Annotated in this window: 57 protein-coding genes and 4 pseudogenes; 28 read left to right on the forward strand and 33 right to left on the reverse strand. The window is 68.4% G+C overall.

From position 1 onward, the window contains the following. Positions 1 to 631 precede the first annotated feature (631 nt). Together POF73_RS28135 and POF73_RS28140 are read right to left on the reverse strand one after the other, a co-directional pair. Positions 632 to 1,129, reverse strand: coding sequence for a hypothetical protein (locus POF73_RS28135; RefSeq protein WP_272120982.1), 498 nt, complete (start codon positions 1,127 to 1,129; stop codon positions 632 to 634). Next, positions 1,108 to 2,055, reverse strand: coding sequence for a hypothetical protein (locus POF73_RS28140; protein WP_272120983.1), 948 nt, complete (start codon positions 2,053 to 2,055; stop codon positions 1,108 to 1,110). The genes POF73_RS28135 and POF73_RS28140 overlap by 22 nt, the downstream gene beginning before the upstream one ends. A gap of 602 nt (positions 2,056 to 2,657) precedes the next feature. On the opposite strand from POF73_RS28140, the gene POF73_RS28145 reads away from it, so the two are divergent. Then, the gene (locus tag POF73_RS28145) at positions 2,658 to 2,978 is read left to right on the forward strand and encodes a hypothetical protein (RefSeq protein ID WP_272120985.1); all 321 of its coding nucleotides are present in this window, start codon (positions 2,658 to 2,660) and stop codon (positions 2,976 to 2,978) included. A 144-nt stretch (positions 2,979 to 3,122) separates the two neighbouring features. On the opposite strand, the gene POF73_RS28150 is transcribed toward POF73_RS28145, so the two are convergent. Beyond that, positions 3,123 to 3,872, reverse strand: coding sequence for a class I SAM-dependent methyltransferase (locus POF73_RS28150; protein ID WP_272120987.1), 750 nt, complete (start codon positions 3,870 to 3,872; stop codon positions 3,123 to 3,125). 401 nt (positions 3,873 to 4,273) lie between these two features. Between POF73_RS28150 and POF73_RS28155 the strand changes: the two genes are divergently transcribed. Then, positions 4,274 to 4,678: a DUF3592 domain-containing protein gene (locus POF73_RS28155; protein WP_272120989.1), complete on the forward strand. Its 405-nt coding sequence runs from the start codon at positions 4,274 to 4,276 to the stop codon at positions 4,676 to 4,678. Between the two features lie 87 nt (positions 4,679 to 4,765). Here POF73_RS28155 and POF73_RS28160 read toward each other — a convergent pair whose 3' ends face one another. From POF73_RS28160 to POF73_RS28180, 5 genes are all read right to left on the reverse strand, one after another. Next, positions 4,766 to 4,972, reverse strand: a complete 207-nt coding sequence (locus POF73_RS28160; RefSeq protein WP_272120991.1) for a three-helix bundle dimerization domain-containing protein — start codon at positions 4,970 to 4,972, stop codon at positions 4,766 to 4,768. Positions 4,973 to 4,999: 27 nt separating this feature from the next. Further along, positions 5,000 to 5,395: a luciferase domain-containing protein gene (locus POF73_RS28165; protein ID WP_272120993.1), complete on the reverse strand. Its 396-nt coding sequence runs from the start codon at positions 5,393 to 5,395 to the stop codon at positions 5,000 to 5,002. 862 nt (positions 5,396 to 6,257) lie between these two features. Continuing rightward, positions 6,258 to 7,484 carry a beta-ketoacyl-[acyl-carrier-protein] synthase family protein gene (locus tag POF73_RS28170; RefSeq protein WP_272120995.1) on the reverse strand — a complete coding sequence of 409 codons (1,227 nt, stop codon included), beginning with the start codon at positions 7,482 to 7,484 and terminating at the stop codon, positions 6,258 to 6,260. Positions 7,485 to 7,495: 11 nt separating this feature from the next. Further along, the gene (locus POF73_RS28175; RefSeq protein ID WP_272120997.1) at positions 7,496 to 7,768 is read right to left on the reverse strand and encodes an acyl carrier protein; all 273 of its coding nucleotides are present in this window, start codon (positions 7,766 to 7,768) and stop codon (positions 7,496 to 7,498) included. A gap of 70 nt (positions 7,769 to 7,838) precedes the next feature. Then, positions 7,839 to 9,125, reverse strand: coding sequence for a flavin monoamine oxidase family protein (locus tag POF73_RS28180; RefSeq protein WP_272120999.1), 1,287 nt, complete (start codon positions 9,123 to 9,125; stop codon positions 7,839 to 7,841). Between the two features lie 282 nt (positions 9,126 to 9,407). Here POF73_RS28180 and POF73_RS28185 point away from each other — a divergent pair, with 282 nt between their 5' ends. The 7 genes from POF73_RS28185 to POF73_RS28215 all read left to right on the forward strand — a co-directional run bounded on the left by POF73_RS28185 (position 9,408) and on the right by POF73_RS28215 (position 14,516). Continuing rightward, entirely contained in the window at positions 9,408 to 10,319 is a 912-nt protein-coding gene (locus POF73_RS28185) for an acyl-ACP desaturase (protein ID WP_272121001.1), read from the forward strand. Between the two features lie 130 nt (positions 10,320 to 10,449). Next, on the forward strand, positions 10,450 to 10,959 hold the full coding sequence (locus POF73_RS28190; protein WP_272121003.1) for an isoprenylcysteine carboxylmethyltransferase family protein: 510 nt from the start codon (positions 10,450 to 10,452) through the stop codon (positions 10,957 to 10,959). 162 nt (positions 10,960 to 11,121) lie between these two features. Next, on the forward strand, positions 11,122 to 11,586 hold the full coding sequence (locus POF73_RS28195; RefSeq protein WP_272121005.1) for a hypothetical protein: 465 nt from the start codon (positions 11,122 to 11,124) through the stop codon (positions 11,584 to 11,586). Between the two features lie 77 nt (positions 11,587 to 11,663). Further along, on the forward strand, positions 11,664 to 12,014 hold the full coding sequence (locus POF73_RS28200; RefSeq protein ID WP_272121008.1) for a hypothetical protein: 351 nt from the start codon (positions 11,664 to 11,666) through the stop codon (positions 12,012 to 12,014). A 68-nt stretch (positions 12,015 to 12,082) separates the two neighbouring features. Further along, positions 12,083 to 12,487: a transposase family protein gene (locus POF73_RS28205; RefSeq protein ID WP_272121193.1), complete on the forward strand. Its 405-nt coding sequence runs from the start codon at positions 12,083 to 12,085 to the stop codon at positions 12,485 to 12,487. 1,167 nt (positions 12,488 to 13,654) lie between these two features. After that, complete coding sequence (locus POF73_RS28210; RefSeq protein WP_272121010.1) at positions 13,655 to 14,146, forward strand: hypothetical protein; 492 nt, start codon at positions 13,655 to 13,657, stop codon at positions 14,144 to 14,146. Next, complete coding sequence (locus POF73_RS28215; RefSeq protein WP_272121012.1) at positions 14,115 to 14,516, forward strand: hypothetical protein; 402 nt, start codon at positions 14,115 to 14,117, stop codon at positions 14,514 to 14,516. The genes POF73_RS28210 and POF73_RS28215 overlap by 32 nt, the downstream gene beginning before the upstream one ends. 320 nt (positions 14,517 to 14,836) lie before the next feature. Here POF73_RS28215 and POF73_RS28220 read toward each other — a convergent pair whose 3' ends face one another. The 11 genes from POF73_RS28220 to POF73_RS28270 form a co-directional block, all read right to left on the reverse strand. After that, positions 14,837 to 14,962, reverse strand: a complete 126-nt coding sequence (locus POF73_RS28220) for a hypothetical protein (RefSeq protein WP_272121014.1) — start codon at positions 14,960 to 14,962, stop codon at positions 14,837 to 14,839. A gap of 162 nt (positions 14,963 to 15,124) precedes the next feature. Next, positions 15,125 to 15,535 carry a hypothetical protein gene (locus POF73_RS28225; RefSeq protein WP_272121016.1) on the reverse strand — a complete coding sequence of 137 codons (411 nt, stop codon included), beginning with the start codon at positions 15,533 to 15,535 and terminating at the stop codon, positions 15,125 to 15,127. Between the two features lie 58 nt (positions 15,536 to 15,593). Continuing rightward, a complete protein-coding gene (locus POF73_RS28230; protein WP_272121018.1) occupies positions 15,594 to 16,010 on the reverse strand; it encodes a hypothetical protein in 417 nt (138 codons plus the stop codon). Positions 16,011 to 16,548: 538 nt separating this feature from the next. After that, positions 16,549 to 17,163, reverse strand: a complete 615-nt coding sequence (locus POF73_RS28235) for a TetR/AcrR family transcriptional regulator (RefSeq protein ID WP_272121020.1) — start codon at positions 17,161 to 17,163, stop codon at positions 16,549 to 16,551. Positions 17,164 to 17,231: 68 nt separating this feature from the next. After that, positions 17,232 to 18,113 (reverse strand): SDR family NAD(P)-dependent oxidoreductase, encoded by an 882-nt coding sequence (locus tag POF73_RS28240; protein ID WP_272121022.1) that lies wholly within the window; start codon positions 18,111 to 18,113, stop codon positions 17,232 to 17,234. A gap of 6 nt (positions 18,114 to 18,119) precedes the next feature. Beyond that, positions 18,120 to 19,004 (reverse strand): short-chain dehydrogenase/reductase, encoded by an 885-nt coding sequence (locus tag POF73_RS28245; protein ID WP_272121024.1) that lies wholly within the window; start codon positions 19,002 to 19,004, stop codon positions 18,120 to 18,122. A 12-nt stretch (positions 19,005 to 19,016) separates the two neighbouring features. Further along, on the reverse strand, positions 19,017 to 19,943 hold the full coding sequence (locus POF73_RS28250; protein WP_272121027.1) for an alpha/beta hydrolase: 927 nt from the start codon (positions 19,941 to 19,943) through the stop codon (positions 19,017 to 19,019). A 679-nt stretch (positions 19,944 to 20,622) separates the two neighbouring features. After that, positions 20,623 to 21,246 (reverse strand): response regulator transcription factor, encoded by a 624-nt coding sequence (locus POF73_RS28255; protein WP_218968985.1) that lies wholly within the window; start codon positions 21,244 to 21,246, stop codon positions 20,623 to 20,625. After that, positions 21,222 to 22,325 (reverse strand): GAF domain-containing sensor histidine kinase, encoded by a 1,104-nt coding sequence (locus POF73_RS28260; RefSeq protein ID WP_272121030.1) that lies wholly within the window; start codon positions 22,323 to 22,325, stop codon positions 21,222 to 21,224. Before POF73_RS28260 ends, POF73_RS28255 begins: the two co-directional genes overlap by 25 nt. Before the next feature lie 32 nt (positions 22,326 to 22,357). Then, complete coding sequence (locus POF73_RS28265; RefSeq protein WP_272121032.1) at positions 22,358 to 22,567, reverse strand: AMP-binding enzyme; 210 nt, start codon at positions 22,565 to 22,567, stop codon at positions 22,358 to 22,360. Positions 22,568 to 22,572: 5 nt separating this feature from the next. Continuing rightward, the gene (locus POF73_RS28270; RefSeq protein ID WP_272121033.1) at positions 22,573 to 22,896 is read right to left on the reverse strand and encodes an AMP-binding protein; all 324 of its coding nucleotides are present in this window, start codon (positions 22,894 to 22,896) and stop codon (positions 22,573 to 22,575) included. Between the two features lie 1,066 nt (positions 22,897 to 23,962). On the opposite strand from POF73_RS28270, the gene POF73_RS28275 reads away from it, so the two are divergent. The 3 genes from POF73_RS28275 to POF73_RS28285 all read left to right on the forward strand — a co-directional run bounded on the left by POF73_RS28275 (position 23,963) and on the right by POF73_RS28285 (position 28,386). Further along, positions 23,963 to 25,633, forward strand: a complete 1,671-nt coding sequence (locus POF73_RS28275) for a CocE/NonD family hydrolase (RefSeq protein ID WP_272121035.1) — start codon at positions 23,963 to 23,965, stop codon at positions 25,631 to 25,633. A 306-nt stretch (positions 25,634 to 25,939) separates the two neighbouring features. Continuing rightward, entirely contained in the window at positions 25,940 to 27,061 is a 1,122-nt protein-coding gene (locus POF73_RS28280; protein WP_272121037.1) for an ArsR/SmtB family transcription factor, read from the forward strand. A gap of 56 nt (positions 27,062 to 27,117) precedes the next feature. Next, on the forward strand, positions 27,118 to 28,386 hold the full coding sequence (locus tag POF73_RS28285; RefSeq protein WP_272121039.1) for an MFS transporter: 1,269 nt from the start codon (positions 27,118 to 27,120) through the stop codon (positions 28,384 to 28,386). Positions 28,387 to 28,982: 596 nt separating this feature from the next. On the opposite strand, the gene POF73_RS28290 is transcribed toward POF73_RS28285, so the two are convergent. Beyond that, positions 28,983 to 29,444, reverse strand: a complete 462-nt coding sequence (locus POF73_RS28290) for a hypothetical protein (RefSeq protein ID WP_272121199.1) — start codon at positions 29,442 to 29,444, stop codon at positions 28,983 to 28,985. 43 nt (positions 29,445 to 29,487) lie between these two features. Further along, positions 29,488 to 30,472, reverse strand: a pseudogene (locus POF73_RS28295) (aldo/keto reductase). A 230-nt stretch (positions 30,473 to 30,702) separates the two neighbouring features. Between POF73_RS28295 and POF73_RS28300 the strand changes: the two are divergent. Together POF73_RS28300 and POF73_RS28305 are read left to right on the forward strand one after the other, a co-directional pair. Next, positions 30,703 to 31,147 (forward strand): annotated as a pseudogene (locus POF73_RS28300) (AraC family transcriptional regulator); the annotation flags it as partial. Positions 31,148 to 31,321: 174 nt separating this feature from the next. Next, positions 31,322 to 31,588, forward strand: coding sequence for a helix-turn-helix transcriptional regulator (locus tag POF73_RS28305; protein WP_272121195.1), 267 nt, complete (start codon positions 31,322 to 31,324; stop codon positions 31,586 to 31,588). Between the two features lie 114 nt (positions 31,589 to 31,702). Here POF73_RS28305 and POF73_RS28310 read toward each other — a convergent pair whose 3' ends face one another. Then, positions 31,703 to 32,182 (reverse strand): MarR family winged helix-turn-helix transcriptional regulator, encoded by a 480-nt coding sequence (locus POF73_RS28310; protein WP_272121041.1) that lies wholly within the window; start codon positions 32,180 to 32,182, stop codon positions 31,703 to 31,705. A gap of 87 nt (positions 32,183 to 32,269) precedes the next feature. Between POF73_RS28310 and POF73_RS28315 the strand changes: the two genes are divergently transcribed. Both POF73_RS28315 and POF73_RS28320 read left to right on the forward strand, forming a co-directional pair. Then, on the forward strand, positions 32,270 to 33,052 hold the full coding sequence (locus tag POF73_RS28315; RefSeq protein ID WP_272121043.1) for a dioxygenase family protein: 783 nt from the start codon (positions 32,270 to 32,272) through the stop codon (positions 33,050 to 33,052). Positions 33,053 to 33,105: 53 nt separating this feature from the next. After that, positions 33,106 to 33,780, forward strand: coding sequence for an SDR family NAD(P)-dependent oxidoreductase (locus tag POF73_RS28320; RefSeq protein WP_272121046.1), 675 nt, complete (start codon positions 33,106 to 33,108; stop codon positions 33,778 to 33,780). A 274-nt stretch (positions 33,781 to 34,054) separates the two neighbouring features. On the opposite strand, the gene POF73_RS28325 is transcribed toward POF73_RS28320, so the two are convergent. Both POF73_RS28325 and POF73_RS28330 read right to left on the reverse strand, forming a co-directional pair. Then, complete coding sequence (locus POF73_RS28325; RefSeq protein WP_272121048.1) at positions 34,055 to 34,699, reverse strand: hypothetical protein; 645 nt, start codon at positions 34,697 to 34,699, stop codon at positions 34,055 to 34,057. 270 nt (positions 34,700 to 34,969) lie between these two features. After that, on the reverse strand, positions 34,970 to 35,605 hold the full coding sequence (locus POF73_RS28330; protein WP_272121050.1) for a TetR/AcrR family transcriptional regulator: 636 nt from the start codon (positions 35,603 to 35,605) through the stop codon (positions 34,970 to 34,972). Between the two features lie 167 nt (positions 35,606 to 35,772). Between POF73_RS28330 and POF73_RS28335 the strand changes: the two genes are divergently transcribed. Together POF73_RS28335 and POF73_RS28340 are read left to right on the forward strand one after the other, a co-directional pair. Continuing rightward, entirely contained in the window at positions 35,773 to 36,534 is a 762-nt protein-coding gene (locus tag POF73_RS28335) for an SDR family NAD(P)-dependent oxidoreductase (protein ID WP_272121052.1), read from the forward strand. 290 nt (positions 36,535 to 36,824) lie between these two features. Continuing rightward, positions 36,825 to 37,040, forward strand: a pseudogene (locus POF73_RS28340) (transposase); the annotation flags it as partial. A gap of 390 nt (positions 37,041 to 37,430) precedes the next feature. Here POF73_RS28340 and POF73_RS28345 read toward each other — a convergent pair. Continuing rightward, a complete protein-coding gene (locus POF73_RS28345; RefSeq protein WP_272121054.1) occupies positions 37,431 to 38,006 on the reverse strand; it encodes a TetR/AcrR family transcriptional regulator in 576 nt (191 codons plus the stop codon). 313 nt (positions 38,007 to 38,319) lie between these two features. On the opposite strand from POF73_RS28345, the gene POF73_RS28350 reads away from it, so the two are divergent. The 3 genes from POF73_RS28350 to POF73_RS28360 are packed head-to-tail and all read left to right on the forward strand — an operon-like array spanning position 38,320 to position 40,952. Then, positions 38,320 to 38,517: a ferredoxin gene (locus tag POF73_RS28350; protein WP_272121056.1), complete on the forward strand. Its 198-nt coding sequence runs from the start codon at positions 38,320 to 38,322 to the stop codon at positions 38,515 to 38,517. Continuing rightward, complete coding sequence (locus POF73_RS28355; protein WP_272121058.1) at positions 38,514 to 39,698, forward strand: NAD(P)/FAD-dependent oxidoreductase; 1,185 nt, start codon at positions 38,514 to 38,516, stop codon at positions 39,696 to 39,698. Before POF73_RS28350 ends, POF73_RS28355 begins: the two co-directional genes overlap by 4 nt. Positions 39,699 to 39,743: 45 nt before the next feature. Further along, positions 39,744 to 40,952 (forward strand): cytochrome P450, encoded by a 1,209-nt coding sequence (locus tag POF73_RS28360; protein ID WP_272121060.1) that lies wholly within the window; start codon positions 39,744 to 39,746, stop codon positions 40,950 to 40,952. Between the two features lie 381 nt (positions 40,953 to 41,333). Here POF73_RS28360 and POF73_RS28365 read toward each other — a convergent pair. The 3 genes and pseudogenes from POF73_RS28365 to POF73_RS28375 all read right to left on the reverse strand — a co-directional run. Next, positions 41,334 to 41,573, reverse strand: a pseudogene (locus tag POF73_RS28365) (PAS sensor protein); the annotation flags it as partial. A gap of 186 nt (positions 41,574 to 41,759) precedes the next feature. Next, positions 41,760 to 42,563, reverse strand: a complete 804-nt coding sequence (locus POF73_RS28370) for a citryl-CoA lyase (RefSeq protein ID WP_272121062.1) — start codon at positions 42,561 to 42,563, stop codon at positions 41,760 to 41,762. After that, positions 42,560 to 43,723, reverse strand: a complete 1,164-nt coding sequence (locus tag POF73_RS28375) for a CaiB/BaiF CoA transferase family protein (protein ID WP_272121064.1) — start codon at positions 43,721 to 43,723, stop codon at positions 42,560 to 42,562. The genes POF73_RS28370 and POF73_RS28375 overlap by 4 nt, the downstream gene beginning before the upstream one ends. A gap of 310 nt (positions 43,724 to 44,033) precedes the next feature. Here POF73_RS28375 and POF73_RS28380 point away from each other — a divergent pair, with 310 nt between their 5' ends. Further along, positions 44,034 to 44,633 (forward strand): NADPH-dependent FMN reductase, encoded by a 600-nt coding sequence (locus POF73_RS28380; RefSeq protein WP_234310560.1) that lies wholly within the window; start codon positions 44,034 to 44,036, stop codon positions 44,631 to 44,633. A 172-nt stretch (positions 44,634 to 44,805) separates the two neighbouring features. Further along, positions 44,806 to 45,615, forward strand: coding sequence for an IclR family transcriptional regulator domain-containing protein (locus POF73_RS28385; protein WP_272121068.1), 810 nt, complete (start codon positions 44,806 to 44,808; stop codon positions 45,613 to 45,615). Between the two features lie 34 nt (positions 45,616 to 45,649). Here the strand turns inward: POF73_RS28385 and POF73_RS28390 are convergent, their stop codons facing one another. Further along, positions 45,650 to 46,813 carry an LLM class flavin-dependent oxidoreductase gene (locus POF73_RS28390; protein ID WP_272121070.1) on the reverse strand — a complete coding sequence of 388 codons (1,164 nt, stop codon included), beginning with the start codon at positions 46,811 to 46,813 and terminating at the stop codon, positions 45,650 to 45,652. Continuing rightward, on the reverse strand, positions 46,810 to 47,772 hold the full coding sequence (locus POF73_RS28395) for an alpha/beta fold hydrolase (protein ID WP_272121072.1): 963 nt from the start codon (positions 47,770 to 47,772) through the stop codon (positions 46,810 to 46,812). Before POF73_RS28395 ends, POF73_RS28390 begins: the two co-directional genes overlap by 4 nt. A gap of 68 nt (positions 47,773 to 47,840) precedes the next feature. Here POF73_RS28395 and POF73_RS28400 point away from each other — a divergent pair, with 68 nt between their 5' ends. The 3 genes from POF73_RS28400 (at position 47,841) to POF73_RS28410 (ending at position 50,369) form a co-directional block, all read left to right on the forward strand. Further along, positions 47,841 to 48,866, forward strand: a complete 1,026-nt coding sequence (locus POF73_RS28400) for an AraC family transcriptional regulator (RefSeq protein WP_272121074.1) — start codon at positions 47,841 to 47,843, stop codon at positions 48,864 to 48,866. Between the two features lie 20 nt (positions 48,867 to 48,886). Next, on the forward strand, positions 48,887 to 49,579 hold the full coding sequence (locus POF73_RS28405) for an alpha/beta fold hydrolase (RefSeq protein ID WP_272121077.1): 693 nt from the start codon (positions 48,887 to 48,889) through the stop codon (positions 49,577 to 49,579). A 223-nt stretch (positions 49,580 to 49,802) separates the two neighbouring features. Next, positions 49,803 to 50,369 (forward strand): VOC family protein, encoded by a 567-nt coding sequence (locus POF73_RS28410; protein ID WP_051705232.1) that lies wholly within the window; start codon positions 49,803 to 49,805, stop codon positions 50,367 to 50,369. 325 nt (positions 50,370 to 50,694) lie between these two features. On the opposite strand, the gene POF73_RS28415 is transcribed toward POF73_RS28410, so the two are convergent. From POF73_RS28415 to POF73_RS28425, 3 genes are read right to left on the reverse strand one after another with little or no spacing between them, the layout of a single operon-like run. Then, entirely contained in the window at positions 50,695 to 51,360 is a 666-nt protein-coding gene (locus tag POF73_RS28415; RefSeq protein ID WP_272121083.1) for a TetR/AcrR family transcriptional regulator, read from the reverse strand. Between the two features lie 54 nt (positions 51,361 to 51,414). After that, entirely contained in the window at positions 51,415 to 52,668 is a 1,254-nt protein-coding gene (locus tag POF73_RS28420; protein ID WP_272121086.1) for an NAD(P)/FAD-dependent oxidoreductase, read from the reverse strand. 6 nt (positions 52,669 to 52,674) lie between these two features. Further along, positions 52,675 to 52,995 carry a 2Fe-2S iron-sulfur cluster-binding protein gene (locus POF73_RS28425; protein WP_099926998.1) on the reverse strand — a complete coding sequence of 107 codons (321 nt, stop codon included), beginning with the start codon at positions 52,993 to 52,995 and terminating at the stop codon, positions 52,675 to 52,677. A 218-nt stretch (positions 52,996 to 53,213) separates the two neighbouring features. Between POF73_RS28425 and POF73_RS28430 the strand changes: the two genes are divergently transcribed. Both POF73_RS28430 and POF73_RS28435 read left to right on the forward strand, forming a co-directional pair. Continuing rightward, a complete protein-coding gene (locus POF73_RS28430) occupies positions 53,214 to 54,092 on the forward strand; it encodes an SDR family NAD(P)-dependent oxidoreductase (RefSeq protein ID WP_272121091.1) in 879 nt (292 codons plus the stop codon). Positions 54,093 to 54,157: 65 nt separating this feature from the next. After that, positions 54,158 to 54,313, forward strand: a complete 156-nt coding sequence (locus tag POF73_RS28435) for a hypothetical protein (protein WP_272121094.1) — start codon at positions 54,158 to 54,160, stop codon at positions 54,311 to 54,313. Positions 54,314 to 55,165: the final 852 nt, after the last annotated feature.

Below are 55,165 nucleotides of genomic sequence, written 5' to 3' on the forward strand. Positions count from 1 at the left end.
CGCCGCCCCCCCCCCCCCCCCGGCGCGGGCCCCCCCCCCCCCCCCCCCCCCCCCCCCCCCCCCCCCCCCCCCCCCCAACAGCGCCGTAGGTCAGCAGGCTCTGACCTTGGGGCTGTATGCAGCAGCCGTGCATAGATCTCGCCAGGAACATCGCAGACCTGCGATGTTATGCAGCGCTCGGGCGGGCCGATCGTCGTGCTGGTGCCCGCGGAGCGGGAGTCGGCGGCCAGATGCAGCACGTCCGGTGCAGCGCGTGCAGCAGCTGTCCGCGCTGCACCGGACGGGGTCGGCCTGCTACCCGTGCAGCACCCGTGTCTGACTGGCCCATGCAAATACTGCGCTGCACCCGCGACACCACGTTGCTGCACCCGACGACCACCACCAGGAGCACGAGCAGCAACCCGGAAGCAGCTGAGTAGCAGCGACTACAGCACGGTGCCGTGCAGAGCGCGCCGATCGCCCGACACCGCGTAGCGGCGGGCGGCGAGGCCGTACTCGAGGGGCTCGCCGATCTGCTCGCACAGCGGATGAACTGCGGGCTGTCCGCGGCCTGGTCCACGGGTCAGCACGAACGCCAGCGGGCGGCACTTGGTGGTCGAAGTTCACGACGCCCGGCAGCGAGCCGGGGGCCTTACCGGCACGCGCTGGCACGACCGTCGGTCCAGCCGCCGTCGGTGCAGACGAACTGGGCCGCGTTCGCGACGCGGACCTGTACGAGGGTGAACGTCCCGTTCCTCGGGTCGGGGCCGTTGTACGAGGCCGTGTAGCCGATGCCCGGGAGGACCTTGTTCCCCTGGCAGGCGTTGTCGCTGAACGCGTCGATCGAGAACTCGAGGCCCTCGGACACCCGCAGCCCCGTTTGGATGTTGGCGCTGCGGTCGCTGGGACGGCCGATGCAGAACGCGCCCGTGCCGGGGATGGTCACCCTGATGCTGTTGGCACTGTCGGGAAGGCTGACCGGTCCACCCTGGACGGAGAGCGGGACACTGCTTCCGTCGCTGTTGAACAGCGACGCGTAAGCAGTGCCGCCCGCCATGGCGACCATGCCGAGCCCCATGCCGGCCACGGCCAGCAGGCCCAGGGACTTGTTCAGGAGACGACGCCCGTTCAGGCGACTCGACGTGAGCACAGTGGCTCCTCTCGTTTCAGTGGCTGTGTTCTTGATTTCGTTTCAGTGGCTGTGTTGTTGATCAGGATTTCCACGGGGAACCATGAGGTGAGAGAGGCAAATGACCTCAGCCGTGGCCACCACGGCTGGTCGGCGTCCCTGCACCGGTCGATCGCGTTGCATCCCCGGGTGTAGTGGTTCGCCTGTTGGGCCGGGAGGTGGAGGTCCGTGTCGACGCGGAGGTTGGCCGCCGGGTCGCCGTACGGGTTGTAGCGGTAGTTGGGGTCGTAGTTGGGGTTCGCCACCCAGCGGTCATGGGTGAAGGTGAGGCTCTGCAGCTGGAGGTAGGTTCCCTGCGTCCGCGCCGTCATGTCGTAGATGTGCACGCCGGTGATCGCCTGGGCCGGAATCTCATGGAAGAACGCCCATTCGTCCTGGCCCCGGTAGGTGTTGGCCATGTTCGGGTCCCCGCGGAGCTGGTCGGGAACGTGCAGGACGACCCCAGCGAACTGCGGGTTGATCGTGTAGACGAAGGTCCTGGCTTCGACGCTCCCGTGCTCGCAGTGCGACGTGACGAGCCATCCGACGACCGGGACCATCTGGCCGATCGTCCAGCCCGCTCCCTGGCAACGCGGCTGATTGGCCTGTTCGGCGAGGTTCTGCATCCCCTGGCTCCGGGCGAACGTCTCCGAGACGTCCTGCGAACCCGACGTGGAGACGTAGCCGCTGTCGTTGGCGCCTGCTCCGCCGTGGACATGGCTGACGAGGTCGTAGTTCGTTCCCCGGGCCATGAAACCGTTGGCGAAGATGTCATTCGGGGACCGGGAGTCGCCGCGGTACAGCACACCGGGCAGCTGGCCCTGCGAGAAGCCGTTGGCGGGCTCGTCCTGCGCGCTGGCCGAGCCGGTGGTCGTCACGAGTGCGCCGGTGGCGACCAGCGCCACCATGAGGAACTGAAGGATGAGGAAGAGGGGCCTCGGCAGCCGGCGCTGCGTCTGCGGCCGAGGCGTGCCGCGCTGGGGGGGCCGCCACTGTGGGGGGATGGGACATCGCTGGTTCTCCAGAGCTCGGTCTGCCAGATCCGGCCTGACCGCACCGAGACTGGCGAGCGGAGAGTTGATCGTCACCCCCTTTTATCGGAGTAATCAATTCCGTTTTACTGGGCAATCAATCCCGCGCGGGGCGGCTGCAACGCCGCAAATCGCCGGAGCCACGGCGCCTACCCCACGGGGAGGGCGCCGGCGTCGTTCCCGGCCACCCCGCTGCAGTACGGCGGCCGGTCCTCTCCCCGTCCCGACAGCGCGCTGCACCCGTCGTGCTGCATGCAGCCGCTGCATAGACCCTTTTGGCCTGCTGCACGAGCAGCACCCTTGTCCCGCCCGGCCCATGCAAATGCTGCGATGACCACAAGCACGACCAGGACCACGAGCAGCAGCGGCTACAGCAGCGTCCCGGCCAGGGCCCGGCGGTCCCCGTCAGGGCGTAGCGGCGGGCGGCGAGGCCGTGCTCGAGGGGCTCGCCGATCTCTTCGCACAGCAGCGCCAGGACGATGGAGCGGGCTCTGCGTGACCGCTCGGCAGAGGGCGAGGCGGCGGGAGTCCTGGTCGGCACCGCGTTGAATGACGACGACGCGGGGTTCGTCGAGCACTGGTGTGTGCAGGTCGGGACGCGAGCTGTGCCAGGGAGTCCACGGCTCGGGCTGGCTGGGTTGTGCCTGGGCCATGCCGCTCGACGCTTCGGGCATCTCAGCGATGAAGCCCGTGCCCTGGCGGAGTCGCTGGCGGCGCGGGCCGAGGTGGACCCGTTGGATGTGGACGGTCGGGCCCTCGACGGCTATGACGATGTCCGCAGCTTCCTTCACCTGTGGTGACGTCGCCTGTTGCCCTGTTGCAGGTCAACCAGTTGCCCAGTCCCGGGCCAAGGCCGAACAGGCCGCCATGACCTGAGCAGGGCGGGAACCAGCACGGCGGGCGATGACCGGTGTCCGGTCTCCACCCCTACTCAAAGGAGGTGGTCAGGCGGCGGCTTGGAGCCGGAAGTGCACGGCGGTGGCGCTGGAGGGGGCGGATTTGCCGTGCTGATCGGTGACCGCTGTCACGGCCAGGCCGGCGGCCGTGGCCAGTTCCTCGAACCCATCGCGGGTATACCAGTGCAGGACCCACGGCCGCTCCACAACGCTGCTGTCTGAGCCGTGGTGGCGTTCATAGCGCAGAAGCGTCGTCTGTGTCCGAGCTGCCTCGTCGCGCTGTTCGGCGACGACGGGCACCCGAAGTTCGGCGCTGTCGGGTGCGGTGGCCGTGCGCACGCGACCGATCTGTGCTGCCGGCGTCGGTTCGGGGGTGAACAGGGGCACCAAGGCGATACCGCCCTCCGCCAGATGAGCACGGATGCCGCGCAGGGCGGCCAACGCGGTGGCGTCGTCGGGGAGCAGGGTGAAGGTGGGCCCGGCGAGGAAGATCGCCCGGTATCGGCGGGGCAGGTCCAGGGCCTCCATACGCTGATGGAACACGGTGGTGGGGATGCCTTGTTCGTCTGCCCGGCGCCGGAGACGCTCCAGCATGTCCGCGGAGGAGTCGACGCCCTCCACCTCCAGGCCGCGTCGGCGCAGCTCCGGCAGAGGATCACCGTCCCCGCATCCCAGTTCCAGTGCCGGCATGCCGGTTTGCTGAATGAAGGCCGCATAGGGCTCGGGGTCCTGGGAGAAGGACTTCAGCGGTCCATAGAGCTCTGCGACGATGCCTGTGTAGAAGTCAGCTGGATCCACGCCAGTCACACTATGCACACCTATCTCGCGCGTTCACTCGAATATCGCGAGCGGGTCCCCCTGATGAGCCCTGGTGTTGCTGAAACTCACCGACATTTCTGCAGCCGAACAGCCTCAAGCGTTCCCCGAACTCACCATCACGCGTTGCCGCTTCCAACCGACACAATCACGGCCATTCCGCTCAGCGATAGTTGGCCTTACGGGCTCTGGAATCCGAGGCGTCATCGTCCGGCTCGCGGGCTATTGGGGTGTCCGACGGGTCGCGGGCCTGATGTGGACCGGCAGATGATCCGGCGCTCCGGGGGGCGGGACGTCCGGTTCCGCAACCGGTCTCGGGGGTGCTGCGTCCCTCCGTGTGCGCAGGCTCGGAGCGCCGGACGAAGCGGAAAGGGCAGTCGACGGTGAGCAATTCGGTGGGTATGGCGGTGTGCGGTGCGGTTGCCCTGCTGTTGTTCGGCTTCGCGGTGCACGAGGCGGTCGTGGTGCGGCGGCTGAAGCGGGCCGGTATTCGTGCCCAGGGTCTCGTGGTCGACAACACGCGGGACGACTGGTCCGACGGCCACAACTTGGTGCCGGTCATCGCCTTTATCGACCAGCAGGGACACCGCGTGCAGTTCTCGCCCCATGTGCGCGGGACCGGAATGAACCTGGAGAAGGGGCTTGAGGTTCAGGTGCTGTACGAAGACGGGAAACCCCACACGGCACGGGTGAACATGCGGAAGTACATGATGGGGTCCGCGCTGTGGACGCTGCTGGGCGGAGCGGCCTTCGCCGGGGCCGGCGTACTGCTCGCCCTGAAGAACTGACCGCAGCCGCGGAGATGCCGCCCCCTCCCGTCCCGGACGGGGTCGTCTTCCCTACCCCCAGGTGCACAGAGCTGGATCCGCGCGTCGCTAGCCGGATGACTCGCTCAGCAGCGCCCGTGCCTTGCGTTCCACCAGTACGGGCACGAATTCGCGCACGGGCCGGTCCGCGAAGGACGAGTGAGCCTTGGCTACGGCGGCCTCGACCTCGGCCGAGCTGCTCGTCGCGCTGAATGCGTCCGTCAGGCGCTCGACCACCCCACGGATGGCTTCGTCCTCGCGTGCCTTGTCCGCCACAGCTCCACCTGCCTGGAATGGTGCTTCTCAGCCTTCGCTGAGATTCTCACGCGGATGTATCGCGTCGCGGTGATCATTGCACTCTGCTCGCGGAACGTCGGCTGGAACCGGCCACGCCTGATGCGCCTGGAGGGCGAGGCTGACCAGGGTCATCAGCAGATCGACATCCGCGGTGACGTCGAGGCGCAGCGTCACCCACTGCGAGCCGGGCACCAGCTGGACAGTGGTCGTTGCCGTGAGGTGTTCTTCGAACCGCCTGATGGCCCGGGCCGTGAGGTACAGGTCAACGTGATCGTCGGAGTGGAAGTGGACGATCTCGCCGTGAGCCGCACGGAGAGCTTGCCCAGTGCCACAGCGCGGCTCCGCCTCGGCAAGGTCGGGCCAGGTCGCCAGTTGCACGAGGGCACGCGCTGCCAACGTCATGCGCCCATCATGACCAGCTCACCCCCCAGCCACCAGAGGGTGAGGGATCTGTAACCGATCCGCGGCGACTGAAAGGCCCGATACCGACGCGGTGGGCTTGGCTGGCCAGCTGCGATTGCCAATGAAGATCGTCCATCCTGAAGTTGCTGGTCACCGGGCTGGCGTGATGCGTGGGTCTTCTGCTCGTGCTGGTCGTGGGCGGTTGTCTGCACTCAAGATCGTCTGACACGGTGCGGTCACGGTTCCTCGGGACCCGGTGTGCGGTTGGTCCTGGTCCGTACGATATGGGTGGGAGCTGCACGCGGTTGCCATGGACAGGGGGCCGGACCTGCGCGAGCTGATCACCGCTCGCTGGGCCGAACTGGAACTGCAGCCGGAGAAGTTGAACCAGCATTGGCCACCGCTGAGCGGGTCGCACGGCGGCTGACCGAGCAGGTACGCGCCGAAAGGGAGGCGGGCCAGGTGCCATTGCCTGCCGCAGGGCAGGTCGCGGGCCGTGCGGTGTTGCTGGTCGGCGCCGCGAACGCGGCCTCGGCACAGACGTGCGAGCACGCCTTCGCGCACCTGAGAACTGGCGGATCCTCACCGAGCTCCAAGAGTCCGCACGCTACGCGACCACGCTGCTGCGGCTCTACTGGTGCTGACCAACACCGAGGTTGCCCGCTGACGATCTTGCTCGCAGGAAGCCGCCCACGAACAGCGCGAGTCCACGATCAACACCCCACGCCAGCCCCGTGACCAGCAAATTCAGGACGCACGATCTTCGTTGATGATGTGTGCCATCGAGGGGGAGCCCTGTGGCAGCACGAATGGGTAGCAGTTGAGAGCGGCCGTGTGGTGAGTACGGTGGTGATGTCTGGGTTCAGGGGGTGGAGAGCACGAGGACGGCGTTACTCCCGCCGAAACCGAAAGAGGTCGACACAGCAACGTTCATCGGCACCCTACGAAGTTCGGTGGTGACCACATCGAGTTCCACGCCGGGATCTTGTGTTTCGAGATTTGCGGTGGGAGGAACGGCCTGATGCTGCAGGGCCTGCACGGTCACGGCGGCTTCGATGGCTGCCGAGGCACCTAGCGCGTGGCCGATGACACTCTTGGTCGCGGTGACAGGGGGCGTGGTGCCGTCGAACAGCCGGCGGAGCATGGCAGCTTCGGCTGCGTCACCAAGAGGGGTCGAGGCGGCGTGCGCATTGATGTGATCGACGTCGCGGAGGCCGCATCCGGCGTCAGCGAGAGCAGCGCGCAGGGCTCGTTCGGCGCCCATCCCGTCGGGGTGCGGGGCGGCGTGGCTGTAGGCATCGGATGTGGTGGCGAATCCGCGCAGGAGGGCGCGGGGTGCCTTGCTTCGGCGCCGGGCGTGTGTGGCCCGTTCCAGGACCAGGATGGCAGCTCCTTCGCCGAGTACGAAACCGTCGCGGTCCAGGTCGAAGGGGCGGCATGCGAGGTGCGGTCGGTCGCGGCGCCGTGAGAGGGCGCGGATCTGAGCGAAACAGGTGGCGGTCATCTGGGCGCGGCCGGATTCGCTGCCTCCGGCCAGGACGATGTCGCAGGTGCCGGCCCGCAGGAGATCTCGGGCCAGCCCCAGAGCGGTTGCTCCGGATGCGCAGGCCGTCGAGACGGTGAAGACGGGACCGTGGGCGCCCAGTTCGATGGCCAGGTCTGCGGCCACTGTGCTGGGCACGCTGCGTGTCACCGCCCAGGGAGACACCGCGGTGGGCTTCCCGTCCGTCAGTCGCCGAAACTCCGTGGGGTAGGTCTCCAGGCTGTTGCTTCCCACGCCGAGAATGATTCCGACGCGTTCACCATTCCAACGGTGAGCCTCCAGCTCCGCGTCGAGTACGGCTCGCCGGGCTGCCGCGAGTGCGAGGTGGGTGAAGCGATCGGTGCGGCGTGCTCGCTGAGGGCCCACTTCCTGCTCGACCTGCAACTCCTTTACGCGGCAGGAGAAGTCTACGGGCAGACCGGTGAGGGCGGGGTCAGTGGCGGCCAGTGAGCGCCCTGCACACAGAGTCCGCCATGTCGAGACAAGATCCTGCCCGGCGGGCGTGACCAGGCCGATGCCGGTGATGCAGATACCCTCGGCGCCCACGCCCGGAACGGTCAACGTGCGGTGTCCGCAGTCCGCAGCGTCGAGGCGAGCTGTGCGGCCGCAGTAGCGAGGGTGTCGGAGGGGGCGACGCCTTGGATGTCCTCCAGCAGCCGTGCTCCGGTGCGATTCTCCAGCGAGACGATGAGTTCCAGCAGCGCGAGAGAGTCCAGCCCCAGCTCCCCGAAGGTGACGTCCGGGCGCAGCCGCTCGGCGTCAATGGAGAACTCCTCGCCGATCAAGCGGATCAGCTCTTCCTCGGTGAACTGAGACGACGATTCCGTCATGACGGTTCTGCTTTCGGATCGGCGCGAGCGTAGGCACGCGGATGGAGCGTTCGTTCGGGTTCAGGCGTGGTCACCGATGCGGGGGAAAGAACCGGCGGGCGGCGTCTTGCGCGTAGGACACGTTGCATTCGTTGAGCTCGAACGCCGGCAGGCTTCCGATCACGTACGTGCGGTGCTTGCCCTGGTTCGCTTCGATGCGGCGATAGACGCCATCAGCGATGGCGGCACCGCTGAAGTGGGGCATTCGTGACCAGCGGCGCTGCAGGCGTACCTCGCGGATACGCCCGCCGATCTTCTCGACCTCGGTGTGCAGCTGCTCCAAGGCCGATTCCGCTGTCAGCTCGCCGCCGCCGTAGGAGTAGCACACGTACCAGTCCGTGTCGGCGTGCTGGTTGTGTAGAGCGACCAGACGGCCGGGATGTGTGGCGCGGCGATCGTTGGTGAGGATGTACATACCGGACGTGGGCGCCCCGGAGATCCGACACAGCGTGGTGTAGTAGTCGATCCTTCGGATGCGCCTGGCGATGTCGCGCTCATCGTCGGTGGCATCCGCCAGCAGGGGCAGCGCCGCATCCCAGGGGATGGTCAGTACGAGGGCATCCGCGGTCACCGTACCCGCAGTGGTGTGCACGGTGACGTGGGGGCCGCTACGAGCGATGGACGTAACCTCAACACCGCAGCGCACATCGCTGAGCTGGGCCGCAAGGCGGTCCCACAGCTGATGAAATCCGCCGACCACGGTGAACGGGCCGTTGTGGCCGAGCACGTGGGTCTTCCGGCCGTTGAAGAAGTACGCTGTCGTCTTGGCGAAGTACAGGGCTGGCAGGTCGTCGTCGACATCGCCGAAACCGGCGGCGGTGAAGCAGGCGCCCAGACTGTCGAGCAAGGGCTCAAGGCCATGCTCGGCCAGCCAGGTGCGGGCCGGCACGGACAGGGCATCGGAGTGAGCAAGACCGGGTTCATCAATACGGGGGACCTGCCGCCGCCGCAACTCCAGGTAGGTAGCCAACAGTTCCCTGTGTGCCCCGAACTCGACGGCAGCGACACGCGATACGGAGCGGCTGTCGGGATGGAAGAGGAACGCCTGGCTCGCAGGCTGTGTCGTAAGGCCGAACTCGCCGATCAGAGCCCCGATTTGTCGATATCCATTTCCGCACAGTCGGCCGCACAGGTCGTGCGCACGCCCGTCGATGACTTCACTGGTGCACGGGCCGCCGACTGTCGAGCTGGCCTCCAGCACGATCGCGCGGTGTCCGGACCGCTCCACCTCACGAGCGAAGACGAGGCCGGCGGCTCCGGCACCCAGCACGCAAATAGTCCGCCTGGCGGCATCGCCGCTGCGACCCTCAACTGCCATCAACTTTCCTCTTCTGTGAACCGCCCACCGAAGTACTCACGTTCACTCTGCACCTCTCACCCTCCAATTCGAATATCGCACACCTGAATGACGACAAGGCAGGGATGGAGCAGAGACGGAACGCCCCCCGAATCTGAGATTGGCGTCCTTCAATGAACAAGCATGCCGCACAGGAGCAGTTGGGGAACTTCCTGTCCGGTGGTGTGGCCACTCTGTGTTGCTGAGAGGGTATCCTCTGCCACTCCCCGCAGGTACGATTTGCAACACCCCAGGCGGAATTCGATGACACAAGCCTGCGTCCCCCACGACGATGCCGCGCTTCTATTCGAACTCGAACCGACCGCCGGCCGCGCTTTGGACGAGCACCTGAAGAGCGCCGACGAATGGTACCCCCACGAATACATCCCCTGGGGCGTCGGCCGGGACTTCGACGGCGTCCTCGGAGGCGAGCCCTGGTCCCCCCAGCAGACCGGAATCGACTCGGCAGTCCGAGACGGCCTCCTGCACAACCTGCTGAGCGAGGACAACCTCCCCAGCTACCACCACGCCATCGCGCAACTGTTCGGGAACGACGGAGCTTGGGGCGCGTGGGTCAACCAGTGGACGGCCGAAGAAGGACGCCACGGATTGGCTATCCGTGACTATCTCCTGGTCACCCGTGCGACTGATCCCGTGGCTTTGGAAGACGCCCGCCGCGCGCACGTCCAACAGGGCTACAGCATTGACTACCGCGGGGTCGTGGAGTCCCTCGTCTACGTGACGCTGCAAGAACTGGCGACCCGCACTTCGTACAGCAACATCCGCCGAAAGTGTGGGGACAGAGCCTGCGACGCCCTGCTGCGGCGCATCTCGCAGGATGAGAACCGCCACATGCTGTTCTACCGAACCGTCCTGTCCGAGGCGGTGAAAATCGATCCGGACCGGGTACTCACCGCATGCGCGACCGTGATCCCGACGTTCCGCTCGCCCGGGCACGCCGCCCCAGGATTCACCAACCTGGCGCTCTCCATGATGCGGTCCGGTATCTACACACCGACCTGTCACCACGACGATGTCGTAGTTCCCATGATGCGGTTCCTCGGCCTGTTCGAGTTGACGGGTTTGAGCCCCGCAGGGGACGCAGCGCGCGAGAGATTGACAGAGGTCGTAACGCACTCCGAGGCGAGAGCACGGCGTTTCGCTTCACGTGACTGACGTTCCGCAGGCCGTTGCACGTCCGCGCCGTACGCTCGCAGAAAACATAGGTAACGCCCCGGCTCCATGGCCACCGAATTCAGCGGGCAGTACACCTCGTTGGCGAATACGCCCCTGGTAAGGAGCTTGCATGCTGCTGTGGACCATTTTCGCTGCCTTGGTCGTCTGCGCGCGGGGCGCCGAGACATGGCTCTCGGCCCGCCGTAGCCGCGCGCGACTTCGGGCCGGAGCCAACGAGCATGCGCCCGGGCAGTACCGGGCCACGCTCGCTGTGCATTTCGGGCTCCTGCCCGCCATGGCTACCGAAATCGTGTGGTGGGATCGACCGTTGATCGCCTCGCTCGCGTGGGGCGCTGGCACGGTGGTGGTCGCAGCGACCGCGCTGCGGTGGTGGGCCATCCTCACGCTGGGGCGCTACTGGAGCCATCGCATTCTGATCAGCCCCGGCACGCGCCGCGTGACTGATGGCCCATACCGGTTCGTGCCCCATCCCGGATATCTGGCCATGGGGATCGACGTACCTGCCTTCGCCCTCACCCACACTGCCTGGATCACTGCTGCCGTCTTCGGCACGGCGAATCTTCTGTGGATCGCCGCACGAGTCCGCACTGAGAGTCGCGCGCTGGCCCATCTGACATAGGCCGTGTCACGTTCATGGCCACCGCGTGCACCTCGCGCCCGTATCGTACGGAAATCACACCAGCCCGGTGAGCCGTTCGCCGTTTCGGCGATCACGGATCTGTGGATTCTCCGGCGTGTGTGAGGCAGATATCCGCACGATCCGGGCGGGAGGTACATCAAGGTGGCCCAGGACGCGGAAGCGGACCTTCTTGGACTGATCACGGCCCGCAGGGCCGAACTGGAGGTGCAGGCAGAGAAGTTGAGCCAGCAGTTGCAGGAGGTCCGCGACGAGCTGGAGGAACTTGCTGTCGCCGAACGGGTCGCGCGCCGGCTGGCTGAGCAGGCGCGCGCCCAAGCCGAGCGGCCTGTAACGCCGCCCGCCGGGCAGGTCGCGGGCCGTGCAGTAATGGCGGTGCCGCAGCGCCAGCGGGGCATGGACGAGACGGTCCTGCCCGCCGACTACCAGCGGATCACGGATGTGGTGCGGCGGGCCGACGGACCGGTCATGGTGAGGCAGGTCTGCGGTGAGCTGGGGATCTCCTTGGAGCCGGCCCGTTTGGAGGTGATGCGCGCGAAGCTGAACCGGCTGGCCGAGCGGGGCTGGCTGCGCAAGCTCGCGGACGGGAAGTTCACCACCACACTGTGAACGTGGGCGGGCCCGACAACCTGCGTCTTGGCCGTAACGTCAATGCCCCCGGCGGCAGTTGATGTCGTATGCGAAACATGACCAGCTCCGCCAGGGGGACTAAGACGGTTGTCTACCAGTCGAGCCTCACCCTATCCACGGCCACCCTGGCCTCCCTCGGCGACCTGCTGCGCGGACACTTGAAGAAGATCCGCTCCAGGTGGCGCAAGCTGCCGCCCGGACGGATCGCCGCGATCGTCCTCGCCGTCCTGCGCCATGACCAGCGGCTTGCCGACATGGCGGGCGGCAACAACATCTCCGCCACCACGGTGCGCCGCTGGGTGATGGAGGTGATCGAACTGCTCGCCACACCGGCCGAGCGCCTGGACCGCGCATTGAAGAAGATCACCCGAAAGGGTGGCCACGTCGTCCTGATCGACGGCCCCTGATCCGCACCCGGCGCCGCACCGGAGCGGACAACCGCCGCAACTACAGCGGGAAACACAAGGCCCACGGCCTGCCCTTCCTCGCGCTCACCGACGACCGGGGCAGGCTCCTGTGGATCTCCGCGGCCCGCCCGGGACGCTCCTCGGAGATCACCACCGCCCGCTACAACAAGCTCGTCCAGCGCCTGCGCGCCCACAAGCTGGCCGCCATCGGCGACCTCGGCTTCACCGGCCTGGACGACGATGTGGACAATTCGGTGGTCATCACCGGTTACAAGGCCGCCCGCACCGAGCCCCTCATGTCGGCGAAGAAGCAGGTCAACAGGCTGATCGCGTCCGTCCGCGCGGTCTGCGAACACGACTTCGCACACCTGAAGAACTGGCGCATCCTCGCCAAGCTCCGGCTGTCGCCCCGCTACGCGACCACGCTGCTGCGGGCGCTGCTCGTGCTGACCCGCACCGAAGTCGCCCCCTGACAGACGATCTTGGGAGCAGGTAACCGCCCACGACCAGTACGAGTGCAAGAACGCCGACTCACACCAGCCCCGGTGACCTGCGGATTCGAAGTTGGTCGATCTTCAATGCGCTTGCCCGCTGGTTCCAGGCCGTGTCGTTTCGCGTAGTTGACGACGCGCCGCCACTCCGCGACCTCGTCGTCATCAGGGTCGGTGATCCGAAAGCGGCCCTCGGCGACGAGCCGCTCGATCAGCTCTTGAGCCTTCGCCCGCCGGGCCCGCCCGACGGGCCTCTCGCTGTAGGGCGTCCGAGGGCTGGCGGGCACTGCCGGCTCGCTGCCACCAGCGACCGCAGAGTCGTCGTCGATCATCAGGACCCCACCATCCCGCAAGGCATCGGCCGAGCGCCAGTCACTCGACATCCAGGCTCCACCACCCTCGCTGGAAACGAGACCGTTCGACTGCCCGTACTGCCGTACAGAGCCGAAAGGCACCCGTCAGCAGTGGGAGCCCCTGGGACTTTTCTGGGACTTCCGGCCCCATCAAGCGGCACGAGCGTGAAACAGCCGAAAGGTCATTCGCGCAGCTCAGCGACCACACGCCACTAATCGCGGCAGGTCACCGCGTTCACTGGTCTCTTCCGGGACATCTGACCAGCAGGGCTCAGTAGGTCCGCGCTCAGCATCGCCAGCCCTCGGCGCCCCGTCTCGATGCTCGCCACCTTGACCGGGTCTGGCCTGCCCGACAGGCCGCCTGACACCCAATCAGAACGCCTTGCTATCACCCGGGACAGCTGGCGGGACGTCGGCACCAAGACAGCCATCCCCATCGCCGAGGTGGAAGAGATCTGCTCCGCGCCCCAGGAGCACCGACGCCGTGGGACCGCCACCGTCCTGGCGCTTGCGCTCATCTCGGTCCCGCGCCGTGCCGGCCGCAAGGAGCGCGTCGACTACGCGAGAGCCGCGCTGCTCGCCCTGGGCCTGGTGTCTCTTCTGTTCTCGGTCTTACAAGGCCAGAAGTGGGGCTGGACCTCGGCCCCCACGATCGGTCACTTCCTGGGCGCCGCCGCGTCCTTGTACGGCTTCGTCGCTCTGAAGACCCGTCGCTCACCCGCTCGTCGCCGTCGGCCTGCTGGTCCACAAGCCGCTACTCGCGACGAACTTCGCCTCGCTGGGCGTCGGGTTCTCCTTGCTTTCCTTCTCACTGGCCGCCACGTTCTTCGTGCAGACCCTGCATGACGTCGCCGGCTACGGATTCACCGCGAGCGTGCTGAGCACCAGCCTCGTCTACATGGCGCCCGGAAGCACCGTCTCGATGCTGCTCGGCCCCGTTTCCGCCCACCTCGTCACCCGGTTGGGCGCGCGCACCGTCCTGTGCCTCGCCGGGCTGACCGGATGCGCCGGGGCAGTGTCACTGGTTGTGGCTCGCGACACCACGGCCGAAGTGATCACCATGATTGTCCACACCATCGACGGTACGCCGCCGGACCGGCCTGAGGGATGTACTGCCAGTACACCTTTCACCGGTGAATCGCTCAGCACGTGGACATGCGTTTGTCTGGCCGACGTAGCCCGCCCCCTGATTCCGCGCGGCACCTCTGACCCGTTTCAGGCAATGTCTCCCCCGCCGCCCATTCACCGCCGACAGCATGCTGCTGTTCCAGATGGCCGCACGACGTGACGCGTTCCTTTCACTCTTTCCGCAGATCCTGCCAAGCGAGACCCACAACGGCGCTCCGTTGAGGGGCCCCGTCGTCGCCACGTACTCCCGCCACGACCGGGCGACCGGGTTCTGGCACTTGCAAGCCGAGCGGCAACCCGGCATCGGGCATTCCGGGATCGGCCCGGCCCCTGCGCCCATGTTCAACACCCGTATGCTGCCGCTGAGCGAGCAGTATCCGCTCTCCGCCCTCGACCACTGCTTCGTCAACGTCGACGCCTCCGACGTGTACATCCGTGGTCGCCGCCTCAATCCGGCGGGCGCCCACTCCGACCATGTGCGCCCGGAGTCTGCCCATCTGCTGCTCGCGCTCGCGGACTACTCGCGCTGAGCGGCGCTGACATCTTCGACAGGACGAGGGTGCATCTCACCACGCTGTCCCTTAGGTCGAACAAAGGTCACTATCAATGGTGTTGCAGCTCGCGCAGACCGGGCCAGCGGACGTGGCCGTGCTCGTGGCAGTGGTCCCAGATGGACGCGCGGCTCGCGCGACACAGGCAGCACAGATAGGTGTCGGCGCGGTGCGTACGGCGCACGGAGCTGTAGGCGACGCCGCGCAGGTGCCCCGTGTAAGCCTGGAAGGTCTCACCAGGCCGGGCACAAGGTGACGTAGCCGCTCGCCGTGGTGGTGCACCACGCCCACCGGCTTCCCTACCGCTGGCAGCCGGTACAGACCTGAGCCTGCTGCGCGAGTGCGCGATCCCGCTCCTGCCAGCGATCCAGCATGTCCGCGTACGCACGCGGCAGGACCCAGTGCTTGCCGGACCGTGCGAGCAACTTATTAGGTTCGAAGATTCGATCTGACACGGTCTTGAGCTCAGATCAGGTCTTTCCAGAATTCGAAGGTGGCCTGCGGGGTGGGCGCTCTCGCCCGGCTGAGGCAGATCAACGAACCCCGCCTCCGCACGGGCCTGGGTGTCGTTGGCGCCCAAGCCGGTGTCAAGGCCGGCGAGACCGAACAGGGCTCCGGCCGTCAGGAGCATGCCGGCGACGATCGGGAGCCGCGGACCTAACCGGTTGATGAGCGCGCTGGCCAGCGGTGCGCCGACAACCATCAAACGACAGCATCAGCATCAGCACGGTGCCCGCCGACAGAGGCAGGGAGCGGAACAGCCGCAGCGGCAGGAGCGGCTCCTTCGTGCGGCTCTCACGCAGCACGAAGAGCAGGCCCACGACCAGGGTGGCGCCTAGGAAACCAAGGGTCTTGGTGTCGCCCCAGCCGTAGTCGGGGGCCTTGATCAGGGCCCACAGCAGCAGGAACAGGGTGCCGGACAGCAGCACGATCCCGGGGACGTCGAAGGACTTGGAGTTCTGGTCGCGCTCGGTGTCCTTCAGGAACAGCAGACCCATGACGACGGCGACGATACCGACGGGCACGTTGATGTAGAAGCAGGACTCCCAGTTGCAGTCAGGAGAACCGCTCTGCGGCGGATGAGGTGGAGGGGGTCTTTGGTGGAACGGCTCCGACCCGGAAGCCGCCCCCGTGCAGGTAGAGGATGACAAGGTCTTCGCGGGCGCCTTGCGGTGTCAGGAGCCACGATCCGAGCCTGAGCTCCGCGACCTCCTCATGGGCGTCTCCCGCCAATGGCTGGTACATGTCGGAGAACGCGTCCACCGCCTCGCGTTCCGACGCGAGGCTCACGGGGCCGTCGGTCCGGGCCGACTCCTGATGCCACCCTTCCATCAGGGCGAACGTGGCCTGGGCATGGTCGTGCTGCTCACTGTCCCCCGAGGGGCTTTCAATGGAATCGGCCACGGCGGCCGGACGTACCGGCGAGCCGATGGGAAAGACGTCAGCCTCGGCACAGACGGGATAGCCGGTCACTCGAGCTCAGGAGACTTCAGTATCGGCGGTCAGCGTGGTGAACCGCCCTTCCAGGTCGGCCAGGAACTTCTCGCCGTCGGGCAGCATTCCGGCGATCGCCCCGTACGGTGGTCCGGGCAGGAGTTCCGGAGCCGCTCTCGATGAACTCTGCGGCTTCCGGGAAGTACGAGATGAGCAAGTCCTTGACGACACGGACCGCATCTTCGCGGTCCGTGAGTCCCCCATTGTCATGTCCAGGAACAACGGTGCCTGCTCGACCGTGTGTGCCCCCCAACGCCGCTGTCCACGTGTGCCTCGCGGAGCCCACCTCGATGACGCCCCTGCCGTCCGGCAGGACGACGTCGGTCCTGGTGTTCGGAGGACGACGGCCTCCACGGTGAGTTCACGCCCGAAGAGCGCCCCGGACACCTCGGCGGTGCCGTACGGCGTGTGCAGACGTGCTCCAGCATGGGTGATACCGCCAGCCGGAAGGGGAGCGATCCGCGGGCGGCGGGAGCCAGGCCGTGTCACCCTACGGTGGCACGGCCCCGGGCGGACTTCAGCGGGCGAGCAGTCCGCGGAAAACCACCCTTTCCACGGCTGCGACGAGTTCCGTCAAATGGGAGGCGTCAGCGCGGAGTCGGTCCGCGCGCCAGGAGAGGCCGAGAACGCCGTTCATGGCAGCCCACAACGCGGTGGCGGTGGTGACGGGATCGAGGTCGGCGGCGAGTGAGCCGTCGGCCACCCCGTCGGCCAGGGCGGCGGCGAGTTTGGCGTTCTGCTCGTCGACGAGCGCGGCGACCCGTTCCAGGGCCGCGGGTTCGTCGGGCGGCTCGGCCAGCAGGCGGAACTGGTGTGGGCGCTCGGCGGCGAAGCGGACGTACGCGGCCGAGGCGGCCCTGATGCGTTCCACCGGGGTGCCCGGGGCAGCGTAGGCGTCGTCCATGTAGGTCCGGTTGTCCTCGAGTGCCCGCTCGGCAACCGCGATGAGAACGGCCGCGCGGCCGCCCACGCGGTTGTACACCGTCTGCACGGCGACATCCGCGCGTTCGGCGATGCCTTCCAAGGTGACCGCGTTAGGGCCTCCGGAGGCCAGCAGTTCCTCGGCGGCGTCGACGATGGCCGCACGGGTTGCCGCGGCCCGACGTGTCGTGCGTGTGACCTTGATTGCCATGGTCTCCGCTACTTTACGAGGTTGCTTGAACGGCCGGACCCCCTGGGTCGCTTGCTTCAACCCGGAATTCAGCGGGAACCGGCCTGGTGGCGCTCATGCACCGCCGGGTCGTGCCAGCCCGACGCCGAGGCGAGGCCGAGAGCGCGCTGGACCGTCTGAGAGCGGAAACCGACCCGTTCGAGTATCGGCCGGAACAGACCGGGAGCGTTCGCGGTCAGGGTGAGGGACCTGGGGACGACGACGCGGTCCGCACGGCGCTCGATGCCGCGGACGATACCGGCGATGACCTTCTCCAGCGGCACCATCTTCCACAACCCCTTGGAGTTGCCGCCCCAGAGGGCGTGCCCGGCCGGGTCCGCGGTCACGTCGTCCATCATCGGAGTGCGGAAGAACGTGGGGTGGGCGCTGCCGACACCGACACCCAGGTGGCGAACCTCCAGGCGAAGGCTGTCGCACATCGCCCACACGCCGGCCTTGCTCGCGGTGTAGGAGATCTGGAGCGGCGAGTGCACAAAGGCGGCCATGGAGGAGATCGCGAGGAGATAGCCGCGTTGGGCCTCGACGTGGGGCAGAGCCGCGCGGAAGGTGCGCCAGACGCCGTTGAGGTTGACGTCGATGACACGTTCGTAGGCCGACGGGTCGATGGTCGCCATCGGGGCCATGGTGTCGATCCCGGCGCCTGCGATGACGATGTCGAGGCGCCCGAAGTGCGTGGCGGCCTCGTCCATGGCTTGCTGCAGGCCGGCGAGGTCGCGTACGTCGGCGTGCCAGCCACGGGCGACCGTTTCGTCTCCCAGGTCCTGGGCTTGGGCCGTGGTGGCCGCGAGGCTGAGGTCGAGCAGCGCGAGGTTGGCTCCGCGCCCGCGCAGGGCCCGGGCGAGGGCGGCGCCCAGGCCGCCGGTGGAGCCGGTGAGGACGACGGTGCGCCCGGCCAGGTCGTAACGGGTCATGACGGCCTACCTCGGTGAGTCGGTCTGCAGGGACTTGCCTGTGGGGCCGGCGGATTCCTCGAGTCGGCGCAGGAGTCGGCGCAGTTCGCAGTGGCGTTCGGCGATGAGATCGGTGACGGGGTTAAGGACGCCGCGCAGGGCCGAAAACGGTACCCACCTGCGGGGGACCATGACACGGGCCGAGCGGTTCTCGATGCCGCGGACGACGGCGTCCGCGACGCGCGTGGGGGCGATGGCCTTGCCGAGCAGGGACGGGAAGGCGATCTCGCGCAGGCGGGTGGTGATGTCGTTGCTTCCGAAGGCTGCTCCAGCGATGGGCGTGTGGACCCAGCCGGGGTAGAGCACCCCGGCGCTGGCGCCGTGGATGCCGAGTTCGGCGCGCAGGGCGCGGCCGAACTGCTCGACGCCGGCCTTCGACATGGCGTAGGGGGCGTTGGTCATGCCGTTGAAGTAGGCGTACACCGAAGCGGTGACCAGGACGTGCCCGCGTGCCGCGATAACGTGCGGCAGTGCGGCGCGAACGGTGCGCCAGACGCCCAGCAGGTCCACTTCGACGACGCGCTCGAACATAGCCGGATCGATGGTGGCGATCGTCGCCGGCGGATCGGTCCCGATCCCCGCGTTGGCGAAGACGACATCCAGGCCGCCGAACCGGTCGACGGTACGTTCCACCGCGTCGGCCAGTGCGGCGCGGTCGGTGACATCCACCGACAGGGCCAGTGTCCTGTCGCCGCCGAGGTCGCGGGCGAGGGCCGACGTGGCGTCGATGCCCCGGTCGGCGAGGACCACGTTGGCTCCGCGCGAGTGCAGCGTGCGGGCGGTGGCCGCACCGATGCCTCCGGCTGCGCCGGTGATGAAGACGGTCTTCCCCGCAATCGGGTAGGTGAGCATCTCGTACCTCTTTCAGGGTGTCGCGGGTCCCGGGGCTTCACCGGGTGCGGAGCCGATGGGGACGTGCCGCGCCAGGAAGGCGAGCTGGTCCGTGACAACGCGTTCGAAGGGCTCGCCGAGGTAGATGTCGAAGTGGCCGTCGGGGTAGAGGCGGATCTCACCGCGCGGGGCCCTGCGGGCATGGCGCAGGGTCGGCCGCGCGGGGGCCACGCTGTCGTGCTCGCATACGCAGAACAGCACCGGGCATGCGATCTTCGCGGTCCGGCGGCCCGGCCGGTAGCGGAGGATGTCCAGGGCGAACCGCGCCGCAACCTGGTTGGAGAAGGGCGCGTCGTTGGGCACGAGGGCCAGGTAGCCGGGCTCGGCGTCCGCAGCGGTCATCAGCGCGGCGGATCCGGGCGGCCCCGCCGTCGCGACCATGACGGGAGGGCGCCTTAGGCGGGCGCCGACCACGTCACGGACCGCGCGGGCCATCACCTTCACCGAGGTGTCCGGGCGCATCGCCAGGGCAGAGGCGACACCATCGGTGAACAGGCCCTGGGCGATGACGGCGACGACGGCTGGGTCCTGGGCGGCTGTCGCCAGGACATGGCCGCCGCCGAAAGAGGTGCCCCACAGGACCACGCGCCGGGGATCGGTCTCCGGCCGGGAGCGCGCGTACGCCACGGCGGCCCGCCAGTCCTGGAGCTGTCGTCTGACGCTCAGGAGCTGTCGCGGCTGACCGCCACTGGCCCCGAAGTGCCGGTAGTCGAACACCAGGCATGCGTAGCCGGCGGCGGCGAAACGCTCGGCGTAGGCGTCCAGCCGCATCTCGCGGACCCCACCGAGACCGTGTGCCATGACCACCACGGGACGCCGGCCGCCGCCCTCGGGCAGGTACAGCCAGGCGTGACACTCGTCCGGCCCCGAAGGAAACGTCACATCCAATCGGTCGGTCATCGGACCTCCGTAACACCGCTCGCATCGTTGGGCTCGCGGAAACTTGGAACTACTTCCAACATTGGAAGTTAATCCAACATTGCGGGGGTGTAAAGCAAATCGACGGCAACGAACCCGTCACGTCTCCGCTGGGTCCTGAGCCACGCCCTACCTCAGCGCCACACCCGGCAGACACTGGTCGACTCCCGCCGCTACAGCGACGCCACCCCGCTGAGGGCCGCCGCCCCCGGCCCCGCGACCGAGGACCCCCTCGACCCTGCCTGGCGCCGGTTCCTCGTCGTCGTCGATCACGCCCCGACGCTGATCGACCAGTGCCGCCCTGCCAGCAGCCCGTGGCGCGACGACGCCACGGCGCTGTCCCGCCTGGGCGATACCGAGGCCCTGCTCGACGAGGTAGTTCACGGTGGTCCGCCGCAGGAGCGCCGTGCACGCGCGTGGCCGGCCATCGAGACCTGGCTCACCGACGGTGAGACGTTCTTACGCCAGGCCCGCGTGAGCGCAGCTCACCGCCGCCCGGCACAACCGCGAAGGCAAGGTCATCTGAGCGGAGCAGCTGAGTGCAGCCCCTCCCACCGAGGTCTCGTCCGCTCTGGCGTACGTGCTGCACTCCCGCGTGCCCCCGCAAGCCCGCCACGGAGAACGGCACGATCAACAGGTGCCGTTGCCCGCTCATCCTCCGTCACAGCAGGCCATGCGTGCGGGCGTTGGCGATGAGCTGAGCCCGGTTGCGGGCGGCGAGCTTGTGCATCACTTCCCGGAGATAGCTCTTGACGGTGTTGACCGACAGGTTCAGCTCGTCGCCGATCTCCGAGTTGGTGTATCCGGCCGCGACCAGGCGCAGCACGTCGTACTCGCGCGCGGTGACGGGAGCCGCGGAGGCGGCGGGGCGATCGGCGCGGAAGGCGCCGGTGCGGGCCACGCTGCGGATCGCGTCGCGCACGGCCGTGCCGCCGGCGTCCTTGACAAGTAGTCCGCTGGCTCCAGCGGCCAACGTTGGTGCGACTGCGGCGTGTTCGGGGAAGGCGGTGAAGAGCAGGACGCGGCTGTCGGGACTGACCCGTCGCACCGCCGGGACGACGTCGGCGGCGAGGCGGTCGGGGAGGCGCAGGTCGAGCAGGACCACGTCGGGCTGTTCTCGCGCGCACAATTCGACGGCGGCGGCGCCTGTTTCGGCGTGGCCGACGACGGCCAGGTCGGTGTATCCGTTCAGCTGCGCAACGACGCCGTCGCGGACGACCGGGTGGTCGTCCACGATGACGATCCGCGTGGGCCGGCCCGTCAGCATGGCAGCTGCGCCCGCCATACCGTGCCGCCGTCCGGGTCGCAGAGGACGCGGACGGAGCCGCCCAGCCGGCCGAGGGCCTCGGCGGTCTTGGTCAGCCCCAGGCCCGGCTCGTGGTCCGGTGCCAGGCCGGTGCCGTCGTCGTGCACGGCGACGGTCAGCAGCCCGCCGCTGCGCCCGACCGACACGGTCACCGCGCTCGCGTGGGCGTGTTTCTCGACATTCAGCAGGGCCTCGCGGACCGCTGCCAGGAGCACGTCCGAGCGGGACGGGGGCAGCTCGGGCGGGTCCCCGTCCAGGACGACCAGTTCGGCCGGGATGCCGGTGCGGTCGGAGAAGGCGGTGCAGTCCGCGCGCAGGGCGACCCCGAGGGCCAGGGCGGCCGGGGAGGAGCGCAGCGTGCGCAGGGATTCGCGCAGGGCGGTGGTCGCGTCCGCGGCCTGGCTCCGGAGACGGTTCAGCCGTGCCCGCAGGTCGGGGTCGGTGCCCCCGGCTTCGGCGAGGTCGGCCATGCCGGACCCGATGGCGAACAGCAGTGCGCCGACGCTGTCGTGGAGGTCGGCTGCGAGCCGTTGTCGCTCCTCGTGGACGGCGAGCTCCCGGGTCAGGCGGGCGCGTTCGGCGATCGACAGGGCGAGGGCGGCCTGTGTGGCCACTGCCGAGACGCGTTCGACTTCGCGGTCGCCGAAGGTACCCTCCCGGCGGAGGCCGAGGGCGAGGACGCCAAGTGGCTCGCCGTCTCTGATCAGGGGGACGGCGAGGACTCTGCGGACGCCCTCGGCGGCAATGTGCCGGTCGAAGGTGTGCGTGATCTCGGCGCTGGAGAAGTAGTCGTTGACCCACTCGGCCTGTCCGGACCGGTGGACCTTGCCGGTCAGTCCGGCGCCCGGGGGCACCCGTAGAGCCCGCAGCATTCCGGTCCTGTCGCCGACCAGCTGCTCGATGGTCAGCTCCTGCATCGAGCCGGGCCCGGCAGCCCACGCCACCCGCGAATCGCCGGCGAGGAGCGCGAGGGCGCGGCGCAGGGCCTCCCCGCGGTCCAATGCCGCGAGGAGCTCCGCGTACTGCTCGCCGAGATGGTGCAGCGGGTAGTCCGGCATACCGTCATCAAACACCGCACGTCTCGTCCCTGTCACGGCTGGAACTGTTCGATCAGCTCACGTCGCATGATCTTGCCTGTGGACGTTCTGGGCAGGTCGTCGACGAAGCGGACCAGGCGCGGCCGTTTGTACGCGGCGAGTGACTCCCATGCGAAGGCGAGCACCTCGTCCTCGGTGGCGTGCACTCCCGGGGCGAGTACGACGTACGCGCACGCCAGCTCACCCTTGACCGGGTCCGGCACGGACCCTACCGCAACCATGGCGACCGCGGGATGCGTGGCGACGACCCGCTCGACGATCTCGGCCGGGTAGACGTTGTAACCCCCGTGATGATCATGTCCTTGCGGCGGTCGACGATGAAGAAGTGCCCGGTGTCGGTCGTGGAGGCGATGTCGCCGGTGTGCAGCCAGCCGTCCGGCTCGATGGTCTCGGCGGTGGCCTGCGGATCGCTGTGACAGCCGAGCATGACGATCGGGCTGCGCACCATGAGCTCACCAGGTTCACCGAGGGGAGCGTCGTGTGTGACGTCGTCCAGATCCGCGACGCGCACCTCCACACCGGGCAGGGACACGCCAATCGGTCCAGGGGACGGAAGGGGCATGCAGGGTATGGGTGGTGCCCAGGCCTGCGATCTCGGTCATCCCCCCACAGCTCGATCAGGGGGGTACCCGAGCGGGCCTGCCGTCGCCCGATTGTGGACAGCGCTATGGCCTGCCCGCCGACGGTGCAGCGGGTCAGCGACGACAGATCGGCTCTCTCCAGCGCGGCGTCGGCGAGCGTCGTCGCGTACATCGCGGGCATCCCTCGAACATCGTCGCGGAGTGCCGGCCGATCAGCCGCACCGCCTCGCCCAGGCTGAACCGCTCCATCAGCACCACGGTGGCCGCTGGCCGGGAAGGTGCCGTTGATCACCACGTTGCGGAGCGGGCAGCGCCGTCACCACCACGTCCGCGGAGGTACGGCTGTGCATGGTCTCGGTCAGCGCGCAGTTCAGCAAGACTGCCCGATGGCTCTGCTCCGCCCCTTGGGGTGCCCGGTGGTGCCGGATGTGTAGCCGATCGCGGAGGCCGCGGCCGGGTCCGGGGCGAAGGCGGGGAACGACGCGTCGGAGGCGAGCAACTCAGCGAAAAACGGCTCCCCGGAGCGGATCGTCAAACGCTACAACCATGCCCAGGCTCGGCAGGCTGCGAGTCAGTGCCAGGACGTCAGTCCCCTGCTCGGAGCTGGTGAACACCGCGGCGGCATTGCAGTCACCGAGCACGGACGCCAACTCCACGGGGTGAGCATGATGTTGACCGGATTGACCACGGCTCCCGCCTTGTAAGCGCTGTGTCCCGCACACCGCGTGCGGCCAGCGCCGCCGCGATGCGGTCGCTTGCCGCCTCGAGCTCAAGGAAAGTCATCATGCGGGCCGCCGTCACCAGGGCGACCTTGTCGCCGTGTCGTGCTGCCCCACGGCGCAGGATGCCTCCGGGTGAGACCGTGTCGTCCACCACGCACCTCCTCGTCGTCCGAGCCGAGGAGACCGCGGATCCGCGCGGCCCGCCACACCCGAATGGGTGTGCCGGGGCCGGTTCCCGCTTGAAAGAGTGCGGAGGATTCCCACTCGCACAGCGCAACATGAAGGAGGCCGGCACATGGACGTGACGGTCGAGTACGACGTCCCCGCCACCATGCGAGACGGCACCGTTCTGAGGGCCAACATCTACCGGCCCGCCTCGGGCGGTCCGTATCCGGTGCTGCTCGCCCGGCTGCCCTACGGAAAGAACTTCGCATTGGTGAGCGCCATGATGGACCCGCTCCGCCTGGCACGCGGTGGGTTCATCGTCGTCATCCAGGACACCCGGGGCCGTTTCGCCTCGGACGGCGAGTGGGAGCCGTGGACATACGAGGCCGATGACGGCTATGACACGGTCCGCTGGGCGGCCGCCCTGCCGGACACCAACGGCCGGGTCGGCATGATCGGCGGCAGCTATTTCGGCAACACCCAGTGGATGGCGGCGCTGTCCAAGCCCCCAGAGCTGCACGCCATCGCCCCCCAGATCACATTTTCCGAACCGAACGACGGGCTCTTCGCCCGTGGCGGGGCCATCGAGCTGGGCATCACCCTGCCGTGGTCGCTGATGCAGGGCATGGACACCGTGATGAAACGGCACGCCGACGACCCGGCCACCCTGGGGCCGGCGCTCGGGGCCCTGATCCACGACACGGACCGGACGGCCCCCTCCGGGTACTGGGAACTCCCGTCCGGTCGCCACCCCGCCTTCCAGCGTCACGGCATCCCGGACCTCGGCTTCGAACGCGCGCTGAACGATCCGGAGTGGAGTGCGGCCTGCCGGGTCGCGGGGCGCCAGGCGGAAGTCGACCTGCCCAGTCTGAACATCGGCGGCTGGTACGACATCTTCTGCCAGGGCACGCTGGACAACTACACCGAGAGCCGCGCGGCGGGACGGCCAGCGACCTTGATCATGGGACCCTGGACGCACATGAACCGCACAGGGCAGATCGGTGATGTCAACTTCGGGATGGCGGCGAGCGCCGATCTCCTCGGTTTTCGCGGCACACTGACCGACGTCCAGACCACGTGGTTCCGGAAGTGGCTCACCCCCGGCGCCGCGCCGTCGGGACCTGAGCTCCCGCCGGTTCTGCTGTTCGTGATGGGGAAGAACGAGTGGCGCGAGGAGCAGGAGTGGCCGCTCGCCCGTGCCGTGGACACGGACGTGTTCCTGCACCCGGACGGCGGGCTCGCGTTCGACGCTCCGGGACCCGACGGGGGCATCGAGACGTACGTCCATGATCCGGCTGATCCGGTGCCGACGGTCGGCGGCGCGACCCTGATGTCCAGCGAGTACCGATCGGGTCCGCTCGACCAGGCCCCCGTGGAGGCCCGGCCGGATGTCCTGGTGTACACCAGCGAGCCCCTCGCCGAGGACCTTGAAGTCACAGGCCGGGTCCGCGCCTTCGTCCACGCCGCGACCGATGCCCCTTCAACGGACTGGGTGGTCCGGCTCTGCGACGTCGACTCCCAGGGCGTGTCCCTCAACGTCGTCGACGGAATCACACGGGTGAAGACCACACCCGGTGAATTCGCCGAACACGTCGTCGACCTGTGGTCGACCAGCTATGTCTTCCGTGCCGGTCACCGTCTGCGCGTCCACGTCACCTCCAGCAACTTCCCACGCTGGGACCGCAACCTCAGCACCGGCGCGTCCCCTGACAGCGGAACGGACTTCCACCCGGCACGCCAGGAGATCGCGCACGACGCGGCACGGCCCTCACGCATCGTTCTCCCCGTCGTCCGGCCTTGACGCTCTCCCCGTGAAGGAAGGGGGGATGCACAGATCACCGCGTTCTGGCCGCCGAATACTCGGAGAACGAGCAGATCAGGCGACAGTCACATGATCGGCCGTGCTGGCTCGTTCTACGGTCCGTGCGGGCGGTCGCGTGATCACCGACTGGTGATCGACCGGATACGGAAGTACTCGAGCTGCCGGACGGCCCTGCGGCGATTCCCGCTTGCCGCAGGGCCGCCCGCCGCGCGCAGGTAAGCGGTGCAGAAGCCGCCCCGGCGCGTGTCTCCCGTTGTGGACGCGGTGCGGCAAGGATGACGGGCTATGACGATCGTGTTCCGGGTCCCTGCCGGCGGTGCGGAGCGGGTGGGGTTCGCCTACTCGCCGACGATGGAAGCCGTACTGAGTCTCCATGTGCTGGTGGAGCCCAAGCACCACCCCGTCCAGCACGGCTGGGTGCGGGCGATGCGCAAGCTGTCCCCGGCGCTGAAGCGGGAGATCGAAGCCTTCTCCTACGCGGTGCGCTCGTACTTCCCCGAGTTCCTCTTTCCGCAGCCGACCGGCCGACTGGCGGACTTCGAAGACGAACTGGCCGGCCTGCGCAGGGCGGATCCGGAACTGGTCCGCCTGGAGTTCGCCGTCCCCCTGCTCACGCCCTGGCCGGGCGGCGGCGAGGGCAGAGATCTGCAGGTGCTGCACAAACCGGAAGTACGCCGCCTGCTGCGCGAGCGCCTCGCACGGGAAAGCGACGAAGCCATGGCCACGATGCTCCTCGACGACCCCCGCGCGCTGCTCGAACGGTTCCTGAGCATGCTGGAGCGCTACTGGCGGGAGGCCTTCGAGGAAGAATGGGCACGGCTGGAACCCGAACTCGCCGCCGGCGTCAGTGAGGCCGGACGCCAGATCGAGGAACGTGGCCTCTACGGGATGCTGCGCGGGCTGTGGCCCGAAGTGCGCAGCGATCCGCGCGCTGAACGCTTCTGGCTGGAGCGACCGCACGGCCACGAGGTCACCATCGGCCCGGACAACACCCTCGTCCTCGCCCCCAGCGCCTATGTGTGGCCGCACGTACGCGTCAACTGCGACGGTCCCTGGCCCCTCGGGCTCGTCTTCCCCCTCTCCTCGATCGTCCGGGAAGCCCGCCCGAGAATTCCCCCCACCCAGCTCGTCGGCACGTTGCGGGCGCTCGCCGACGACACCCGGCTGCGCGCCCTCAGGCTGCTGGCCGAACGCCCGCGCAGCACACAGGAGTTGGCCCCGCTCGTCGGCGTCAGCGAGGCCTCCCTGTCCAAGCACCTGCGGGTGCTGGCGGACGCGGGCCTGCTGGAGCGCCGCCGCGAGGGCTACTACGTCCTGTACCGGCTGGTGCCCGAACAGGTGACGGGCCTGACCCCCAGCCTGGAAAGCTTCCTGCACGGCGATGGCGAGACGACCGGGTCCGACTGATTAGCCATCTGCCTAATAAGTGGATCATGCCCCCGACGGGACCCGACAGTGGCCGCATGTCACTGCTGAAGGACCGCAACTTCCTGCTTCTCTTCGCCGGCCAGGGCATCTCACGCTTCGGCGACGGCCTGTACACCGCCGCGACCGCGTGGCTGGCGTGGTCTCTGACGAAGGACCCCACGGCCGTCGCCGTGGTGAGCGTCTCCGCGTTCGCGCCCGCGTTCGTGGCCACCTTCGTCGTCGCCTCGTACGCCGACCGCCGCGACCGCCGGAAGCTGATGATCGCCACCGACCTGGCGCGGGTCGCCGTGGTGGCCGTGGCTTCGGTCCTGCTCTCCCTCGACCTGCTGAACCTGCCCCTGCTCGTGGCGACCACGGCACTGCTGGCGCTGATCGGCGCCCCGTTCGCCCCGGCCCGCAACGCCATCGTCCCGCAGATCGTGCCGGACGACCGCCTCCAGCAGGCCAACGGACTGCTGCAAGTCGCCTTCCGGGCCGCCTTCTTCGTCGGCCCGCTGATGCTCGCGCCGCTGCTGGCCCTCGGCTCGCTGCAGCCGGCGCTGGTGGTCAACGGGCTGACCTTCCTCGGCTCGGCGGCCGCCGTGGCAGCCATCCGCGTGACCCGCCCCGCCGCGACCAGCGGGCAGACCGGGCTGTGGTCCGATCTCAGCGCCGGGCTGAGGGCCGTGCGGGCCGCTCCCGATGTACTCGTCGTCATCGTGACCTTCGTGCTCGCCCTCACCCTGACCAACGGTTTCCTGACCGTCGGGCTTGTCGCGGTCGTGGGACAGGGCGGCCAGTACGGCCTGCTGCTCGGCGTCGCCGGGGTCGCCGAAGTGGTGGGCGCCCTGCTCCTGGCCGGCCTGCGCATCCGCAGACTCGCACTGGCCGCCGTGCTGGCGTGGGCCCTGCTCGGGATCTTCCGGGCTCCGCTGGGAACGGTCACCTCCCATGCCGTGGCGGCCGTTCTCCTGACCGCCACGGGGCTGGCCTCGGCCCTCACGGACATTCCCTTGATCGCACTGGTGCAGCAGCGCATACCGAGCCATCATCTGGCGAAGGCGCTCGGCCTGTGGGAGGCCGGGGTCGCAGGAGCCCTGGCGATCTCCCCCTTCGTGGCCTCGACCGCTATCACCCTCGCCGGAGCCGAGAACGCCTTCCTGCTCTCGGGAGCCGCCGTTGTCGTCCTGGCCGTGACCGCCGCGCTCACCCTCGCATGCGTCGGCGTACGGCAGCCCGGTCAGGAGCCCTTCGTCACGGCCGACGGCACGGCAGGCGTTGCGGGGCCCGACGAGACAGCGGTCAGCGCGGCCAAGCCGGAGTGACTGCGCGGATCAGCTCAGGACGCTGAGGACCGGCCGCCAGTGGTGCGAGGCACTGTCCACGGCGCATAAGCGGATACCAGTCGGCCCTGCGCCGCCGCCTGCTGGAGCTGTCGGTCCATGTGTGGTGGCGCACCCCTACCGGCAGCAGGCCGGGACCGCGCAGCAGGCAGCGCTGCGCTTCTCGGCGCGGGGGCTGGAACCAGGGACTTGGTAGGTGGACAGCCCGCACGGCGACGACCGGCGAGCGGCTGGATGCACTCCGGCCGACATAGCGCTGACGCTGCCGGACGGGCAGGAGTTCTCTCTGGTAGATGCTGTGGCACGAGGCAGATCTAGTGGGGTTGCTACAGCTCAGCGCCAGGCTCTCTGACGCCAGCAACCGCAACAGGGGTTGCACGATCGCTGTTTCGGGTGATGCGCCAACACGAGAGCGCACCTGCTCCGGCGTCGGGAATCGCCCGACCATGGTGGGTGAAGATGCCCCAGCAACACGACGATCATTCCGCACAGATGGATGTCGCCCGGCGGCGTATCCGGGAGCTGACGGCAGGCCGCTGGGTTGCCCATCTTCTCTCGGCACTGTCCCGCGGCCTGCCTCAGACGTCGGCCCCGGAGTGCTTCTGCCGGGTCGGCTGGGCAGGGGCAGCCGAACCTGGGCGAAGTAGCCGGTTGAGGTTGCCGGCTGCCGTGGTGAGGCGTTCGGTGGTCCAGGTCCCGGGGTGTTCGAGGGTGCTGAGCATGGCGCCGCGGGAGACGAGGTAGATCAGGTCGGCTGCTGCCCAGGGGTCGGGGATGCCTGCGGCTTCCGCGGCCGCGCCGAGTTCGCGGTGCCATGCGTCGAGGGTGTGGTGGACGACGGCGAGGTCTTCCGGCGCCGGCTTCGCTTCGGTGAGGAGGTGCAGGAGGAGGGCGGCGACGGCTTCCGGGCTACCAGCCCAGACACGCCCGGCCCGACAAGGACCAGACGCTATAACGCCAAGGTCAGTAACGGACGCCTTGAATACCTCTGCGGATCCGCCCTCGGGTTCCGCAACCGGCCAACTACATCGCCAGATCAATCCTGGAGGCCGGCGGGTTCAGAACACAGCTCCGCCCTCGGGATTACCAGGCGGGCATCATCGGCGCGGGGTAGCGGTCGCCGACCGCGCCGTTCGGCAGGAGCGAGCCGATCAGATCCAGCCCTTCGGGGTGAAGGTGAGGTGCGCGGCGGCGACGTTCTCGGCCACGCGCTGTGCGCTGCGGGTGCCGGGGATCGGCACGATGTCCTGGCCTTGGGCCAGCAGCCAGCCGAGGGCCACCTGCGCCACTGTGCAGCCCTTCCACTCGGCGATCGCGCCCAGGTCACGGACCAGTGCCTGGTTGGTTTCGTAGTTGCCGGGCTGCCAGCGCGGGTCGTGGGCGCGCAGGTCGTTCGGCGGGCAGTCGGCGGCAGGTGTGGCTGTCCCGGTCAGGAAGCCGCGGCCGAGTGGGGAGCAGGCGACGAAGCCGATGCCCAGCTCGCGGACTGTCGGCAGCACCTCGGCCTCGACGGAGCGTTCGAACAGGGAGTACTCAGTCTGCAAGACCGAAACCGGGTGAACAGCGTGGGCGCGGCGGATGGTGTCCGGGTCGGCTTCGGACAGGCCGAAGAAGCGCACCTTGCCTTCGGCCACGAGCTCTCCGACGGTGCCGGCGACGTCCTCGATCGGCACGTTGGGGTCGACGCGGTGTTGGTAGAGGACATCGATGTGGTCGGTGCCCAGGTGCCGCAGGCTTGCCTCTGCGACCGCACGGATGCGCTCAGGTCGGCTGTCGAAGGCGCGGCCGAAGCGGCTCATGTCGGTCAGGTCGTAGCCGAACTTGGTGGCCAGGACCACCTCGTCGCGGAAGTCCTTGACCGCCCGCCCCAGCAGTTGCTCGCTCGTGCCGCTGCCCAGCCCGTACAGTTCGGCGGTGTCGAAGTGGGTGACGCCGAGCTCGTACGCGCGGCGGATGGCGGCGATCCCGCCATCGGGTCGGCCGAGCCGTATCCCATGGTCATGCCCATCGTGCCCAGGCCCAGTGCTGAAGAGGTCAAGCCCTGCGAGCCGAGCGAGCGGACCGGCATGGCGTGCTGTGCGTTCATGCCCGTGACGCTAGGGCGCCACGTATCCGCAGGTCATTGGGCAACGTTCGCATATGATTGCCTGATCGTCTCACCATCGCGGCCGGTGCGAAGCCCATCGCGCGCAGCCCGTCGAGGAGGGTCCCCGGGTCGGCCTGGGTGGCGTCCTGATCACCCGCGCCGACGCCCACCGCACCCCACGTGGAACGCGGACCGAGCAGTCGAGGGAACCGATGCTGAACCGTCTCGCCCAGGCGATCACCGACCACCGCGACGGCCCGTGGACCACCACCGCAGTGCCCCGGTTGACGCTGGTCGCGACCGACGAGTTGCTGCCGCCCAGCCGTCTGCTGTACGAGCCGATGGTGAGCTTCGTCGCCGCCGGCGCCAAGCGCACCGTCGCGGGTTCGCACAGCTGGAGCGTGCCCGGCGGCCGGATGCTGCTGAACACCGTGCGACTGCCGGTCACCGCGATCTTTGAACAGGTGCCCTACCCGCTCCGCGGTCCTGGCGCTGGACAAGCAGATCCTTGCCGGGCTACTGCTGGAACTCGGCCCCACCGCACCGCCCCCGGCTGCCGAGCCCGCCTGGCGGGCCACGGCCGGCATGTCCGCTGAATTGATCGACGCCGTGATCCGTCTGGTGCGCCTTCTGGATGCCCCGAACGACATCCCGGCTCTGGCACCGCGCGTCGAAGGCGAGATCATCTACCGGCTGCTGACCGGCCCGCTCGGCCCGGCGCTGCGCCAGGCCGCGGATACCCCGAGCACTCGGATCCGCGGCGTCATCGCCTGGCTCGGTGACCGCATCACCGAGCCGGTGAACATCGACCAGATCGCCGCCGAGGCCGGTATGAGCCCGGCGACCCTCCACCGGCATTTCACGGCTGCGACCGGTATGAGCCCGCTGCGCTATCAGAAACATCTGCGGCTGCTGTCGGCCAGGCGCCAGCTGTTGGCCGGCGACGTCACCGCCGCGCAGGTCGCCCACACCGTGGGATACACCAGCGCGACCCAGTTCAGCCGCGAATACCGGGCCTTCTACGGACTGCCGCCGGTTCGGGACATCACCCGCCTGCGCGCCGGTACTACCTCGACCGCCCCCGCACCTCCTTCGTGAAGCCACAGGCGGGCACCGAACCGGTCGGCGTATTGGCGGCCGTGCGCGGTAACGCACGATCAACGAACCTTGCGCTCACCCTGGCTTCGCCCTCCCGGCGCCGGAGAAGCCGCTCTACCCCTGCCTCGGCACTGCCGGGCTGTCCATCATGCGCCTGACGACGTGGCCGAGACCGTCGGCCACGGCTGTCAGCTGCTCTTGGGTGAGCCCATCGAACAGCAGCTTTCGTACCAGGTCGACGTGGCCTGGGGCGGCGCGGACCAACAGGGAGCGGCCCGCGTCGGTCAGACAGGCGTAGACAGCCCGGACATCGTCCGTGCACGAGCGGCGCCGCACCAGTCCCGCCTTCTCCATCTGAGTGACCTGGTAGGTGAGACCGCTCTTCGAGTTGTAAAGGGCGCTGGCGAGCTCTGTCATACGGAGCTCGCCCTCTGGAGCGTCGCTGAGTCGAACCAGGACCTCGTACTGCAGATGCGAGATCCCCGCATCCTCCTTGAGCTGTTGGTCAAGGCGCCGGTTCAGGAGCGCGCCGGCCGCGACAAAGGCCTGCCAAGCCCGCGCCTCTTCCTCGTTCAGCCACTTCGGTCGGCTCATGGGCGGATACTACCAGGTTGTTCAAATTCGAATAATCAAGTACCTTCAGGCTAGTTCGAATTTGCACTAACCGTGAAGGAGCATGTCATGTTTGCGGAAGCTCCCGGGCGGCTGCCGGCCCTCTACGTCTCCCATGGCGCGCCCACTCTCATCGATGACCCACTCTGGCCCGACCAGCTTGCCGCCTGGTCCGCCGATCTGCCCCGCCCCGAGTCGATCCTCATGATCTCCGCGCACTGGGAGGACGCCCCACTCGCGATCGGCGCCACCCGGACCGTGCCGCTGACCTACGACTTCTGGGGCTTCCCGGAGCGCTACTACCGGGAGACCTACGCGGCACCGGGCGCACCGGAGCTCGCCGACAAGGTGCGAAAACTGCTGCAGGGGCCGGACATGCCGGTCCGTGACGTACCAGAGCGGGGTCTCGACCACGGCGCCTACGTTCCGCTCAAGGAGATGTACCCGGACGCCGACATCCCTGTACTGCAGATCTCGATGCCCACGCTGGATCCGCGGCAGTTGATGGAGGTCGGCCGCCGGCTGGCACCGCTGCGGGACGAGGGCACTCTGATCGTGGGGAGCGGCTTCTTCACCCACAACCTCAGCGCCCTGGACTACGGCAACAACGTCTCCTCCGTGATGGCGGAATTCGACGACTGGGGCCGCCGGGCACTCGACGCAGGCGACCTGGACGCGCTCCTCGACTTCGAGCACAAGGCTCCGGGCGCCCACTACGCACACCCGCGCACCGATCACTTCGCTCCTCTATTCGTCACCCTGGGAGCCGGCCACGAAGAGCTCGCGGCCCAGCGCACCGTCATCGACGGCTTCTGGGTCGGCATGGCGAAGCGATCGATCCAGATCGGCTGACGCCCCCTCGCTCCGACCTCACGACGCCTTTCGCGCTACAAGGAATCACCTTCATGAAAACGATCGCGATCGTCGGTGCGGGCCCCGGACTGGGCCGCTCCATCGCCAGGCGATTCGGAACAGCCGGTCACCGGGTGGCCGTGCTGGGCCGCACCCCCGAGAACCTGGACAGGCTGACAGCCGAACTCCGCGCACTCGACATCACCACGCGCGGCTATCGCGCCGACGTCACCAGGCCTTCCGCCCTGGCCGATGCCCTCCACGATGCGGACTCGGACCTGGGAGGCATCGATGTCCTGGTGTACAACCCGGCTCACGCCAAGCTCCCGTCGATCCCCGCCGACCGCATCACGCCCGATGACGTCCGGTCCGAGGTCGAGCAGAAGGTCCTCGGCGCCGTCACCGCCGTGAACACGGTGCTGCCCGGGATGCTCAAGCGCGGACGGGGTTCCCTGCTGTTCACCGTCGGCTCCTCGGCCCTCTACCCAGTGCCTGCCATCAGCGCCGTGGGAATCGCCTCGGCGGGGCTGCGCAGTTACGCCCTGAGCCTTCACCACGCGCTCGCGCCGCAGGGTGTCCACGTCGGCGTGGCCGTAATCGACTTGTTCATCAGCCGGGGGGACGGAGAGGCCGATCCGGACCACATCGCCGAGCGGCTCTACGAGTTTCACCGGGGCGACAGCGGCGCAGAAATGAAGATCGGGCATCTGCGCGAGCCACGGCCCTGAAGTCCCGCCCGAAGCTCGTGTCCGTGGGAAGACCAGCGGCAGCGCACGGCGTCGGCTGCCTGCAACCCTCCGTCTGCGGCGTGTCCGCCGGCGGAATCCGAGGAACGCCCCGGACGGGACCCATGTGAGGCCTTCGCCGAAACCGCGGGCCCCGGCACGGCCGTGGCCTCACGCCGCCCCTTTGATGAAACCAGCGCGCTGAACCTCCGCAGGCCAGTTCCCAGGGAACTTTGCAATCGCCCTGCTTCAACAACCCGAGGAACGCCTGCCACCGCTAACGATCACGGATCCGGTGCTGGATCTTCCCGTTGGCCAGATCCAGCACACCGAGCAGGTGCCGAACACCGTGGGCGCGGTGGCAGGTCGCCCGCAACCGCCTTGGCCTGTGCCGGGGCAACCAGCCCTGACCAGCGCGGGGTTGCAGGTTCAACGGCCCGAACCCAGCGACACAGACCACCCGTCCGTAGGCAGGTCGGTGGCCGTAAAGGTCGAGGATGCGGTTCATTTTGGCGCTGAACTCGGGATCGGTGCCGGCTTTCCAGGTCTTGACTGCGTGCCACGACACCCCCTCGGCTTTCAAGATCAGCCTTACTCCGCCGTCGGCGCCGCTGCCGAGAGCACAGCGGCACAAGCCCAGGGGCGATTTCAGCTTCTTCACCCGGACGCCGACGACCGCTGGCTGTGGCTGCACGGAACCCTCCCCTCGGCCCGCGAGCGGATCGCGGCTGCCCTGGGCGGGCCGCAGGACATCGAGAACGTCGCCGCGATCGTACGGAGGAACAGCAAGGCCGACGAGATCGAGCGGCGCCTCGTCGATGGGCGCTGCGTCGCGCCAGCCAGCCGCACGCCGCAGGAATGGCTGGCCAGCCCGGCCGGTGCGGCGGTCGACGCGGAACCGCTTGCCCACATCATCGACCACCCCCGGAACGGAAGCGCCTGGCGCCCCACACCGCGCCGCCCGCTGGCCGGCCTGCGCGTACTCGACCTCACCCGGGTGTTCGCCGCCCCTACCGGCACCCGTTTCGTGGCCGCGCCCGGCGCCGAAGTGCCCGACGCTGTCATTACATGCGCCGTGGGCACCCGTTGGTGGGAGGGCTGGTCCAGGACCGTCCCAACCATGCCCACCTCCCGCTACACTCTTCACCGCCAAGCCGTTGACCAGGAGAAAAACAGGATTCCGGCTGGAGTACTAGGCGAGCCCGTCCGCCACGACGGCGAGGGCCGCGCGCATGGTCGCTGTGAGCTCGGCTTCCGCTGTGGCCGCGTCCGTCGCGCCGTCGGCGACACGCCAGGCGTAGTACTCGATGGCCGCGCGCAGGGCCGCGTTGACCATGGCCGCCTGGATGGTGGGCACGAGGGCGTCCGCGGGCAGCCCGGAGCGTTCGGCGAGGGCGCGGGCGAACGCCGGTTCGGCCGCGTCATATGACTGCAGCCATTCCGCGCGCAGACCTGGTTCACTGCGGGTCAGTCTTACCAGGGAGCAGATGGTGGCGCGGTCCGGGCCGTGCACGAGGCGGTTGTCCGTCGGCAGGACGCTGCCGAAGACGTCCTCCAGCGGCCGATCGGGGCGCCAGCGGCGCAGTACGTCGGCGATCGCTTCGATGCCGGCCGCGAACAGCGGTCGCACGCACGCCTCCTTGCTCGGGAAGTAACGCCACACCGTGCGCGCCGAGACCCCGACCGCCTGCCCGATCTGCTCGCCCGTGGTCGCGGCCACCCCCTGGGCGGCGAACAGGTCCACCGCGGCGCGGGCAATCTCCAGTCTGATCTCGGCCTTGCGCTCCTTGCTCAGGGGCGGCCGTCCCGTGCGTCCCCCTGCGGTCATCTGTCCCTCCGGTGCCGGTGGCTACTGCACCGCGATTCTCCCCCGAGGAGCCGGAACGACAAGAAAGAACCCCTGCCCCGACTTTATGTCATTCAGAGACATTAAGTCGTATGGTGTGACTGCACCGGGCGCCGAGCGCCCTCGGAACCACCTGATAGGAGCACCACATGAACAGCGGACTCGACGAGCGCAGCGTCATCGTCACCGGCGCGGGATCAGGGATCGGGCGTGCCGCCGCCCTGGCTTTCGCGAAGGAGGGCGCCCGGGTCGTGGTCGCCGACCTGAACGCCGAGAGCGCAGACACGGCGGTCAAGGAGATCGAGGCGGTCGGCGGTACGGCGGTGGCCGTCACCGGCGACCTCAGCGAGCAGTCGGTGGTGGACCAGGTGGTCGCGACCGCGGTGGAGCGGTTCGGCGGGATAGACGTCCTGGTGAACAACGCCGGGATCATGGACCGGATGTCGGCACTTGCGGACGTGACCGACACCGAGTGGGAGCGGGTCATACGGGTCAACCTCACCGCGCCGTTCCTGCTCACCCGGGCGGTGCTGCCGCACATGCTGGCGGCGGGCCGCGGCGCGATCGTCAGCACCGCCTCCGAGGCCAGTCTGCGCGGCAGCTCGGCCGGTGCCGCCTACACGGCCTCGAAGCACGGCATCGTCGGCCTGACCAAGAGCCTGGCCGTGATGTACCGCAACCAGGGCATCCGGGCCAACGCGATAGCGCCGGGCGGCACCAAGACCGGGATCCAGGTGGACGTGGAGGACGGCGCGCACGGACCGGCCGCGCTCGCGCCCTACTCCAGCAACGTGGGCCAGCTCTCCGAACCCGAGGAGCAGGCCGCCGCGATCGTCTTCCTGGCATCGGACGCGGCCAGCAACATCAACGGCGCGATCCTGCCGGTGGACAACGGCTGGGCGGCCGTCTGACCGCCCCGGTTCCTCCAGGGCCGGGCAGACGGTCACCCGCCGCCCGGCCAACCGGGCCTCCGGCCGCTCCCCCTCCGCCTGCACCGCCGCACGGACGCCGCCGCACGGTCCTCGATGGGCTCGGCCCGGGTCCTTGAACAGGGCAGCACGCCATGACACGAGTTCGCGAAAGGGCCGCTTCCGTGGTGGTGCCGAAGCCTGCGTAGTGGACATTGAGATCGAAGCCCGCGCCGGCCCATTTGGCGGCATCACCGACGACGTCCGTGACACCGAGGGAGCGGGCCCTGTCCCCGCACAGCCCGTGGCAGCGCGGCACCAACGAGAACACCAACCGGCTGCTTCGACAGCACCTGCCCAAGGGCGCGGACCTCCGCGCCTTCAGCCAGGCCGACCTGGACGCCATCGCCTACGAGCTCACCCATCGCCCGCGCAAGACACATGGCTGTCGAACACCGGCAGATGTCGACGCTGACCTCCTGAACAGCGGTGGTGCGCTGACCGCTTGAGCTGGCCATCGTTTGACGACAGGCGCGCCTTGGGGATCGGCAAGGATGTCGCGCGGAACCTGGCCCGCCAGGGCGCGACGGTTGTACTGCACGGCCGCGACCAGGCGCGGGGCGAGGCCGTGGCGAAGGAGATCCCGTGCGGCCGTGCCGGTGATCGGCGGCTGATCTCCGAGATCGTCTGGTTCCTGGGCGAGGGGCCGCCGACGAAGCCGGAGAACGCCGATATTGGTGACAGCGTCAGCCGCCCGAGCGGGAACGAGCCGATCTCGTCCACTCGCTCCAGCCTTTGGGAGAACGCGGTGCCCATCGTCCTCGTGGGCGGTCGGCGCAGCCGCTCCAACTCGGAGAACCTGCGGTCCTTCCGGTGTCATCAACGCGCCGCACGCCATCTCAGTCGGGGAGCCCTTGAGCCGCTGTCAACACGGCGGTGCGGAGCACCTCCGACAGTCCCGCACTTTCATTCTGGCCCGGCTCGGCTCGGCCATCGCGCTCCCGCCATGCGTAATGCTCCGCGGCCACGCGCAGGGCAGCGTTGATCGTCGCGGCTTGGATCCTGATGTGCAGGTCATCAGCGTCACAACCTGCGCGCGCGGCGAGGATTTCGGCGAGCTGACCGTCGTACGCGTGGTACGTCTGGAGCCATACGGCCTTCAGTCCCGGCTCGGTGCGGGTGAGGCGGATGAGGTCCAGACTCGCGGCGATGTCGGGCTCGTCCATCAGGACGTCGCCGTCTTCCCAGTCGTTCACGGCCTCGCGCAGGGTTTGCCCCGACGGCCATGTGCGCAGTCGCCGGGTGACCGCTTCGGCCCCCGCTGCCAGTAAGGGCTGGACGCAATTTTCCTTGCTGGGGAAGTACCGCCGCAGTGTGCGCGTCGAGATGCCGACGGCTTCCGCGATCTCGTCGGCCGAGGTCGCGGCGACGCCCTTGCTCGTGAACAGTCGCACTGTCTCGCGGGCGATCTCCATCCTCGTTTCGGCCTTGCGCCGTTCCGTCAGTGGCGGACGGCCCGTTCTCCGCTCCGCGTCCGGCGCGCCTCGTCGGCTTGTCGCCGTGTCGCCGCACTTCACGTCACCCGTCTCCGCTCATCCCCACCATCTGGCCGAAAGTAATGCTATGTCATCCAGGGACTTCATGTCCCGTCCGGACTTACTGTCCGCTTAGGCCAATAACTCGTAGACTGCTTCCCATGGCGCCTGGGTGACGGCCTACCGCCGACAGCACGCTGTGCGCCGCAGTGAACAAGCCAGCCATGACAGTTGAGGTGATACGCCTATGCCTATGCGGGTAGAAGTCGACGCTCCCAAATGCGTCGCCTCGGGGCAGTGCGTCCTGCTCGCCCCGGAGATCTTCGACCAGCAGGAGGAAGACGGCCTCGTCATCCTCCTGGACGAGTCCCCGGCACCCGACCACCATGACGCCGTGAGGGAGTCGGCGGCGGTGTGCCCGGCCGCGGCGATACGGCTGACCGAATCGTGAACTCCTTCAACCGGATCGCGATCGTCGGAGCCTCGGCCGCCGGGCTCGCCGCGGCAGGGACGCTGCGGCGGGAGGGATACGAGGGCGCGATCACGTTCGTCGGCGACGAACTCCTGCCGCCGTACGACAGGCCGCCGTTGTCGAAGGAGGTCCTGTCGGGATCGTGGGCCGCCGACCGGCTCCCGCTGCGCCCGGCGCCCGATCTGGAAGCCCTGCGACTGGAGCTGTGCCTCGGCGTCGCCGCAACCGGACTGGACCTGAGCGGCCGCACGGTGTCGCTGGCCGACGGCTCCGAGGTGGGCTTCGACGGCCTCATCGTGGCCACAGGTGTACGGCCGCGCCGGCTACCCGGCGAGCGGGCACACGTGCTGCGCGCTCTGGACGACGCGCTCGCTCTGCGGGAGCGCATCCGGCCCGGCTGTCACCTGGCCGTGGTCGGAGCGGGATTCCTCGGATCCGAGGCCGCCTCAGTGGCCCGCGGCCTGGGCGCGAGGGTGACCCTGTTGGAACCGGCCTCCGTGCCCTTGGCCCACGCGGTGGGCGAGGACGTCGGACGCGTACTCTCCTCCCTCCACGACGAGCACGGCGTGGACCTGCGCACCGGAGTGACAGTCGCCGAGGTCGTCTCCGGTGGCGTACGCCTCGGCGACGGCAGCGTGCTCAGAGCCGACGAAGTACTCCTGGCCATCGGCTCCCACCCCAACACCGAATGGCTGGAGGGCAGCGGCCTGACCATCGGCGACGGCCTGGTGTGCGACGAGTTCAGTGCCGCTGCCCCTGGCGTGTACGGAGCCGGCGACGTGGCCTCGTGGCACAACCCCCTGTTCGGCACGCGGATGCGCGTCGAGCACCGCACGAACGCCGCCGAACAGGGTATGGCCGCCGCCCGCAACCTGCTCAACCCGCAGGCGCGCAAGCCCTTCGCGCCGGTGCCGTACTTCTGGTCCGACCAGTACGGCATGAAGATCCAGGCCCACGGCTACCTGCGCGGACACGACGAGGTCACCGTCGTGGAGGGCGACCTGGCTTCCCGCCGGTTCGTCGCCGCCTACCGCAGAGGCGACCGCCTCACCGGAGTCCTCGGCGTCGGTATGCCGCCGAAGGTGGTCCGGGCATGGCGGCAGTCCGTCGCCCTGCGCGCCGCCTGGCGCGACGCCGTGGAGGCGGCCCGGACGCCCTGACGCGCCGCGCCGCCTCACCCACATCCCATGAAGAAAGGAATCCCCATGTCGGAAACCCTGCCCGAGCGCCGTTCGATCCCCATTCAGCGGGCGAAAGGCTGCCCGTTCGACCCGCCCCCCGAGCTCAAGGAGCTCCGGGAGAAGGAGCCGGTGTGCCCGGTCACCATGCCGGACGGCACCGACGGATGGCTGCTCACAGGCTACGACGACGTCTACGCGACCCTGCGCAACCACGAGACCTTCAGCTCCCGCGGTGAACTGCGCACCTCGGCCATCGGAACCATGCTCTCCGCACGCAGGCCCGCCGGCCCCGGCAACATGAACCCTATGGACCCGCCGGACCACACCCGCCTGCGCCGCAAGCTCCAGGGCAAGTTCACCACCAAGCGGGTCGCCCAGCTCGCCGATGCCGTCACCCGGATCGTCGACCAGCGCCTCGACGAGATGGAGCGCGTGGGGCCCCCGGTCGACCTGGTCGAGACGTACGCCCTGCCCATCCCCTCACTGGTCATCTGCGAACTCCTCGGCGTGCCCTATGGGGACCACGCGGAGTTCCAGTCCCGTAGCGCCGCCCTGCTGAAAATGGGCAGCACCGCGGAAGAGTATGCCTCGGCGAACCAGGAGCTCCTGGACTTCGTCCACGAACTGGCCCGTCACAAGCGCGCCCAGCCGACGGACGACATACTCAGCGAACTCGCCCAGGACGAGGAGCTCTCCCTGGAGGAGACGGCCGCCCTCGGCATGAGCCTGCTCGTGGCCGGTCACGAGACCACCGCCACCATGATCACCCTGTCCACCTTCGCCCTGCTCCAGCACCCCGACCAACTGGCACTGCTGCGCGAAGACCCGGCCGGCCGGATCGACAACGCGGTCGAGGAACTGCTCCGCTACCTGACCATCCCGCAGTACGGCCTGGAACGCGCCGCTCTGGAAGACGTCGAGGTCCGCGGACGGCAGATCAAAAAGGGCGATGTGGTGATCCCCGCCCTGTTCGCGGCCAACCGTGACCCGGAGCGCTTCGAGGACCCCGACACCCTCGACATCGGCCGCCGCTCCGCCAACGCTCACCTGGCCTTCAGCTTCGGCATCCATCAGTGCCTCGGCCAGCAACTGGCCCGTGTCGAGCTGCGCATCGCGATTCCCGCGCTCCTCGAACGGTTCCCGACGCTGCGTCTGGACGCTCCCGCGGACGAGATCGAGATGCGGACGAACAGCTTCGTGTACGGCGTCACCGCTCTTCCGGTGGCCTGGTGACCGAATCCACCCAGAGGCGACAGCAGCTCCTTGTTCCCCTGCCGCCGTCACACAAGGGGCACCCTCTGTTCCCGTCCGCCCCGCCACCGTCCGGCTGCTGAGCGTCACCACGCCCGCACCACCGCCGGTCGCTCACCTATCCCGGGACTCACCTCCGCCGAACCGACAACGATTCCGGCCCCACAGCGCGCGGTGGGGCCGGAACCCGGCACCGCCGTGGCCGGTGAGAAAGCCACGGATGGTTTTGGGCCAGCGAGGCCGGAGAGCTGTGCGGCGAGAAGGCGGTGGTGTCGGCGCCCGTACTGTCCAGCGGGCATGGCGGGACTCCGTTGCTGGTTGGCCGGCGGCGCTGGCCGGTGTCCGGGGATGGGGTATGTCAGGACGGAGGGGCCCCATGGTGGCGGACGCGTTGATGCCATGGCCGACGACGAGGCCGACCCGTGCGCCGGGCAACGAAATCACGTCGAACCGGTAGCCGCCCACCTCGGCGTCGCCGCCCGACGTTCGATAGCGGGCGGCCATCTCCACCGTGGCGTGGGAGATCTGGGTCGGGGGCAGCAGGGCGCGCTGAAGTGCCAGCGCGATGCCGCGTTCGCGCGTGTACCGGCGGGCGTTGTCCACGTGGTTGGCTGGAGCCGGTCCATATGGGCGGTGCGAGGCGTAATGCCGCAGCCAGGCAACCGGCCGTCAGGTGGTCGTGGCCGTAGTCCCCGTCCTCTGTGGAACCCGCCCCCCGGCTCACCGACGGGCACCGCAGGAGGGGCTTTCTCCATCCGCCGAGGCAGCCCCTCGTGTCCTTGGGGTTGTTTATCCGACGGCGTCACCGGCGACGTAGCGGGCGTTGCGGTCGACCGAGTGGTAGATGTCGGCGGCGATGGGACGGCGGAGTTCCTCGGCGAGGTGGCCGAGGAGTCCGGCCGAGCGGGCCAGGAGAGCGAAGCCGCGCAGCAACTCGGCGGGGAGGCGGAGGTCGGCGAGTGCGGCACCGCACACGCCGGCGCCGTTGAGGGGCAGGGTCCGGCCGAGGATCTCGGGTGCCATGCGGCCGAGGGCCTCGAACAGGGCGAGGTGGGGGCCGTAAACCCCTTCCTCGCGTGCGATGCGGATGATCACCGCTGTACGCGGGTCGCGTTCCTTGTGCACGGGGTGGCCGAGGCCGGGCACGAACCGTTTGGTCGCCTTGCGTTCGGCCAGTGCCTTGCCGGCCAGGGCGTCCCACTCCTCGGTGGTGACCGGGAGCGGGTCTCCCGCAGCAGTGATCACCTCGTCGAGGAAGAGGCCGGTGTCCTCGGTGACACCGAGGAAGCGGGAGCCGCCACCGAGCAGGCCGGCGGCCATGGCTCCCTGGATCGACTCCGGTGCGGACAGCAGGGTCAGACGGGCGGCAATGGCGGTGGGGGTGAAGCCATGGTCGGCCAGCGCGACCAACACTGTCTCGAAGAGCCGTACCTCGCCCGCGCTGGGGCGGCGCTGGGCGGCGAGCCAGAAGGCGAGTTCGCCGAAGCCGACCTGGCCCATCAGGTCGTTCGCCAGGTCATGGCCGAGCAGTCTGATGGTGGTGGCATCCGATGTGCCGAGTCCGGTCGGGTACTGGGGCTGTCCGGCAGTCACTGGTCCACGTCCTTGTCCGCCGCGAGCCAGGCCCGCAGCTCGTCGCCGTGCTGGTCGAGGTCGGGGGGAGGAAGGATGTGCCGTGGCGCGGTGGCACTGAAGGTGATCGGGTTGCGGATCATCGGTATCGCCTGCGGTCCTGAGCCGACGGTGACCACCGGGTCGAGCCCCAGCTCCTTGGCGAGGGCAACACCGCCGTCCACGTGGTTGATCGGTCCGCACGGGATGCCGGCCTCGGACAGTTTCTTGAACCACTCGTCCGCCGGGCGCTCCTTCAGCTTGGCGACCAGGAGGGGGCCCAGCTGTTCGCGGTTGCGGGTGCGGGCCTCGTTGCCGGCGAAGCGGGGGTCCTCGGGCAGCTCGTCCAGGCCGAGTTCGGCGCAGAGTCTGCGGAACTGGCCGTCATTGCCTGCGATGACGATGAGGTCCTTGTCCGCCGTGGGCAGCGGCTCGTAGGGGAACAGGCTGGGGTGTGCGTTGCCCATCCGGTGCGGGACGACGTCGCCGGCCACGTAGGCGGAGGTGTGGTTCACCAGTCCGGACAGCGCTGAGGACAGGAGATTGACCTCCACGTGCTGCCCGGCCCCGGTCGCGTTGCGGTGGTTCAGGGCAGCCAGGATGCCGATGGCGGCGTGCATCCCCGTCATGACGTCGAACACCGAGATCCCCGCCCGATACGGCGGGCCGTCCGCGTCTCCGGTCAGGCTCATCAGGCCCGATGCCGCTTGGACCAGGAGGTCGTAGCCGGGCAGGGACGCCCCACCCGTGGTGCCGAACCCGCTGATCGAGGCGTAGACCAGCCCCGGGTTGTCGGCGCTGACCGTGTCGTAGTCCAGGCCGAAGCGCGTCAGGCCGCCGGGCTTGAAGTTCTCGATCATGACGTCGGCGCGCGAGACAAGTTCCCTGGCCAGGCGCAGGTCCCCGGGGCTCTTGAGGTCCAGGGCGATGGACCGCTTGTTGCGGTTGATGCCGAGGTAATAGGTCGAGACCTCGTCCCGGACCGGCGGCACCCAGGTGCGCGTGTCGTCACCGACGGGCGATTCCACCTTGATCACCTCGGCACCCATGTCCCCGAGCAGCATGGTGGCGTACGGCCCGGCGAGGATGCGGGAGAAGTCGGCGATCAGCAGCCCGTCGAGGGCTCCAACTGTGTCGGTCATCGGGCGACACCCTTCAACATGTCCGCCATACGGACGACTGTCCGACAGTTTGGGTTCCTGATACAGCCAGTGTCAACCGCCCACCTCCATGTGGAAGGTATGCCGCCCGCCGCGTGAGGGTTGAGGTAACCGTTGTGTGGACGTTAGTCCGTTGTACGGCAGGGAGAGGTGGTCCTGTTGCCGGAAACGGCCCGACCGTGCCGGAAGCGGCTCGTGCCGCCGACCGCCCCCTCCTACCGTCGCCCCTACAGACAACGGACCGAACGCTCGATGACGAGCACGAGATCGCACTGTGGAGGACGCCATGGGCGTGCAGACGACACGAGTCCTGGGGATCGGCGGGACGACGCGGCAGAACTCCAGCTCGGAGCGCGCCTTGCGGGTCGCCGCCGCGGCTGCGGCGGACGCCGGCGCGACCATCGAGCTGATCACCGCGGAGGAGCTCGTCCTTCCGCTCTACGATCCCGAGAAGTCGGCGAGGACGGAGCGGGCCACCGCGTTGGTGGCGGCGCTGCGTGACGCGGACGCACTGCTGATCTCGTCCCCGGGCTACCACGGCACGGTGTCGGGGATGGTGAAGAACGCCCTTGACTATGTCGAGGACCTGCGAGACGACGAGCGCTCCTACCTTGCCGGGCTCCCGGTCGGCTGCATCGCCGTCGCTTACGGCTGGCAAGCGAGTGTGGCGACCCTGCAGACCCTGCGCACCTGCGCGCACGCGCTGCGAGGGTGGCCTACCCCGATGGGTGCAGCGCTGAATGCCTCGATGCCGGGGCTCTTCGACCCGGTCACCGGCGCCTGCACGGACGAGTCGGCCCGGTTCCAGCTGGAGACCGTCGGCCGGCAGGTCGTCGAGTTCGCCGCCGCTCGGCTGGGAGACGAGAGGGTGCTGGCTCCGGCGCAGGCGTGAGGTGGGCGCACGGCGTGACCGTGGGGCAGCGTTCCGCGCCGTCCCACGGTCGCGCCATGCGCCGACCTGGACCTGCCATCTGCGGAGCGGGCGGCGGTACAGTGGCGGACAATTATCCGGTGGGCGGTCATTCGGCCCGTCCGCCCATTTCGCAGGTGTGGAGGGACGACAGATGCGCCGGGACGCCGGTCCGGATTTCATCGAGGCCCTCGCGAGAGGGCTCGACGTTCTGCGCTGCTTCCAGCCGGGCAGGCGGTACATGACGCTGAGCGAGGTCGCAGCCGAGGCACAGCTCGCCCGGCCCACAGCACGCCGGATTCTCATCACGCTCCAGAAGCTGGGATACGTACGCAGCGACGAAGCCGGGTTCGCCTTGACGCCCCGCGTGCTCGAACTCGGGATGACCTACATCGGCTCGCAGAACATCTGGGAGCTGGCGGAACCTCACCTGCGTACCCTGGTCGACCGCACCCGGGAGTCGTGCTCGATCGCGCAGCTCGACGGATCCGACATCGTCTACGTATCCCGGGTCGCCATGCCCAAGCTGGTGACGCTGTCGGTGACCGTCGGCACCCGCTTCCCCGCCGTGCAAACGTCTCTCGGCAAAGTGCTGCTTGCCGCCCTGGACGGTCCCGCACTCGACCGCGTCCTCGCTCAGCCCAGCAGGTCGGGCATCACGCCCCGGCACCACCCTCAGCGCGACGAACTCAACGAGATGCTCCGCGACGTACGGGCCAAGGGGTGGGCGGTGACCGACGAGGAACTCGCTCTCGGCATCAGGTCCATCGCCGCGCCCATCCGCAACGGGCAGGGTCTCACAGTCGCGGCGGTGAACGTGAACGCGCATGCCGCCGAGACCTCGGTCGACCGCCTGGTCGAAGACCATCTTCCCCTGCTGCTGCGCACCGCCGGCGACATCAGCGCCGACTGGGCCGCATGGGAGAACCGTCCCCTCGCCACGCTCGCCCCCCGGGGCGGCTGATCCGGCCGGGGGGGGCGAGCCTGGGCTGTACCGGTCAGGAGGATGCCGGCACCTTGCCCGCGACGCCCAGCGGACGCAGGGCGGGCATCACCCCGGACGCGAACAGCTCCATGCTCCTGGTCATCTCCTCGGCGGTGATGTCTCCGATCGAGAACAGCCCGATGAGCTGGCCGAAGCCGAGCTGCGCCTGCAGGTCGCTCAGCCGGGCCGCGACGGTCTCGGGCCTGCCCACGACGGCGTATCCGCCCGCCAGCAGTTCCTCGTACGACGTCTCGGTGTAGGGCTTCATTCCGGACATCAGCAGACCGCGCATCGAGCCCGGCGACATGTAACCCGGCGGATAGACCTGCGGGAAGCTCTGCTTGAGCCCGCGGTGGAACAGCCACTCGATGTGCCGACGTCCCTCACGGTGAGCCTTCTCATCGGTCTCCGCCACATAGATCGGCACCGAGAAGGCGGACTTCACCGGGTCGTGTTCCATGCCCAGTTCCTCCACCGCCTGCCGGTGTCCGTCGAACCAGCGGCGGACCAGGGGCGTCGGGGCGTAGACCGACATATAGGTGTGGCCGTGCTCGGCGACGAACTTCATCGTCTCCGTACTGCCGGCGCCGGGAATGTAGATGGGCGGATGCGGCTCCTGCACGGGCCTCGGCCACAGATTGACGTAGCGGTACTCGTAGTTGGGGCTGACCCACTGGAACGGCTCGTCGGACGTCCACGCCTTGATGATCAGGTCGTGGGCCTCGTTGAACCGGTCCCGTGACCGGGTCGGGTTGACGCTCTGCGCGAAGTACTCCCAGCCGATGCCGCGGACGAATCCGGAGACCACCCGCCCATTGCTGAGGTGGTCGAGCATGGCGATCTCCTCCGCCACCCGCAGCGGATTGCCGCGCACGCCGATCGCGTTGCCGAGCACCATGATCTGCGCCCGCTCCGTACGCCGGGCAAGGGCCGCAGCCATGAGGTTCGGCGAGGGCATCAGGCCGTAGGCGCTCTGGTGGTGCTCGTTGACGGCGATCCCGTCGAAACCGAGCTTCTCGGCATGCTCCAGCTCGTCCAGGTACCGGTGGTAGAGCCGGTTGCCGAGTTCGCGGTCGAAGAACTTGTTCGGGAAGGTGAGGGAAGGGCTCGGGTACTTCTCGTCGAAGTCGTCCGGCAGGTACGGGTAGGGCATCAGGTGGAAGAAGACGAACTTCATCGGCTCGCTCCGCTCAGCTCGGTCCTGGCATCGGCTTCGGCCAGGAATTCGGTGACAACCTGGGCGAACTCCTGCGGACGTTCGAAATACATCGCGTGACCGCAGTCCTCGACCTGTGCGAACCGGGCCTGAGGAATGAGTTCGGCGTAGCGCGCTCCGTGGGCAACGGGGACGACCTTGTCCTCGGCCGGACAGACGACGAGTGTGCGCGCGGTGATGCGGTGCAGCCTGCGTTCCAGCTTCGGGTTGTTCAGGAAGGGATGCCACGAGAAGCGGGCAAGGGCGGTCATGTCGCGGTACGCCGCGAGGATGTCGTCCACGCCCGGCTCGCCGGGGAACAGGGCCGACGCCTTGGCGGGGTCCTTGAAGAGTGCGTCGACCACCTGGTCCGGCGTCATGAGGAACAGATCAGCGAGCGGATGTGCCGGCAGCCGCAGCCCGGCCGGGCCGAGCAGGGTCAGCGAGCCGATCAAGTCCGGGCGGGCGACCGCGAGTTCCGCCGCGACCCATCCGCCGAAGGACGCACCCACGATGTGCGGACGCTCCAGCCCCAGCCGCTCGATGACGTCGAGGTAGTGGAAGACCAGATCGTCGACGCCCTCCAGCTCGGGGAACTCGTCCGACCCGCCGAACCCCGGGTGGTCGGGAGCGAAAACTTCGAAACCGCGCGACAGCAGTTCATGGAATGGGTGCCATTGGCCCGCGCCGCCAGCCGCGTGCAGAAAGAGGACCGGGGCCCCCTTACCGCCCCGCAGCAGGTGAACCCGCCCTCCGGGGACCTCGAGAAAATCCTCGGTCGGCGGACTGCTCACGTCCCGCCCGGCCTCGGTGGTCGTCACTTGTGTCACTGCACTACCTCCGGCTCTTGTGCTGCTGACGTCCGAAGGTAGGGAGTCGGCGGCAGAGGCACCGAGCCGGATGCCGCAGCCTTGGGCCGCTTCCCGCACCACGGTTGACATACCGGTCGCAACCCCGGATTCTGCGAGCTGGACGTCATACGGACAGGCGTCCGACGGTGGAGGTAGTCATGCGCGCTCCGTCAATGTCGATGGACGAGGGGCTGATACCGGAGGGCACCAGCGTTCCCTACGGCCGATTGATCAACACGCGGGACCCGTCCGAGGCGCGGGCACGGACGCAGGAACTCCTCAAGAACGTGCACAGCATGAAGGTGCTGGAGCGCGGGAGTCCCTTCCAGGCCCGCGTCGAATACCGGAAGCTGAACGGCATCGGCCTGATGGCCTCTGGCTACGGCCCCGCGGTGGAGATCTCCTGCACGCCGCCGATCAGCGACGTGTGCGTGAATTTCGTCTTCGGCGGCACCATGCTCATCGACGAGGGCTCGACCGGTGAGGCCACCGCGGTCGCCGGCCCGGCCCGGGCGGCGGTCTTCTGCTTCCCGGAGACCGTCAGCATGCGCTGGTCCCCCGGGCTGCGCCAGCTCATGCTGACCGTCGACAAGGCCCTCATCGACCGCTGTCTGCGGAACCTGCTCAACGAGCCGCTGCACGCGCCCCTGCGCTTCGAGACCGAAATGGACCTCAAGCGCGGTGGTCAGGGCATCACGGCCGCGATCAGGACGCTGCAGCGGGCACTCGAACAGTGCGGCAAGGCCGGCCCTCCCCCGGTGCTCGCCAAGGAGATCGAACACGGCATCCTGACCGCCCTGCTGCTCGGGCAACGGCACAACTACACCGACCGAATTTTCTCGGCGCAGCCGCTGCCGGCGCCCCGTGTGGTCCGGCGCGTCGTGGAACTCATCGAATCGTCCCCCGACGCCGCGTTCACGGTCGCTGACCTCGCTGAATTCGCCGGAGTGAGCGAACGTTCCCTGCATTCGGCGTTCCGTCGGCAGTTGGGCACGTCACCGATGTCGTACGTCCGCCGCCACCGCCTCGAACAGGTACACGAGGAACTGCTGATCGCCGACCCCTCCACCGGGGTGAAGGTCACCGATGTGGCTCTGCGCCACGGGTTCACTCACACGGGCCGCTTCGCGGCCGCCTACAAAGAGCGCTTTGGAGAGTCGCCGTCCGCGACGATGCGCCGTTGACGTTGAACAGAGAGCGAGCTGTGGACCCCCTGATTCTCTTCGTACACGGAGCCAACCACGATGGCTGGTGCTGGGCTCCGGTCCTGGAGCGGCTGGATCGCGTAGGCGTCGCCGGCCGCGCGATCGACCTTCCGTTCACCTCCTTCGAGGACGACACCGCCGCTGTGCGGGAGGCCGTCCGCGAGATCGCGCGGGCACGGCCCCTCGTGCTGGTCGCGCACAGCTACGGCGGCCTGCCGGTGACCGCCGGAGGGCAGGGAGCGGACCGATTCGTCTTCGTGGCCGCGCGGATGCCACCAGCCGGAGAGTCACCCGCGGCGCACACGCCCCGCTGGAGCCATCCGGAGTTCCGGGCGGCATGGGACATGGGCGAAGACGGCGCCGTCATCCTGCGTGAGGAGGCCCGGGAGGTCCTCTACTCGCACTCTCCGCCGAACATGGCCGAGTTGGCGGCTCAGCGGTGGCGGCCGATGGCGAGCCGCGTACCGCGAACGCCGATCATCGAACCCGCGTGGATGTCCGCGCCGTCCGTCTACGTGGTCTGCACGAAGGACCGGACGGTCCGGGTCGAGGCGCAGCGCGAATGCGCGGCACGCGCCACCGAGAGCATCGAGGTCGACTGCGACCACTCCCCCTTTTTCTCCGCCCCGGACCGGCTGGCGGCGCTTCTGGCCGAGCAGGCCGCACATGCCGCGCGAACGGTCAGGACCTGAGATCCCGGCCCCGCCGGGATCTCAGGTGCGCTGCGGTCCGGCTCCGCGCAGATCCGCTCTCCGCGCGATTCATCCGATTCCCGCAGGGCTTGATCCCCCTGCCTTTCCCGGCTCTTGACCGGGGAAGAGCCGCGCGCGACCGTCGACCCATGCTCGCCTGGCGGACAGATGTCCGGAGATGTTTCCGTCTCGGTGAGCGGAAGATGACGAAGGAGAGTCAACGATGACCCAGTCCCTGCCCGAAGCCGCCAACAGCACGGCCGTCGGCTCCCTGCCGACGCGACTTCACCACAACGCCTACGTCACGCGGGACCAGGAAGCGACCCGGGCGTTCTACGAGGACATCATCGGCCTGCCGCTGGTGGCGACGTGGAAGGAGTCCGACGAGCTCTTCGGAGCCGTGCGGACGTACTGCCACACCTTCTACGGCCTCGGGGACGGCAGCGCGCTGGCCTTCTTCCAGTTCGTCGACCCGGCCGACCAGGAGCAGTTCGGCCCGAGGATGCCGCACTCGCCGTTCCAGCACATCGCGCTCAAGGTCACCGAGGAGGTCCAGGACGCCGTCGCCCAGCGGCTCAAGGACGCCGGCTGGAAGCCCGAGGAGACCTACGTCCTGGAGCACGGGTACTGCCGTTCCCTGTACACCAGCGACCCGAACGGCCTCCTCCTCGAGTTCACCCTGGACGCCCCCGGCATCGAGGCCTCCGACGAGGAGCGCCGACGGACCGCACACGCCGAACTCAAGTCGTGGCTCGAAGGTGACCACGTCAGCAACAACACCTACCGCTGAGCCCCAGTGCCGCCGCCCGTATCCACCTCCCATCCCTGTGTCCCGCGCGGGTGGGTACGGGCGGCCCCCGGGCACTCAGCGGCGACACCGAGTACCGCCCGCCAGACAGGCGACGAGGCGGGTCCGAACATCAGGGCCTTCTCCGGGTCCTCATAGCGGCGATCCGTCGGCCGACGAGGCCGCCCATGGACAGGCCGACCCAGTGGGCCGGCGGGGTCGAGCCGTTCGATTTTACCGGGCAGGCGCGTCCAGTCTGCGTGCGCTGGTATTCGGACGCCTCGCAGGCTTGGAAGCAGCGGTCGCGACGCCTTCCTGACGGGGATCTTCAGCTCGCCGAACCCGGAGCCAGCCGCTCGACAAGGGTGTCGATGAACGCGCTGTACCGTTCCTGAAAGCGAACGCTATCCGGAGAGTCACCGGTGACCATGCGCACCAACTGGGGGATGGTGACGGGGCCCATCGTGAGAAACAGGATGAGGAGCGCCACCAGCTCGGGATCAAGCTCCGAGTCAACTTCACCGCTGCCCTGAGCACGCACGACGACCCGGGTGCTTTCGCCGAGCGCGCGTGCGCGCTCCTCCTCGAGCACTGCACGTCCGGTGTCCGAGAGTCCTTCTCGGGCTGTGAGGCGCAGCCACGGGATGTTGGATTGATTCCGGGGCCATTCGGTGGTATCACGCACCCAGTGTGCGAAGGTCTGGGAACGGAGTTCACTCCAGATCTCCTGGGTGATGTCGAGCAGCTTCTTCATCACGGCGTCCCGCAAGCCGTCTTTGCTGCCGAAGTAGTAGTAAACCAGCGACTTGTTGCAGCCGACCGCCTTTGCGACATCCTCGACGCTCACCGCATCGAGACCCCGCCTGCTGAACTGGTTCGCGGCCTCGAGGAGGATCTCTTCGCGACGGAGTCGGCCACGTTCGCGATGAACCCGATCATCCGAATTGACGTCTTTGCTTTGTGGCGTCGCGCGCTGTGTTGACAAGTCAATCATCCACCCTACACATGTAGGCGACCACCCTACATGTGTAGGTGACGTGGACCGGTCTCAGGCAGCGCCGGCGAGGGCCAGGAAGCTGCGAAGCGGGACGTCCGGGTCGGCGAGCGCCTCCGGGTCCAGGACGGTCTTCGATTCGACGAGCTTCCGGGAGAATGCGAAGTCACCTGATGCGCCGACGATATCGGCGGCGATGAGCTTGCCCGCCTCAAGATAGAAGACTTCGAGCTTGCGATCGTGACCCGGGTTGGGGCGCACTACGACCGTGTCAGCCGTGGCGCTGAGGCCAACCGACTGCAGCTTGAGGTCGTACTGGTCGGACCAGAACCAAGGAAGCGCCGCATACGGGGCCTCATCTCCCAGGATGCTCCGCGCGACGTGTCGAGCCTGCTCCGATACGTTCGGCGCCGACTCAAGGCGCCGTAGGCCGCCGTGCTGCGGGCAAGGGTGCCGCGAAACATCACCGATGGCATACACGCCGGGGACAGAAGTGCGAAGGTGCGCATCCACGACGATCCCGTTGTCGACGAGCGCTCCGGCACGTTCCGCGAGTTCGGTGCGCGGCGTGACACCGATGCCGACTAGCACGAAATCGACTTCAAGTGCCGGTGCACCGTCGAGCAGGACGGCCGCTACGTTGCCGTGGGCGTCAGTGCGGAAGCCGGCAATGCGTGCCCCGGTCCGTACATCGACGCCCTCTTCACGATGGATCTGTTGGAAGAAGTCGGATACGGGTGCGGAGGTCACGCGCGCCAGCACGCGATCGGCAGCCTCCAGGATGGTTGTCTCGACGCCGGCGCGACGCGCGGCCGCAGCGATCTCGAGTCCGATGTAACCGCCACCGATGATGGCCGCGCGCGCGCCGGGCCGAAGGAACTCCTGCAGCCGGAGCGTGTCATCGATCGTGCGCAGCGTCAGCACGTTCGCGGCCCCGCGGAGCTCCGGATTCGGCAGCATCCGGGCCTTGGAGCCGGTGGCGATGATGAGCGATTCGTACGGAATCGTGTCGCCGTCGTCCAAGTGAACGGTTCGGCCGGCTGCATCGATATCAGCGACCGCACGGCCGACCCGGAGATCGATGCCTTCGCGGACGTAGAACTGGTCGGTCCGCAGAGCGATCTCGGGGAACTGCGCCGCACCGGTGAGGATGCCCTTCGAGAGCGGGGGGCGCGAATATGGCGCCGCGGATTCGTCGCCGAGGACCGTGATCGGAACGCCGCTCCCGGCCATCCGCAGCGCAGCAGCTGCCTCAACCCCGGCCTGTCCGGCGCCTACTATGACAATGCGGTCAGAACGCGTCGACATCGTAGGTCACTGCACCTCGGGCACGTGAACGACGAGCCCATCGGTGTCTGCTGTGCAGCGTATCTGGCAGGACAGGCGGCTGAACTCGGTCGGCTCCGCCGCGGTGACCTGCAGCATGTCCTCTTCCTCGGGGCTTCGCCCGCCGAGGCGATCGGACCACTCGGGCGCGACGAAGACGTGGCAGGTAGCGCACGACAGTTCACCCCCGCACTCACCGATGATGCCCGGCACCAAATTGTTGAGCGAGGTCTGCATCACTGAAGCGCCGTCCTCGGCTTCGACTGCTCGACGCTCCCCGCTGGGCAGCACGTATTCCACCTTCGGCATGTGTACTCGGACCTCCTCGTCCGCTGGAAGCAACGTCGATCACGCTGCGACCGAGTTTGACTTGCGGGTCAATGTTTACCTGAAGCCGCTGGTGATTACTACCCTGGAGTGGCTCTATTTATTAACTCTCTCGTTGCATTAGGAGCGATCCCGGCGTAGCTTCTCTTCCGATCGCTCGCACATCGGAGTGGGGCGCAGGGACCTGCCGGGAGGCAGCGGTGACCGATCTTCGCAATGCACTGACCGTCGTAACCGGAGGAGGCACGGGCGTCGGCCTTGGCCTGGCGCTCGAGGCCGCGAGGCGCGGCTCACGCGTGGTGATCGCCTCGATCTCGGACGCCGGCGCCGCCGTCGAGCAGCTCCGTGCTGCCGGCGCAGAGGCCGACTGGTTCCAGGTCGACGTATCGATTCGCGAACGCGTGCAGGAACTCGCCGCGTTCACTCGCGTCAAGTACGGTCCGGTCAACGTCCTCATCAACAACGCCGCCGGCGGTGACAGCGCCGGTTCGATCATCGACATCGACCCCGAGGGGATCCAGCGGGCGCTGAACATCAACGTGCTCGGCTATGTGTGGACGATCCAGGCTTTCGCGGACGACCTGCGGTCGAACGCCGCCAAGGGCGCGCCGGCCTACATCCTGAACGTCGGCTCCGAGCACTCGCTCGGCGTGCCGCCGCATGTGATGCCGCTGAGCGCCTACACCGTCACCAAGCAAGCTGGGCTCGCCGTTACCGAGGTCGTTCGCCGGGACTTGGCGGGGACAGGCATTGGGGTGTCGCTCGTTGCCCCCGGCTGGGTGCTCACAGAGCAGGTCAGCGGCATAGTCTCCGCATCTGAAGAGTTCGCGGCGGCCGTTACGCCGTATGCGCAGGAGACCAGCGAGGTCGCGCGCATCGCTTTTGACGGTCTGCTTTCGGGGAGGGAGCTGATCGTCACAAACCCGAAGTCGGTGCCGTTCGCGAAGGACCGAGCGCACCGCATCCTCAGCGACCTGAGCTGGGCCGAGCACCGTGAAGAGGCGGGTGCGGAGTGGGTGCACGATGGCACCGGCGACATCACCAAGTGCCCGGTAGTCCACACACCCGGCCTCTCGTAGCACCGGCTGTTTCCGTGCTGGTTTGAGTGGCCCTGGCAAGATTCGTGAAGCGGGGGTGTGCCATCATGCGCCAGCGACGCTCCGTCACGGCTAGTGGCGTCGGAGACGGCCATGAGGACGCGCTGGCGGAGGTGTGGAGCTCCTGCACGGTCGGCCATGATCCTCTTCTGGAGCTTCAGTTCGGCAGCCGCGTGTCGGCGTCCACCAGGAGCGTGCCGTAGACGTCTGTGTAGAAGGCGAAGTCGTCTCCCCCCCCCCCCCAAGACCCTTGGTGTCGAGGACAACGGCAGCTGGATGCGCATCAGGCGAAACCGCACACTCGTCCGTAACAATGGCACTTTCAAGATGCACATGAGCCGGGCGCCGCAGCGGCCGGTTAGCAGCATCCCTGCCATCTCCACGCGATACTGCGGCGGCTGTCCCGCGACCGCAGACCGCGCTGTCACAGAACAGCCGCCGCACACCAGGTTGGTCAACACGGGACGGCCCCGACAACGACATCAGCCAGAGTCCGGATGCAGCGCCTGTGCACCCGCGCCGAGCTGTGACCGTATTTCGGACATGCCATCCTAAACTCACGTGTACGAGCCGCCCACGCACTGTGCCGGCCTCTGCTAACAGCCGCTCCATCGACACCGCTTTCAGGTGGGGAGACACGAGCTGCACGAAGATCGCCGACAGTCCCGCCGCCCGTGACGAAGCGTCACCGGCGCATGGTGGCACAACCCCCGCTTCACGAATCTTGCCAGGGCCACGTTCAGGTGTACGCCGACACATGGCAACGGGGCTCCCCGTGAGACAGCAGATCGACCAAGATCCGACTGCCTGTGAGGGAGCCCCGTTGAGCGCTTAGTTTGCCATCAGTGTCTTTCTCAGCCGTCACGACGGCGGCTCGTCCGGTATCGCATCGAAGCCTCCGAAGACGGTTGGACTCGCAGTTCGACGACCGGATCCGGCTCGGCGTACTCACCGAGGAGGCCACCTCTCGAAGTGCTTGAGAGGTAGACCGCAAGGCCGAGCGACGCCGCCGGCTTCTGCCAGCCCTCGCGGTGGTCTATTTCGTCCTGCGTATG

This window comes from Streptomyces sp. HD (genome assembly GCF_028369295.1).
Lineage (GTDB): Bacteria > Actinomycetota > Actinomycetes > Streptomycetales > Streptomycetaceae > Streptomyces.

Bases quoted from the DNA above. Each gene is read 5' to 3' on its own strand.
- POF73_RS28140 (WP_272120983.1), bottom strand. From the start codon at position 2,055: ATGGTGGCGCTGGTCGCCACCGGCGCACTCGTGACGACCACCGGCTCG.
- POF73_RS28145 (WP_272120985.1), top strand. From the start codon at position 2,658: ATGGAGCGGGCTCTGCGTGACCGCTCGGCAGAGGGCGAGGCGGCGGGA.
- POF73_RS28165 (WP_272120993.1), bottom strand. From the start codon at position 5,395: ATGACGTTGGCAGCGCGTGCCCTCGTGCAACTGGCGACCTGGCCCGAC.
- POF73_RS28175 (WP_272120997.1), bottom strand. From the start codon at position 7,768: ATGACGGAATCGTCGTCTCAGTTCACCGAGGAAGAGCTGATCCGCTTG.
- POF73_RS28180 (WP_272120999.1), bottom strand. From the start codon at position 9,125: ATGGCAGTTGAGGGTCGCAGCGGCGATGCCGCCAGGCGGACTATTTGC.
- POF73_RS28185 (WP_272121001.1), top strand. From the start codon at position 9,408: ATGACACAAGCCTGCGTCCCCCACGACGATGCCGCGCTTCTATTCGAA.
- POF73_RS28190 (WP_272121003.1), top strand. From the start codon at position 10,450: ATGCTGCTGTGGACCATTTTCGCTGCCTTGGTCGTCTGCGCGCGGGGC.
- POF73_RS28200 (WP_272121008.1), top strand. From the start codon at position 11,664: ATGACCAGCTCCGCCAGGGGGACTAAGACGGTTGTCTACCAGTCGAGC.
- POF73_RS28215 (WP_272121012.1), top strand. From the start codon at position 14,115: ATGCTGCTGTTCCAGATGGCCGCACGACGTGACGCGTTCCTTTCACTC.
- POF73_RS28225 (WP_272121016.1), bottom strand. From the start codon at position 15,535: ATGGGTCTGCTGTTCCTGAAGGACACCGAGCGCGACCAGAACTCCAAG.
- POF73_RS28235 (WP_272121020.1), bottom strand. From the start codon at position 17,163: ATGGCAATCAAGGTCACACGCACGACACGTCGGGCCGCGGCAACCCGT.
- POF73_RS28240 (WP_272121022.1), bottom strand. From the start codon at position 18,113: ATGACCCGTTACGACCTGGCCGGGCGCACCGTCGTCCTCACCGGCTCC.
- POF73_RS28245 (WP_272121024.1), bottom strand. From the start codon at position 19,004: ATGCTCACCTACCCGATTGCGGGGAAGACCGTCTTCATCACCGGCGCA.
- POF73_RS28250 (WP_272121027.1), bottom strand. From the start codon at position 19,943: ATGACCGACCGATTGGATGTGACGTTTCCTTCGGGGCCGGACGAGTGT.
- POF73_RS28255 (WP_218968985.1), bottom strand. From the start codon at position 21,246: ATGGCGGGCGCAGCTGCCATGCTGACGGGCCGGCCCACGCGGATCGTC.
- POF73_RS28260 (WP_272121030.1), bottom strand. From the start codon at position 22,325: ATGCCGGACTACCCGCTGCACCATCTCGGCGAGCAGTACGCGGAGCTC.
- POF73_RS28275 (WP_272121035.1), top strand. From the start codon at position 23,963: ATGGACGTGACGGTCGAGTACGACGTCCCCGCCACCATGCGAGACGGC.
- POF73_RS28280 (WP_272121037.1), top strand. From the start codon at position 25,940: ATGACGATCGTGTTCCGGGTCCCTGCCGGCGGTGCGGAGCGGGTGGGG.
- POF73_RS28285 (WP_272121039.1), top strand. From the start codon at position 27,118: ATGTCACTGCTGAAGGACCGCAACTTCCTGCTTCTCTTCGCCGGCCAG.
- POF73_RS28305 (WP_272121195.1), top strand. From the start codon at position 31,322: ATGAGCCCGGCGACCCTCCACCGGCATTTCACGGCTGCGACCGGTATG.
- POF73_RS28310 (WP_272121041.1), bottom strand. From the start codon at position 32,182: ATGAGCCGACCGAAGTGGCTGAACGAGGAAGAGGCGCGGGCTTGGCAG.
- POF73_RS28315 (WP_272121043.1), top strand. From the start codon at position 32,270: ATGTTTGCGGAAGCTCCCGGGCGGCTGCCGGCCCTCTACGTCTCCCAT.
- POF73_RS28320 (WP_272121046.1), top strand. From the start codon at position 33,106: ATGAAAACGATCGCGATCGTCGGTGCGGGCCCCGGACTGGGCCGCTCC.
- POF73_RS28330 (WP_272121050.1), bottom strand. From the start codon at position 35,605: ATGACCGCAGGGGGACGCACGGGACGGCCGCCCCTGAGCAAGGAGCGC.
- POF73_RS28335 (WP_272121052.1), top strand. From the start codon at position 35,773: ATGAACAGCGGACTCGACGAGCGCAGCGTCATCGTCACCGGCGCGGGA.
- POF73_RS28345 (WP_272121054.1), bottom strand. From the start codon at position 38,006: ATGGAGATCGCCCGCGAGACAGTGCGACTGTTCACGAGCAAGGGCGTC.
- POF73_RS28350 (WP_272121056.1), top strand. From the start codon at position 38,320: ATGCGGGTAGAAGTCGACGCTCCCAAATGCGTCGCCTCGGGGCAGTGC.
- POF73_RS28360 (WP_272121060.1), top strand. From the start codon at position 39,744: ATGTCGGAAACCCTGCCCGAGCGCCGTTCGATCCCCATTCAGCGGGCG.
- POF73_RS28375 (WP_272121064.1), bottom strand. From the start codon at position 43,723: ATGACCGACACAGTTGGAGCCCTCGACGGGCTGCTGATCGCCGACTTC.
- POF73_RS28385 (WP_272121068.1), top strand. From the start codon at position 44,806: ATGCGCCGGGACGCCGGTCCGGATTTCATCGAGGCCCTCGCGAGAGGG.
- POF73_RS28390 (WP_272121070.1), bottom strand. From the start codon at position 46,813: ATGAAGTTCGTCTTCTTCCACCTGATGCCCTACCCGTACCTGCCGGAC.
- POF73_RS28395 (WP_272121072.1), bottom strand. From the start codon at position 47,772: ATGTCAACCGTGGTGCGGGAAGCGGCCCAAGGCTGCGGCATCCGGCTC.
- POF73_RS28400 (WP_272121074.1), top strand. From the start codon at position 47,841: ATGCGCGCTCCGTCAATGTCGATGGACGAGGGGCTGATACCGGAGGGC.
- POF73_RS28410 (WP_051705232.1), top strand. From the start codon at position 49,803: ATGACCCAGTCCCTGCCCGAAGCCGCCAACAGCACGGCCGTCGGCTCC.
- POF73_RS28415 (WP_272121083.1), bottom strand. From the start codon at position 51,360: ATGATTGACTTGTCAACACAGCGCGCGACGCCACAAAGCAAAGACGTC.
- POF73_RS28420 (WP_272121086.1), bottom strand. From the start codon at position 52,668: ATGTCGACGCGTTCTGACCGCATTGTCATAGTAGGCGCCGGACAGGCC.
- POF73_RS28425 (WP_099926998.1), bottom strand. From the start codon at position 52,995: ATGCCGAAGGTGGAATACGTGCTGCCCAGCGGGGAGCGTCGAGCAGTC.
- POF73_RS28435 (WP_272121094.1), top strand. From the start codon at position 54,158: ATGCGCCAGCGACGCTCCGTCACGGCTAGTGGCGTCGGAGACGGCCAT.